Source organism: Levilactobacillus sp. LN180102, assembly GCF_050106635.1.
GTDB classification, from domain to species: Bacteria; Bacillota; Bacilli; order Lactobacillales; family Lactobacillaceae; genus Levilactobacillus; species Levilactobacillus brevis.
This window is the reverse complement of record NZ_JBNIIX010000005.1, coordinates 1-57,671: the sequence shown is the minus strand read 5'-3', so window position 1 is coordinate 57,671 and position 57,671 is coordinate 1. Positions and strand designations below refer to the sequence as shown.

Genomic DNA, 57,671 nt, shown 5'->3' with positions numbered 1-57,671 from the left:
ATTTCCAGTTGTCCCAGCGCAATCGTATCACTACTATTCAGATGACCAGTCCGTTTTAACAGAGCCTTCATTCGCGCTAATAATTCTTCTCGGTGAAAGGGCTTAGTCACATAGTCATCCGCACCGTCATTAAAGCCGCGTAACTTATCAGCAATGGTATCTTTAGCGGTTAGAATCAACACCGGTGTCTTGACCCCCTGGTTGCGGATGTGGAGCAAGAGATCCAACCCACTTTCACCTGGTAACATCAGGTCCAAAATAATAGCGTCAAAGACGCCCTGACTTGCCAAAAATTCTCCTTGCTCACCATCGAAAGCTGTTGTTGTTTCACAAATCGGTTCGATTAACTCAACAATGTCTGCGGATAATGCCTTCTCATCCTCCACGACTAATACCTTGGCGGTCGTACGCAACGGGCATGCCTCCCTTTCTTTTTCACCAACTATCACGTTTTCCAGTACCAGTGACGTCGGACTCTCATTATAAAAGTATAGTCTACCTGATTAACGATAACGCAACCTTAAGTTAATTTCCTTACGAAAGGCTAAGTTTTTGCGAAGTTTAACGAGTTATTCACGGAACTATCAGGATAAAGGGGTAAACTTTGAACAAAGTCGTCCATATGATATCCTAATAGGGTTAGACATCATGTGGGTTTTACAACGGAGGGATTTTTCATGAAACAGCAACAATCCACCCAACAACTGGCCGCATTGCGCGTTAGTCGCTGGGTGTATGGGGGCGCATTTTTAATACCGCTTATCATTATGTGTCTGGCTTTTTGGCATCTCAGGATCACGCCTTTTGGCAACCGGAACTTACTTTTAAGTGACATGGGGACACAATATATCCCTATCTTAGAAAATCTACGGGCAACCATATTACATGGTCAGTTCCATCTTTTTTCTTTTTCGTTAGGTTCAGGGAGCGCCGTCGTGCCTCTTCTGACCTACTATGCGATTAGTCCATTTAATCTGCTGATTTTTGCCTTCTCGGCGGCCAATTTGCCCATTGCGGTAAGTTGGATCATCATGTTAAAGATCAGCGCGATGGGCCTCACAATGGCCATCTTCTTGCGGCATGCTTTTCTTAAGAGTGGGTGGTCTATGCTCCTATTCACCACCGCCTACAGTCTATGTGGGTTTGTCGCCATGTACTTTTATGACATGATGTGGCTGGATGCGTTAATTTGGTTACCATTGGTGGCCTTGGGCCTACATCGATTGGTCAGTCAGCATCATTATGGTTTGTATACCATTAGTTTAACCATTACGATTTTTTGCAATTATTATTTAGGCTATATGACCTGCCTGTTTTCGGTCTTGTACTTTATCTACTTAATCATCGAACATCAACCCACGCCAACACCATTCAAAGATGTCTGGCGGATGCACCGCGCGGCCATTCGGCAATTTATCATCGGTTCTTTACTGGCTGGTGGGATGTCAATGGTGGTGCTCATCCCAACGGCATTGGGCATGTTACTAACGGGTAAGAGTAATGTCTTTGTGAACAACTACCTACCAACCGGACAATTTGGAACAGAAGTATTGGCCCAATTTGCCCCAGGCACCAGCACCTACGTTTCTCACCTTTATCATGCCCCTTCACTCTTCATGGGTACCTTGATGTTTTTGCTACTCATCGTCTACTTTGTTTCGCCACAGATTCATGCGGTCGAAAAGCGCCGCACCATGTGGTTATTAATTGCCATGGGCTTGAGTCTGTTTGTGACTGTCCTCAATACCATTTGGCACATGTTCCAGCAACCGGCCGGATTTCCGTTCCGTAACGTCTACTTCTTCACCTTTTTGGCGTTAGTGACGGCCTACCGGGCTTGGCAAACGCATCCGGCTCAAACAATGAATGATCCACAAAAGGTCTTGGCCTTGGTTTGGGGAATTGGCTTTTTAGTCGTTGGGTTCATCTCAGCACAAGCCATTCCTAAGCTCTTCTTGCACTTACGCCCCAGCTTTAATCATGAGCTGTATGCAGCCAGCCAGCCGTCCTTTCACTTACTTTGGTTAGCGCTCGGACTCCTATTGCTCAACACCATGCTTCTGTTCATCAGTGAATGGCGACCCGTCCGAATTAGTCTACTGGCCCTCATTCTTTTCGGTGAACTGGGCGGGAACTTTGTGGTTGCCACTCAGGGCATGGAATTTGGTAATCAGGCTAAATTTGCCAAATATTACCGGCAAGATGCTGCCCTACTGGATCAAGTAACAGCGACGAAGACCAAAACTAATCTACATCGGGTTGAATTTCTACATGCTAACATCGCCAAAGCCTACGATGGCGCTTATAACCATTACAACGATCCCGTTATGTTCAACTACGCGGGCATTAGTTCCTACAGCTCAACGCTCATAGAACAATCGCGGGTCTTCCAACACGATCTCGGCTACTTTAGCCCCAATGTCCGCCGGATTAGTGCCCAAGGATATACACACCTGACAGATACGCTAATGGGCGTCAAGTATCGGCTAAATATCAACAAGGAGCCCGCGGTTACCCGTCTCGATTCATACGCTGGGATTGGCTTTGCAGTTCCTAATCAATTAGCCCAGCTTCAACTTAAGGATCAGGCGGCTTTGACGAACCAACAACAAATCCTAACCGCCTTAGGGGCTAAACCAGACACATTGGCACCCGTTTCTGTACTTAAAGTCAACACGCGGGCGGCTAAAGCCCATGATCTCGCGACAATTCCCACCAAGACTCGCCACCAAATGCGGGGTGACCATACGTCAGTCCAAACCTTCACGGTTCGCGTTAACGCGACAGGCCTGTTGCATGGCTACTCACCATCCAATTCTATTATCTATTCCAGCCTACGCCTTAATGGCCGGTCGGTAAAACCCTTGATTAATGCGGACGGCTTCCGCTATGTCATCAATTTAGGGCAGCACCAAAAAGGTCAAATTCTCAAGATTAGTTATGTCACCCAAACACCAACGACGGGGTATGATAATCATTTTGTCTCGTTGAACCAGAAACGCTACGTAGCCTTGGTTAATCGCTTGAAACAACAGCGATTCAAACTTAATGCTAACAGCGGTGTCACGTGGCTATCTGGTAACGTGACTGGGACCCGTCAACGGTCATTGTTATATCTGGCCATCCCTGATGTTCCTGGCTGGACGGCCACAGTTAATGGTCGATCTGTTAAAATCAAGTCACTTATGCGAGCCCAATCACTTATTCCCGTTAAGCAAACTTATAATGGGGTGATTGGCGTGCCACTTCAAGCCGGCCAGAACCATGTCATTTTGTCCTATCAGACTCCCGGCTTAAAGCTAGGCGCACTGATCAGTCTCGCTTGTCTGGCATTGTTCATCTTACTTTGGTTTACGGTTGAATGGCAACGACCACTAACCAAGAAACACCGTCACTAAATCATAAAAAGCGTGACCGAGATTATTTTCGGCCACGCTTTTCCTTTACTCTTGATTACGTAAAAGCCCTGTAACGACTAATACCACACCGATGACTAATACACCAAGCATCCCCCACCACATTACCTTCGTTTCTTGAACGGGCCAGCCCAGCCAAACATTTAGGCCAATGAATCCCCATCCTAGCCAAAAGGCAATACTCCGATAAAAATGTCGATTGAAGATCATGTGTGCCACCTCCCATTTACTTTTAGTATAGGAGGCCCACCCATCGTCAGTTACAAATTCACTTCAATCACGACCACTTCGTTAAGCGACTAACTATTCCGCGGTTTTTCGGACACGATCCATCGTCCAGCGCAACAGGAATGGGGCTAGCAATGTCGCTAAGATGATTGCCGCCACGATCGCTGAATACCGCGAGGCTGACATCAACTTCGCCTGATAGCCGATTTGGGCAATGATTAACGCCATCTCTCCTCGCGAAACCATCCCAGCCCCAACGGCTAAGGAACTGGCGCCAGTAAACCCGGCTAGTTTAGCCCCAGCACCGGCACCCAGTTGTTTACTCAGCACCGCGACGACCGTCAAGACAGCGATAAATCCCAGTTGCTTACCCAGTCCGGTAAAGCTCATATTCAGCCCAATACTGACAAAAAAGACGGGAATAAACAAGGCATAGCCTACTGGTTCGATATGGTGATCCACCGTTTCCTTGGCACTCGTTTGTGAAATGGCAATCCCGGCAAAGAACGCACCGACCACATCACTCAAACCTACAAGTTCGGCGACATAAGCCATTCCAAAACATAAAATAATCGCCATCAATGTTGAGCCCATTGGAATCATCAGCCGCTGACCAATCTGGACCATGTAAGGTGCTAGCCAACGAACCACAAAATAAATGGCAGCAAAGTAGACTAATTGTTCCAAGGTCGTCAACAATAGATTAGAAGACGCTGCGGTCGTACCAACGGCGGTTCCAGTCGTGCTAATCAACACGCTCAAAATAATCACCGCCAACACATCATCAACGACCGCCGCCCCCAGAATTGTCGTCCCTTCACGGCTATTCAGTGCATTCATTTCCTTCAACACTTCCACCGAAATCGACACCGACGTCGCGGCAAAGATAACACTGATGAACAGACTTTCAACTGTATTTAACTGATAGACCATCCCCACTAGATAGACCCCGGCAACCGGGATCAAGACACCGAGTAAGGCCACCAACACGCTAGGTTTCAAGTAGCGTTTCAATAACTGTAAGTCACTCTCTAATCCAGCAATAAACATTAAAATAATGACACCAATCTCGGCAAAACTTTCCAGCGAATGGGTTAACGACAGCCAACCAAGCATCGCCGGCCCCACAATCACGCCGACTAGTAACTGACCAATCACGGCGGGAATCCCAATTCGTGTGCAGTAATGTCCAACCACCGTTGTCGCCAATAAAATCAAGGTTAAATCTCGTAATAACTCCACAAGTAGCCTCCTTAAATTAAAAAAAGCGCCCACTTCAAAATAGTCCACCCAACCCAAGGCGGAACTTATTCTTGAAAGCAGTCGCTTCAACCAGTTCGTATTCGTATGGTCATTATTATACCTGATACCCACAGTCACCGCAACAGTCACGCCCCATTTCAGATATTTAGATCACTAACAAACTTAACTCCCCATTTGTCCGCAATCGTGGTAAACTAATAACGATTGTGAGGTGACACGTGTGAAGTGGCTTGAATCTAATTTAGTCGTGATCTTTTGGTCCGTCATCTTTGGTGAAGTTGTCGGTTACATTGGTGGGACGCTGGAACAAATGACTTGGAAGCCCCTACAATTGGGCATCTTAATGGCAGTTGTTGCGGTGGTCGCGGTCAATGGGATCGCGCTACTTAGCCGTGACGACCAAGCTTCGAGTGAAAAATAATTTCACATTAAGCATGATCGATAAACCGGAGCCTTGGCGTATGCTAAGGCTTTTTTTGTGCGTTCAATCACCGTCTCAAGACATGGAATCAGATTCCTCTGAACGAATCTGATTCTTAATGTCATTCATATCTTGGTCTAGTTGATGGACCAGTTGGGCTTTCTCGACAAGTTCTTGCCGCAATTCGGCTTGGTGTTGAACATTTTTCTTATAGCTCAATTCATGCTCAAGTGACGCCCAGAAGTTCATGGCAATCGTCCGGATCTGCATCTCAACTGTCACAGCCTTGACCCCAGCAGCCAAGTACACCGGCACTGCCAAGATCAGATGCAAACTGCGGTAACCATTTGACTTAGGACGCGTCACATAATCCTTACGTTGAAGAACCTTAATATCAGGTTGCTTTTCCAATCGTCGCTCCATCGCCACAATGTCATCTTCGAAACGAACGATGATCCGAATCCCCGCAATGTCATGCATCTGTTGCGGTAACGTCTCAAAATTAAAATCCAAGTGCTTACGTTGTACTTTTTCTAAGATGCTTTCCGGTGACTTAATGCGTGACTGTCAACTATCGACTAACGTATGCCCGTTTTGAATTTGATATTCTTGGTCTAAGTAATGAATCTTGGTTCGCACCACTTGAACAGCGCTACGATAGTTTAACATCAGCGAACGAAACCGATCGATGGCCTCAAGTGATGTGGGATCATTGGGAAATTGTGCTGGTAAATTATCAGTGGTCATTTAGACGCCTCCTTGGATGCGGGTCCCCGCCATTGGCGAATCTCTGGTACCAACCACCATAATAGAAGGAAGTTCAACAAGAGACTGAATGCCGTAAAGATAAAGACACCATTGTAGTTAAACCAGTTGGCTACAAAGCCTCCCAACATCGAGCCTAACATGCTTCCTAAGGCCTGAAATGACTGGTTCCAACTAAAGACCGTTCCCGTTAATGTGTGTGGCACATTTTTCGTTAGCATCGTCTGCACCGCTGGAAACAGTGCCCCATCAGAGATCCCAATCATGAAGCGAAACAGGCCTAGTAGCCAAACGCTAGTTACGAATCCCTGGGGAAAGTACATCAAAACGGCAAACGCGTAGCCAAAAATCAAGACGCGTTGGGTTCCCTTGCGATCCCCATACTCACCTAATTTGGGCGCTGCCATTAACGTCGAAATACCGGGTAACGCCGCAACAATTCCGGCCACTAACGTGATGGGGCCTTGGTTGCCCATCAGCTGACGTACATAGAGACTGATAATCGGCGTGATCGAATTATTTCCCATCTGAATAAACATGGTTGAGACCAATAAGACGATAATCAACGTCGGATTCTTCACTTGCCCCAACCAGAAACCAGCCTGGGCTTGCTTTTCTTTACTGATTGGCGTGAAATGCTCATGCACCAATGTCGCACTTAGAATGAAAACAATGACGAGAAAAATGCCTGTCAAAATGAACGTCCAGCGAATTGAGAAGACTTGTGCTAAAATACCACCCAACACCGGGCCAATCAAATTACCACTAACGTAGCCCGTCGTTAAGATCCCCAGTGCGTTGCCACTCTTCGCTTGGGGCGTTTCTGCCGCAATCAGTGCACTGGCATTAGGAATATATCCCGCGAAAAAACCTTGTAAGAAACGTAGGCCAATTAATTGCCAAACATTGGTAACAAAACCCATTAAGCCAATAACGACGGCCATTCCCAACGATGACCGTAACAGCATTAACTTGCGGCCTTTCCGATCAGCTAACTTGCCCCATAAAGGCGATACCAGTGCGATCACCAGAAACGTTACCGCATAGGTCAGCCCACTGTAAATGGTTAACTGTCCCTTGGTAAAGTGGCCCAAGTCGTCAACATATAACGAAATAAACGGCATGACTTCACTAAAGCCCATGCCAGCAATGAATGTTCCTAACCATAAAACCGCCAGATTACGGCGCCATTGTTCTGGTTGACGTGTCCCCACGGTGATTCGCCTCACTTATCATCTTCTTCGATAAGTGTAGCATATTCCACCCCATTGGTCGCTACCCTGACAAACGTGAAAATAATTTACAAAAAACTTGGCAAAGCGAAAAAAAAGGTGCATAATAGCAGCATCGTATGTGATTATTTTCACTAAATAAATGGAGGTCGTTCAAATGTCAAACCGGTTAGATGGAAAAGTAGCAATCGTTACAGGTGGTACGTTGGGTATCGGTTTAGCTATCGCCACGAAGTTCGTTGAAGAAGGGGCTAAGGTCATGATTACCGGCCGGCACAGCGATGTTGGTGAAAAAGCAGCTAAGAGTGTCGGCACTCCTGATCAGATTCAATTTTTCCAACATGATTCTTCCGATGAAGACGGCTGGACGAAATTATTCGATGCAACGGAAAAAGCCTTTGGCCCAGTTTCTACATTAGTTAATAACGCTGGGATCGCGGTTAACAAGAGTGTCGAAGAAACCACGACTGCTGAATGGCGTAAACTATTAGCCGTCAACCTTGATGGTGTCTTCTTCGGTACCCGATTAGGGATTCAACGGATGAAGAACAAAGGCTTAGGGGCTTCCATCATCAACATGTCTTCGATCGAAGGCTTTGTGGGTGATCCTAGCTTAGGGGCTTACAACGCATCTAAAGGGGCCGTACGGATTATGTCCAAGTCAGCTGCCTTAGATTGTGCCCTAAAGGACTACGATGTTCGGGTAAACACTGTTCACCCTGGCTACATCAAGACACCATTGGTTGATGACCTACCAGGGGCCGAAGAAGCGATGTCACAACGGACCAAGACGCCAATGGGCCATATCGGTGAACCTAACGATATTGCCTACATCTGTGTTTACTTGGCTTCTAACGAATCTAAATTTGCAACGGGTTCTGAATTTGTAGTTGATGGTGGTTATACCGCTCAATAACTTATATACAAAAAGGAACGAGAGCTGATCTCGTTCCTTTTTTTAGGTGCTTTTATCCTGTAACCCCAATGGCTAAGGCGACTAATAAGATTGCTAAGACTAGTGTCGTTATTGCCACGTATAAACGATCATGTTCCTTATAAAAAGCGTAGATTGAAACGACGACTCGCAATACTGGCGTTAAAATCAGACAATAAACGCCCAGCATCATGATGGCATACGGCTTTAACTGCCAAGTTCCTTGGAGAATTAAGCCCATTCGTCGCGGCACATATGACCCACTATAGCCCGACTGGCCACTCACCAAAAATAACACCAGGCCAATTAACATCACAATTGCGGAAAAAATGACCCCCACTTGGAGAATACGACCAATGATCGTTTGCACTTGCGCCATTTCTTTGGCGGTGGTTGGTTCTTTTGCAGCCATTAGAAATGAACCCCCAATCCTTTAAATAACATTTCCAATCCAATGTAGAGAATGATCGGAATAAAGACGATGCGAATCCAGCGCGCCGGTAGGACCTGCATGATACGCGAACCGATCACGGCACCCCCTAAAATCCCCAGCGCCATCGGTACCGCAATGCTCGGTAAAATCGCCCCATTGAAGAAATAAACGGTGGCACTAGCGGCAGCCGTCACGCCCATCATCAGATTAGATGTTGAACTAGAAGGTTTAAGGGGCATCTTCATGAACGTATCCATCGCCATAACCTTGAACGCACCAGACCCAATTCCCAGTAGACCACTGGCAACTCCGGCACCAAACATCACAGAAAAACCAGCGGGCACATGTTCCACTTGGTAATCAACGTTTTTCATCTCAGCCTTGTCGAAGTATGAGCCATTCAGCTTCAACTTCGCGGCAATCTTGTCCGGCTCAACCCGTTGCAAAACCTCTTGTCCGCGCCGTAACTTGCGGTACATGTTCCACCCTGAAAAGACGAGTAAGCACCCAAAGAGTAAATATAGGTACTTGGGGTCTAATACACCCGTCAGCAATGCGCCAACAATGGCGCCGGTTGTCGTCGCAATTTCCAAGAACATGGCGACCCGTAAGTTTAGTACGTTATCCCTAAGATAAGCGATCGTAGACCCTGAACTGGTCGCAATCACGGCAATAATACTGGCACCGATCGCATATTTTATATTTAATCCCATCCCTAAAGTTAAAATTGGGGTGATAATCATCCCCCCACCAATGCCGAGAATAGCCCCGGCAATGCCTGCAAAAATACCTACAGCAAGCATCAGTATCGCTGTTTGAATCATCGCAATTATTCCTCCAATCAATTGAACTTACGCTATCAATTATCAACCTTTCCTCCGTGAGCGGCAAGCCAGTCACACTGCGTCGTCCATACCGATTGAATTTTCATTCACAATAAAAATAAGCTTTAAGTCAGCATACTCGTAGATTAATTTCACTATTTTGATCAATGATTTTCAAATATAACCTACTGCCCCTTACTCTTAATCCCCCGCAACCATGTAGGCAGCATTGGCGCTAGAGTCACCACTTAATCGCTTACAAAAATAGGCCAACTCGCCATATAAAAATAATATGGTAAGCTGGTCTATTTTGTATTTAGCATATATCTAGTAACTGTCAATGAAGCGCTGCACCAACGGGCTCGGCGTAATATCTGCCGGCCACACAATCTTTAGTGTGGTCCGCCACGGCTGATAACGAATTGGCCGCACATGAATCGTCACTCCTGTTGCTTGCTCGGCAACGGAACGGGGGACGATTGCCACTCCCATTCGCGCCTCCGCCCACTGCACAGCTGTCCGGGCATCATCACACGTACACGCAATAAATGGCGAAATTTGCTTTTCCGTAAAGGTCGTTTGAAACAAATGCTCAAATCGTCGATAAACAATCAGTGGCACCGTAGCCAAATCCTCAACCTTAAGTGTCGCCGCTTGAAAATGATCGTATTTTTGCGGGACAACGGCCACCATTGATTCTGTCTGTAACGTTTTGCTGGCTAGTCCTGGCGCCGTGAAAGGCGTGCGAACAATCGCCACATCAATGAGATGCTTAGCCAGCCGGTCAATCAAGCCATACGTATTATCCTCGAATAGTCGAATTTGAACCTTGGGATAATGTCGCGTCAGAGTCCGTAATTTTGCATTGGGCGTGGCACCCATCGAAGATGAAATCACCCCAACTGATAAAACACCGGCTAAGCCTTGACCCAGCGATCGTACTTGACCATCAGCACGGTCCCGTAAATCCACCAGTTGTTGAGCATAGTCTCGCAATAACTGTCCTGCTGGTGTCAGGGTTATTCCCGTTGTCGCCCGATTTAACAAGGTGACACCTAGCTCGGCCTCCAATTGCTTAATCTGATAACTTAATGGCGGCTGGGCCATATGCAGTTGTTGGGCTGCCGCTGTGATTTGACCGGCATTGGCTACTGCTAGGAAATATTCTAACTGTCGAAAATTCACGTTGCCACCTCACTTCATCTAACGTTAAGGAAGACCCGCCTCACCCGTAATTGAACGACGAACAATACCAGAGCGATTATTGGCCCGTTCCTTAGCAGGCAACTCTTCTTGGAGCAGATATTGCCGAATCAATAGAACAATTTGTTTATTTTGTGGTAAATCCGAATGCGTTGTATTATCACCGGTCACCGTAATTTGGGTGTAATGGGCCACCTGATTTTGAAAGACGTATTTTCCTTGATTCACACTGTTGGCAGGAACGGTCCCGTCACTAGAATAGTTTTCCGTCCCCGCAACCGAATAAACCGTCAGCTTCTTTGGTAGCTGTTCACGTCCCGCAATCAATTCTTTCAGGATAGCCGTGCGTGTGGTCGTACTATCAGATTCCATATTATACGGCGTCGCAATCGTCATTAGGCGATCAATGTTGACGTGCTTCGTTTCACTAAAATACTTTTCTAAAAATAAACTTAGAATTAAGCCACCATTGGAATGACCCAAAGCCGAGAAATGGTTAAAATGATACGTTTTGACGAGATCCTTAAATGCGATATTTAGCCACTGGGCCTGTTTGTTAATATTCGTATAGCCATCTTGATTATTTTCAAAAGCAATCACGATAAACGGTTGGTTGTCTCCGCGCCGAATTGACCCCGTATAAGACACTTGACCATTCGTAGCGACCTTGACCTTTAGAACACTATGTCCCACTTTAGTTTCTTTACGCAACTCCGAAATTAACGCATCAAACCGGTTTTGACTGGCACTCGACCCCGGCACCATAATCGTGGGATTCAGCGGTGTTTTATAGTTCGATTTATAATGCGTCACGCGATGCTGCATCCACGCTAGACTGGGAATAAAGACCACTAAAATCAGCCCAATTCCTAGTAGCCAGCGCCACCAATTATGCCGCATGGTCAGACCCCCCTTCCTGATTTAACACCTGAATAAATGGCAAGTAAATCAAGACGGACACTACCAGACACACCAGGCTCAAGATGAAGGCCCGCCAGTCACCACCAGTCCCTAAAAAGGCCATTAATGGTCCTGGCGTCGTCCGAGGAACCGGATAAACGATTGGTGGCACCAACTTCCACGTAATCGCGCACCAAGCTAAAACAATATTAACAGCAGGTGCCACAATAAATGGAATCAATAAAATGGGATTAAACAAGACGGGTAACCCCAATAAAATGGGCTCATTTAAATTCACCAAATTCGGTAAAAAGGTTTGGTTGGCTATCCGACGATAGCTAACTTGCTTGGACCCTATCCAAATCGCAATCACTAACGCTAGTGTCATCCCCGCACCACCAAAGTTTGCATAGGCATCGCCTAACGTATGTAGCGTAATCGGATTAGGAGCGCCCCAACCAGAACCATGCTGCACGGCGTACGCTAAATTCTGTAGCGACGTCACGGCACTATTACCAGCTAAAGACACTGGACCAATCAGCCCTAACCACCAGAAAAGATTATTCAACGCTGTCACTGCCAAGATGACAAGTCCACGATGCCCCGGATTGGTTACTAGGTTGCTGAGACCCTGATAGACGAGGCCATTTAGCCCGCCATGGTTTAACCAACTTAATCCTAGACCAATCGCGCCGTTCATAATTAAAACACTCATCAGTGGAATCGCAATCCGTCCGGTCCATCCGAGCTGCCCCAGTCGTGGATGGCGTAAATACCAAGTGGCCACCCCCCGCATCAGATGGCTAGCCAGCCAACCCACGGTCAGCCCAATCACAATTGCCAGAAAAATTCCTTGCGGCCCCAGATTGGTCGTCACAAATGGTGGGACACCACTCACTCCCGCATGAGCCGCACCTAGCGCCCCATAGTTTAAGTTCAACGTTAAAAAGGCTAATGCGCTCATAATGCCGACCGTTAACGCGTCCCCGTGATAACTCCGCGCCAAATAGTAACCCGTCGCAAACGCAATCATCACGGCTACAACTCCATTAATCACCAGTCCCAACGCCGTAAACCCTTGCTGCCAAATGGTAATACCGGGTAACCAGTGTCCAATGTGGTAAATCTGATAAAAGAAACCGGTCTTCATTAAAAAACCTTGACCAATCACGTCAATGAAGGTCATAACCAGTACAAACGGATAAACCAACCGCAACGCAGCTGTAATAGCTTGCATCATTCGCCATTGACTTAGTCGCTGATTCAACTGCCATAATCCGCGCAACAAATGTGGTTGCTTCATTTCTACTCCCCCTTGAAACTTTCGATTATTCCTATTATACAAGTCTTCATCTGAAATAATACGACAATGTTTTATAAATTTTATTATGCTAATTTCACCAACTAGCGCCCAATAAAAAACGCTAAAACTCCGTAGAAATTTAGCATTTGCTCTTAATAACCAGTTTGATTGTTCATTTAGCTACAGCCCAACATACATTTACCAAGCCGTTCGATTACCCATCAATACTTCGGGGTTATGATTACTTAACACGATCGCACGGCCTTGCTTGGTAAAGGTTAATCCCTCAAATTCCCGTTTTGAAGCCAGCCGGGTCCAACGAACTTGCCGTGACGTCAGATGTCCCTTCCCAGCCAACTTGCTAATCGGCAAACTAGCTATAGAACCATCTGCGACCAAATACAACCGATTCGTGTGTGGGTTATACCCCATACTTTGAACGTGACTACCGGGTCCGTGTTTCAAGACCTGATGGGTTAACCGAAAGTGAACGTGGTGCCGACTAACTGATCCTTGATAGATGTAAACTGTCTGGGATGTTGGTCGACTCCAAAAGTACGCCCGTCCTCGCCGATCAAAGGCTAACACATGCCCACCAGGTACGGCAAAATGCCACGTCTTTAATCGAAATCGAATCTGGTAGCGCGTTTTTAACGTTTTCGGATTAATTTGGTTAATATAACCATATTGATTAATCGGCGTTGCTGCCTTCTTTTCCCGATCGCACCACAGATATAATTGATGATTGTGCCCATTATAGGCCAAAGATTGGCCGTGTCCTGTCACAAACGCCGGACCGACTTTGACAGCGGCCTGCGCAGCCAATTTAGCTCCCACATGGGCCAAGTAAATGGTCTGCAGTTGCGTCGCCGATAAGCCGGTTTGCTTGAGCTTTTGCAAATCATACCGCACAATCCGACCGCGATTATGCCATGCCGTCGGACAATACAAGACGTATAGGTAACGCCCTGAAGTTGTGACACTTTGCGGATTTCCCCATGCCTGACCGTGATACCCTGGTAATGGCAGTTGGTACCACGTCTTGAATGTCACCGCCGCACCCCGGGATGATTTCATGATATTTCGTCCGTGTGGATGCGCCGCATGGGCATATTTTTTAGGTGCCGTCACATAATGCACCTGTCGATCATTGAGTGTCCGCTTGCGGCCAACACTGAGGGCCGACGACTTCTGATGATAAGTTTTAGCGGTCGCCACACTCAATGGACTGACGGTTAAGCACACCGTAGCTAACACAATCAACCACCGCTGTAACCTGAACATAACAGTCCCCTTCTTATCCTAACCTAGTTATCTTTAGTGTAACGCAAAATAAAAGCCACGCACCAAATAATCCGGTACGTGGCTCATCATTAATTCACTTAAATAACTTCTCGGGTAAATGGGTCCTTGGAAATACCTTCATCCAAAATCGCTTTACACCATTCCTTAGCGGAGAATAAGCTGTGGTCGCGGTAATTACCACAACTGTACTTATCTGTGCCTTGAACGTCCTTCCATTCCGTATCGTAAGCAATCCGATGCAAGGAAGCCTTCAATGCTTTAGCCACTTCTTCTGTCGATTGTTCACCCCAAGTAATCAAATGGAAGCCCGTCCGACACCCAAACGGTGAACAGTCAATGACACCGCTCATTTCATCACGGAGATATCCCGCTAATAAATGCTCGATGGTATGTAATCCGGCCGTCGGAATCGCGTTTTCATTTGGTTGGACGAGTCGTAAATCAAAATTCGAGATCACGTCACCCTTCGTCCCAGTTTCTCGCGTAATTAACCGAACATATGGTGCTTTAACGGCGGTGTGGTCTAACGTAAAACTTTCAACTTTTGCCATTATTGCCAACTCCTTTGTTATGATAGATGCTCATGGACCGCTAAGTTAGCGATTACATCTTTACTTTACACCTAAACGCCCCATCACGGCTACTATTCCCTCAGATAGCCAACTGGCGCCGTAGAAAATCAACAATCAACGTCACAATCTCTGGCTGCATAAATTGTTCATCCATGTGTTGTGCATGCTCAAGTTCAATTAAATCGGCCGTTACCTCTTTTGCCGTTAAGCACTGGTAAAATTGGCGGCTATCTTCAATAGGGACCACTTCATCATCCGTACCATGTAACAGTAAAAAGGGCACCGTCGTCGCCGTTACAAAGTGTTGGGGATCAGCCTGAGCCACCAAGTCGGCATGTGTCTCTGGATCGGCGCCTAAAATATTTCGATAAACGAAATCAAAATCGTTCGTGCGACTCCCCTGTTTAGCCGATAATAAATTGACGACCCCATACCACGGTACTGCCGCTTGAACCTCACTGGTATAATCCAGATACTGGCCTTCGTCAAACTGAGACAGGCCATTCGTCACAGCAACCATACTAGCTAAATGGCCCCCAGCGGATTCGCCCATGACCACTATCCGATTCGGATCAATCTGATACGTGGCGGCATGCGCCTTCATATACCGAATGGCACTCTTCGCATCCACTAACGGTGCTGGCCAAATCGCCTGGTTACTATTGCGGTAGGCTACACTGACCACCACAAAACCCGCTCGCACAAAATCAACTAGGTTCGGCAAATGGACGTTGTGGTCAACTGCCATCCAGCCACCACCACCAAACCAAAAGATCACGGGTAACGCCTGATTAGCGTGTTCAAACGGCCGCATGACGGTTAACTTGAGATCTAACGTGGCGTGTCCTAGCCATCCCGGAACCTGAGCATAGGTCACATCGGTATCCTGCCAGAGGCCACTACGCGTCGGTGTAACTTGAATCGTCTTTTTCAACTGAAACATCCTCCCCAAAAACAACTTATTCGACCGATAAAGAAACCGGTTACGAAATTAATCTCAGTGTACCATGCCGCCAAAGTGGCACCAAGCACTTGGCCTAAAAAAGCACTGATGACCGCGTCATCAGTGCTCGTCAGTTGCCTTTTGGGCAAGTGTTTGCCGTAGTTGCCAAATGTGCCAACCGATAATTAAGATACTAACATCACCCAAAATCGTCCCAACCCCAATTAATAAATTGCCGGTAGTCGTGACCATCAAGCCAGCGGTCCCAGTGAATCGCGCCAGTAATGCCAATAACGTAGTAATCCACAAGCTCCCCAATACCGCCGGGAACCAGGACGTGACATGCCGTCGGTGATGCCACCACGTGAAACCCGTCACCACTAAGGCAAACCCCACTAATACTAGACTGCCACCGCCACGCGGAAAGTACACGAGTCCACGCGCTGGGACGGTCTTAGCAGCAATGCCCATCGCAACCAGTAGCACAACCACAATGGCAAGCCAGCTTAAGACCCGCCGTCTCAGCGTTGCCTGCCGGGTAACGCCCAGACCAACCACCATAGCAATGACAAACAGACCAAATTGCACGGCCACCAACAACCCTTGTAATGGTATTGCCGGTAAGATAATGGCTGGCAGAATGCCGCTAGAAATGAAAATCAACACGGGCACCAGTAAATCCCAAGTCAACCATTGCGGCTTGGTTCGCGCCGGTTGTCCCATCTTGGCAGCCACTGTCTCCGGATCACCGCCATAAAATTGGGCCGCAGTCTGTTGGGCCGATTGCGCCACGATTAGACTTGGCAATAATTCCCGTAAGTGTTGTTGTAGCGTCGCCTCATCTTTAAATTTAGGTTGTTGTCGTAGCGCCACCACTAACGCATCCCAGTAGGCTTGGTTTTGTGGTGATAATTGTTGCCGTAAAGCAGCATTTTGCGCCGTCACGGTCAGATGTTCTGTCACACTCATCGCGCCTTTCTCTTTCCTTGTTAACTTCATCATAGAAAATTGCTGACTAAAACGCCACTAATTTCTCTAATCAATCATCGAATGACCATACCCAGACTAAAACCGCCAAAGGCCAATAAGAGACCACCAATAACGCTAGCACTCAGGTAGCCCAGCATCGCTAGATATCGCCGTTGGTCAGCTAACATCACTAATTCATGGCTAAAGGTCGAATACGTGGTAAACCCACCCAAGACGCCAGTACCAACTAATACCATCGTTGTTTGATCCCAATGCCATCCCGTAATTAATCCCAGAATCAAACAGCCCAACCAATTAATCAAGAGCGTTGCTAATGGCCACTGATTGCCATACAGTGACTGAACTAAGCGCGTCAGTCCATAACGGCCTAATGCCCCCACAGCCGCGCCTAATCCAGCCACCACAACCATCACTCTTCCTCCACGCGGAAGGTCCACCACCGCCGCGCTGTCCAGACACCTAACCAACTGCACAATAAGCCTCCTAGTAAAGTGGCTGACAGGTAGGCAGCAGCTATCCCCCAATGCTGCCCATTAAGTAAGCGAACTGTCTCGACGCTAAAGGTTGAGAAGGTCGTAAACGCACCAACGCCACCAACCCCTAGACCAATCGTTACTGCTTCTGGCCAGTGTGCCGTGAGGCGCTTGGCATGGGATAGCCACGCTAACACGCCACAACCCACTAAATTAATCAGTAAGGTTGCCCACGGAAACCCAGTGGTTGCCGGCATGGCCTGCCCCACTAAATAACGACTACTGCCGCCAATAAATGCAAAAATCATAATCGAAAATCCCTTTGCCACAGTGTACGCTCCTCTCAAAAATGCCTATTTATTATACCAAAAAAGCCGCCATCTCGGCGACTTTTCACAATAATCAGTGGGTTTTAACAACTAAGTCTAAAGCTGATTGCAGCCGGGCTTGCTGTTCAGCAGTCAACGACTCATCGACCACACACTGCTTGACGTTTTCGGCCACAACCACACCCATCATCCGCTCAACGCCTGATCGGACGGCGGCCAATTGCGTTAGGATTTCTTGACAATCGCGGCCTTCATCAACCATTTTTAGAATTCCTTGCAGTTGACCATCGGCCCGACGCAAGCGATTCTTTAATTGATTCGCCGTGGTTTGAACCATTACGCCGTTACCTCGGTAAGCTTTTCATCCAGATACTTCTTCAGTGCAGCCTTGGGGTGAAAACCAACGACCTTCTCCGTTGGCATCCCGTTTTTAAAAATCACTAACGATGGAATGCTCATAATTCCCAGTGATTGTGCCAGTTCTTGATTCTGGTCAACATCAAGTGAAGCAAACTTAACTTGATCACCATACGCCTGATCTAGATCCTCTAAGACCGGGGTCTGCATCTTACATGGCCCACACCAATCGGCCCAAAAGTCGACAACCGTAACGGCTGTATCGTCACCAATATGTTCAAATTCCTTGCTTGTAATTGCTTGCATTTGGCTAAATCCCCCTAAAAAGATATTCAATACCCGCAGTATACCCCAAGGGGTATTTTCTGTCACTCTTTTTAAACTAAAAAAAGGCCGGCATTCACACGCCAGCCGACTTTATTCATTTTAATCCGTTTCCGTTGCTTCTGAATCTGGATCAATCCCAGCCGTTAAGCGTGGGTGGTTATTCCCTCGCTTAACTTCCTTTTCAACTGCCTGTTGTGCAACTAAATTCAAGTAGTTAAATGGATCATCAAAGTTTGGGTTGAATAGCATATCAACGAATGCTAAATCATCAATCGTATTGCGATTTTGAATTGCAATCGAAATCGCATTAGCCGATTGCGCCACTTCATGCTCACTGAAGAGTTGAGCGCCTAGAATCCGACGATTTTGCCGGTTATAAACCAAATTAATCGTCAAGTCATCTGTCGTTGGCATATAAGTTGGCCGCCAAGTTCCTTCAAACGTGACTTGGTCGGCATCCATTCCGGCTTCTTTGGCATGATCAATCGTGAGTCCCGTTGAGGCCAACGTGTGACCGAAGATGTTCATCGCTGAAGTCGCTTGGGTCCCCATATACCGTTGAATGTTGCCAAAAACATTGATCCCGGCTAACATCCCTTGCCGAACCGCATTGGTTGCCAATGGTGTGTAAGCTGGCTTGCCAGTTGGGTTAAAGTTAACAACACTCGCATCCCCACAAGCAAAAATATCTGGATTAGACGTTTGGACATAATCGTTAATAATGATGGCCCCGTGACGGTCCATTTCAACTTGTCCTCGCAGTAATTCCGTGTTAGGAACAAAACCCGTGCAGACAACTGCTAAATCAGCTACGTAGTCGCCGTCATTCGTTTCAATCACCAATTCGCCATTATCATTACCCGTAAATGAAGTGACTCGGTGATTCAACGACACCTGAACGCCCTGTTTTTTAAGCATATCTACAATCCGATCAGATAAGCTCTTATCAACATAATGGTTCAAGATAATATCGCGGGATTGAAATAATTGGACGTCGTGACCCGTCCGAGCATAGCTTTCTGCCAATTCCGTTCCAATATACCCTGCACCAATAATGGCAATTCGTTTGTTCCCTTTAGCCGCTTCATTAATCGCTACTGCTTGTTCATAGTTCTTGCATAGCATGACCTTATCTTCATCAATACCGAAGATTGGGGGAACTGTCACCGTTGACCCCGTTGCCATAATCAGTTTGTCGTAAGTGTCCGTTGAAACGTCACCGTTTTCCATATTTACGACATCAACCGTCTTCTCTGCCGAATCGATCTTGATGACATTGCGCCGGGTTAATACCTTCGCACCGGCCGCTTCCAACTGCTCAGGTGAAGAATAGAACATGTCCTCGAGATGCTTAACCTGACCATCCAAGAATAGAGAAATCCCACAAGACAAGAACGACACGTTATCATGTCGCTCATAAATAGTCACGTCGGTTTCCGGATGATCGCGTAAAATTTGTAACGCTGCATTAGTACCAGCGTGTGTACTACCAACAATGATGACTTTCATGTTTACCCTCCTGTATGAAAAACAATTCTATGGTTAGTCTACTTGAAAGTTAGTGAAAGATAAATGACTTTGTCTTAAAAAATAGCGCAGCACAGCCGTTTTACTCACACTTTTATTAAAATGGCTATAATTCGTGCAATTGGCACTAATGTTTTTGTGTATATTTGATCATGTTAATCGTCAGCCCAATTGTGACAGATTGCATCAGTCTAGCGAATTGGGCCCTGCCACTTGAATGGTTTAATTCCGTTAGTGCACAACTGTCTAAGCCTATAACTTATATGAGTTATGTTTTTTCTCATGATCTTAGCTTAATTATCTGCAAGTGACTTCCCTTGGTAAATCCCAATTTAGCCCCATTTTCGTGTATTTGACCTTAGGTTCATTGGTAGCCGAACTCGTCAGCTAATTCCTCTAGCCATTTTTAGTAAAGAGTTACAATTTGCTTGTGCATTAGAAGGGAAGCGACTATGATACCGGTAGTTAGTTCGTGATACGTTCTGACCTTAAGCACTGTGATAGATGATAGGAATCACTGTCTATAGATGCACTCCCCCCAAAACAAGTGATTTATTAACAGATTCCTAATAAGGCCCTGAGTAATCCGCATGTTACTCAGGGCCCTTTCTATGTCAAAAAACGCATGACTGATCTCAAGAAAGCTAGCTGTCATGCGTTTTATACTGATTACTCATTGTCCGTCAATCAGTTGTTTGTGTCGCCAGTTGCTTAACTTTTATGCAACCATCTGCTGAGTCCTAACTTGCAGACGATCCCGGTAACTGGCTAGGTAGCAGGCCCGGTTCTGTAGCTATCTTCGCGTTTACTAATGCCCCATGCTTAGTTGCTTTAATGGTCAGATAATCACACGATTGCGGGCCATGTTTATTATCATTAAATTTATAAAACCAATCAATTGCACCTAATTCAGTTAGGAGGTACACTACAAGCAAGTTAGTGGTAACCAACGCTTGCCATTAGCGATGTTGACTCAATTCATAATACACTTATTTGCGAGCAGTCTAATGCACTCCCCCAAAGTACTTGATTCCTGCTCGTAACCCCCTCAAGCCACGACCTTATCGTGGCTTTTTTATTAGTCCAGTATCTGAATACCAACGCCAATCAACCCAGGACCGGTGTGCACCCCTAGGGCCGGAGAAACATCACCTGCGTACCACTTTAAGACATTGGGGTGGGCCGCTTGGAGTTTTTCCAGAACCGCCTGGCGTAACTCAGGGTCCGCACCGTCACAGACAGCCACATTCACCCGCTTAGCTGTTCCAATTGTTGTTGCCACTAAATCTAGTAATTTAGTAATGGTTCGCTTTTCTCCCCGAACCTTCGCAATCGGGTAATAAACGCCTTCAGGATCGCAAGAAATGATGGGCTTAACATTCAACAATGTCCCAGCCATACCAGCTACACGTCCAATTCGACCACCAGCTTGCAGATACTTCAGGCTAGGGACATAGAAGAACACTTTCGTTTGCGCTGTCACCCGCTCAACCTCCGCTACAATCTGTTCAAAGGTTTTCCCCTGTTCGCGCAATTCAGCCGCGTAAATAGCCGCAAATCCACTGCCGATCCCGACACTACGCGTATTCACCACGTGCACAGTAAGTGGTGAATCCTCAGCTAAGAGTTGCGTCTCCTGATACGTTCCCGACAATGCAGCCGAGATACAGACCGCAATCACATGTGTATACCCCGACGCCTGAATCCGTTCTAGGGCATCTAAAATCCGTTTGCCAGTGGGACTCGCCGTTGTGGCCTTCTCTGTAGCCTGTCGCCGGTAAAATTCGGTTGGGGTAATCGTAACCCGGTCTTCATATACGCGATCACGAAAGACTACATTCATGGGCATCAGAGCCATGTCGGCTGCCTCAAGAACCTCAGCGGGAACGTCTGAACACGAATCCACTAGGATAGCGATTTTTTCTGTTTTCATAGTAGTTACCTCATTTCTCCTAGTAACGGTTTTTGATGTTGAGGATATTATAACGCAATCATCTGGTTTTGAAAACTAGATGATCTATTGTTCATACTAGAAAATAATTCTTTGATTAGCGTCTAAGCCATGAGCGACCGCCCCCTAGCGATCCCTAATCATCTGAAAATTTTTATTATCCCCATTTTAGCGAAATCGAATTGAATCATAACGTTAAAACAATGAATTTGTTTAGTAACTATCTTTAAGGCGTAGCTGGGTTCCAAATACTAAAGTTGATCTACCAAACATGGAAACGGCACCACACTTTTCTCAAGTACTAGCCTAAACTTCACTAGCCAATCTAAGAGATCATCTTTTCATATAAAAATATTTTTGGTAAGCCAAAAATTATTACCAGTGTGGTTGACTTTACGGCAAAATAGCCTATACTTACGGGTGGAATTAAAACGCGCACTGAGCGTTGGTCACGGTTTTTTTGCCATTATTCGCACTAACAATGCCAACGTTGACTCGCGTTTACCCGGAAAGGCAGATGTCACTCGACAACCTGAATTTCTAAGCCAATAGAAAAGAGGGATTTTATGAAAAATCATGAAACCGATACGAAAACCAAGCACCATATGATCGAATCAACCGGTAGCGGTCAAAAGAGTTTAGATGAAGTCAATGGGACTGTAGAGGTCCCCCAAAACGCCGGATTTTGGCGCACACTGATGGCCTACACTGGACCCGGTGCTTTAATTGCCGTGGGTTATATGGACCCTGGTAACTGGATTACGTCAATTGCCGGTGGGGCTCAGTATAAGTACACTTTGCTGACCGTGGTCCTGCTCTCTAGTTTAGTTGCCATGCTACTACAAGCCATGTCTGCCCGACTGGGGATTGTCACTGGTAAGGATTTGGCGCAACTCACCCGGGAACATACGGGTAAGCGCACCGGCTTTGCATTATGGATTATTACTGAGCTGGCAATTATGGCCACCGATATTGCTGAAATTATTGGGTCGGCCATCGCGTTAAAGCTCCTGTTCGGGTTCCCGTTAATTGTCGGGATTATCATTACCGCGATGGATGTCTTAGTCCTATTGGTCTTAATGAAACTCGGTTTCCGCAAAATTGAAGCCATTGTGGCAACATTAGTCGCCGTGATTCTCTTTGTCTTCTTATATGAAGTCATTCTGGCTCAGCCACACATGGGTGAAGTGCTTAAGGGCTACTTGCCATCCAGCACGGTAGTTACCAACCACGGTATGCTCTACCTGTCACTCGGGATTGTTGGGGCGACCGTCATGCCGCATGACTTGTACTTGGGGTCTTCAATTTCGCAAACGCGAAGCTTCGACCGCAAGAATCGCAAGAGTGTGGCCCAAGCAATTAAATTCACGACGATTGATTCAAACATTCAACTAACACTAGCTTTCGTCGTTAATAGCTTGCTATTAATCTTAGGGGCAGCCCTATTCTTCGGTACCAACAGTGACTTAGGTCGATTCGTCGACTTGTTCAACGCCTTAAGCGACAGTCAAATTGTCGGTGCCATTGCCAGTCCCATGCTGAGTATGCTGTTCGCGTTAGCCTTGCTATCGTCTGGACAAAGCTCGACCATCACGGGAACCCTGGCTGGTCAAATCATCATGGAAGGGTTCATTAACCTGAAGATGCCACTATGGGCTCAACGGTTAATCACCCGGCTACTCTCCGTAACCCCCGTGATTATCTTTGCCATTATTTACCACGGTAATGAAGCCAAGATTGAAGACCTACTGACCTTCTCTCAAGTGTTCTTGAGTATTGCGTTACCATTTGCGATGATTCCACTCGTTATCTTTACCAGCAGTAAGAAGCTGATGGGTGAGTTTGCAAACCGAACTTGGAGTAAGATCCTCGGTTGGATTATTGCGGTCATCTTAATTATTCTAAATATTTATCTGATTTTAAATACCTTACACATCGTTCAATAGCTTATGAGTCCAGCCATTCTGGTTGGACTTTTTTTATACCATCCAGGGTATGACAAATGGGATGATCTAGTCGACTATCGACTAAATCATCCCATTTTTTAGATATTTAATTAAGCGCGTTGACCACCGTCAACCGTAAATTCGGCACCGTTGGCAAATCGTGATTCATCGCTACCAAGGTAAACACAAACTTCACCGATATCTTGTGGTTGCCCCATGTGACCAACTGGAATCGTCGCAATAATCTGTTGACGAGCGGCTTCCGGTACAATCGAAGTATCAATCCACCCGGGATGAACCGAGTTAACCCGAATGTCAATGCCCCGTTGCGCCAGGTTCAGGGCCGTCGCGTGAGTTAACAAGCGACTCCCCCCTTTACTAGCAGAGTACGCTGGGGCCATCGGCAAACCAACTAAGCCCGCGACAGAAGACACATTGATGATGGAACCTTTGGCATCTGCCGTCTGCTTCATTGCCTTAATGGCGGCCTTTTCGCCCAAGAAGTTAGCCGTCAAGTTGACGTCAATGACCTTCTGCCAATCAGCTAAGTCCAAGTCCTCAATAGCCGTATTAACGCCACCAATTCCGGCATTGTTCACGAGAATATCCACCCGGCCAAATTTGGCAATGGTGGCATCAATCACCTTTTGCCAGTCAGCTTCTTTGGACACATCCTGTTGAACAAACAGACTGACATCGTCACCAAACTTGGCAACGGCCGCATGCCCGCCATCCACATTATGGTTAGCGGTTACCACAACTTTAGCGCCTTCACGCACATAACATTCAGCGATGCCTAACCCAATACCAGCAACGCCGCCGGTAATAATTGCCACTTTATCTTTCAAACGATCTGTCATCATCTATCACCCTTTCAATTCATTCTTGTTCAGGGTATCACATTGCGGTGAGAAAATGAAAGAATTTGCCTTGATTGTCGAATATAGCAGGTTTCACTCCAATAGGATTGAACAGCCCGTTCGCTAACCGTCCCTTGCTAAGCAATTGCAGTCAACTAAGCGTTGTCTACCTATCCCACCGTAAAATGATATTATTGATAAAAACACTATTAACCAGCTATTAAGGGAGGCCACCCTCATGGACATAGAGGAGATATATACACCATTAAACCGAACACTTCTAATCTCATTACACCCAGAGTACGTCAGCGCTATTATGAATCAGACCAAAATAATCGAGTACCGAAAGCGTTTTTTCAAAGACGCATTCCAGGCATTCGTCTGCACAACAGGCCCCAACGGCGGCATCGAACTTTTCATTGACTGTGACGCCCCAATTATTTCAAATGCTAGCAATTTAGCAACTATTGGTAGCTTGCTTCAAAATGATGACTATACCGAAATACACGATTACTTTAGCGACAATAATTCTGGCTTTATTATTCCAATAAAGTCTGCCGTATCTTTCCCAAAGATACCACGTAAGCACTTACTGAATGAATTTTCAAATTTCGTTGTCCCACAATCCTATCTCTTCTTAGACGATCCTAAAAAAGCCGATCTGCTCAAATTTCTCCTATCTATTTCATACAAAGATCATTGGACTTTGAACTGGGAAGACAAGTACAACAGTATCTCCCAGATCATTCAGTAGTGCTTCAATCGGTAATCATAGAAAAAAGCACACGATTGCCCGTGTGCTTCTTACCTAGACCAGCTGTACCGATTTAATTCGGTTGTACTCATCCATATATTCTTTGGCATTTCTGGTGACACCCGCAAAGTCATCATCGGCCGCTGGGGCAGTGAGGCCCCCGCCAGCACCAACCACTGCGGCCCCCGCAGCAAACCAATCTTCCATATTTTGGACATTGACGCCACCCGATGGCATCACATTCAAGTATGGGAATGGCCCGTGGTACTCTTTAATCGCCATCGTGCCAGCCATGGCGCCTGGGAATAATTTCACCACTTCAGACCCAAACTTCAAAGCCGTTTGAGCTTCCGTAATCGTATACGTTCCGGGAACATACGGCACTTGGTAAAGGTTGCACATCAGAGCCACATCTTTATCAAACGTGGGACTGACAATGAATTGCGCACCAGCAATAATCGCTAACCGGGCGGAGGTGGCATCTAACACCGTCCCGGCACCAACAACGACTGCGCTTCCAGCATACTTGTCGACCAACTCACCAATAACGGTATCAGCATGGGGCACACTATACGTTAACTCCAATCCCGTAACGCCACCGGCAATGACCGCATCCGCCACTTTCACGGCCTTAGTGGGGGTCTCTGCACGAATAACCGCAATCACACCGGTATCAATCATTTTATTTAATAATTCCGCTCGTTTCATTAGATAATCTCCTTCTGCTAACTTAATGCCGCCTGGGCTGCATAAAATTGGGCCAATTCACGCGGCGTTGGATACCCATCGTTATCTCCTGGTGACGTAACCGCCAAGGCGCCAATGGCACAACCACGTTTCACGGACTCGGACAGTGTGTGACCCTCAATCAAACTAGAAATTAGCCCCACGGCAAAGCCATCCCCGGCCCCAACCGTATCGACGACGGAAGCCACATGGAAGCCCGTAACCACTTCTTGGTGGCCATCACGTTGCTTAATCAACGCACCGTCAGGCCCCAGCTTCACAATCACGGCTTGAGTCACGTCACTCTGTTGCAGATAAAAGTCCGCAATTTCATTAGGATCACGCGACCCCATCAAGATTTCACCTTCACCAATTCCCGGCATAACGATATTCGCTTGTCGGGCCAACTCATTGGTTGTATCAATCATTTGTTGGCGACTGGCCCATAATGCCGGTCGTAAATTGGGATCAAACGTGACCAAGATCTGTCGTGCCAGCAATCGTTGCGTTAAGTCCTTCAAAACGGTCAAGTCATTGGCTGATAGTGCCGCAAAGATGCCCGATAGATGAGCCACCTTGACGCCGGTAAAATCAATGCGATCCAAGTTCTTCTGATCAAAGTTAGCTGCGGCCGAATTTTTACGAAAATAATATGTTGCTGGGTCGCCTTGACTGACCCGTTGTTTCAAGTAAAATCCCGTCCAAAAATGGTTACTCTGGCTGAGATACCGCGTGTTGATACCTGCTTTGGCAATCGCCTTCGTAATATATTGGCCAAATGGATCAGCCCCCACCGCGGAAATGTAATCGACGGAATGGCCTAACCGGGAAACGCCAATGGCCACGTTCAACTCAGCACCCGCTAAGAACTTATGAAAGCACTGGGCGTCAACTAGGTTAGCATCTAGGTCCTCAGCCGCGAAGACGGCCATTGGTTCACCAATCGTTAAAAATTCAGCCATAATTCATCACTTTCCTTACCTCAAATTTACTATTTAGCTGGGGTTGGGGTCTGCGCCGCTGCTGAGTGCGCCACGGTAACCTTGCCCTTTTTGACTAATCGACGGTAATACCACATGGTCACAATTGGTGTCAGAATAGCTGAAACTAACACGCTGGTCGCAACAATAGCCGTTGCGGAACCCGCCGTTGATTTAAACGCCGGATTCATCTGGGCAATCACGATAGGAACCGACACAGCGGCGCCAGCAGTCGATGAGGCGGCCCAGCCAGCCAAACCATCTGATCGAACGACGTAACGATCGAGTAAGTATAAAACGTATCCGGAAACAAAGACGACCAAGACCCCTACAAGAATGCCCACTAAACCTGATTGTAAAATCATGTCTAGGTTCAAACTATACCCAATGGTGAAGGCAAAGAATGGAACCAGTCCGCCTTGGAGGGGACTAAACAGGTCGCGCATGTCGTGATCTAACCCACCAACAATCATGCCTAACACAAATGGGACTAACGTTGAGACCAATGCCGGCCAGGGAAATGCGCCAATACCAGCTAGCCCCAAAGTAATCATCGTAAAGAAGGGCCCCGATTGAATGCTGAAGAAGGGATAAGCCGCGACATCAACATCTCGATTAGGAATTGTCGTCATTAAAGCGACATACAGCCCACCATTAGAAGCGTTGAAAGCGGCCAAGACGGCCAGCACTGACAATCCGGTAAAGACCCCGGTAGTCACCCCTTCCTTAGGCAAAATCATATTTAATCCCACCGCAATTAAAGCGGCTAGAATGACTTTACCAAGAAGAAGCGTGACCCCTTTGGCCGCAATTTTCCCAGAAGATTTCAAGTTAATATTTGTGCCAACTGCAAAGAAGAAAATAAAGAGAATGACCGACGTGCCAACCATATACGATCCGGTCACCCCAGTTAGGGCAACATCTGCTTTTGGCCAGATAGTGTGAATAATTGCGCCAATGACCAGCGGAACAACCATCATGCCACCAGGTATTTTTTCAATATTCTTTTTGATTTTCATCATATCTACCTGCACATTTCATTTTTTGAAAGATTTTTCACAAATTTGGCAAAAATAAATACAGAGTCAATGCTCTGCATCCATTTTTTAGTTGTTAACGAACTAAGTAGCCCCCATCAACCGGGATAATGGCACCATTGATATAGTTAGCCGCGTTGCTTGCCAGATAAACTGAAATACCCATTAGTTCGTAAGGTTCACCCCAGTGACCGGCAGCAATCCGACCCAAAATTTCATCATTACGGGCCTTGTCTGCACGAATTGGTGCCGTATTTGCGGTTTTAATATAACCGGGGGCAATCGCATTAACCTGAACGTTATAGGCTGCCATTTCGCTCGCAAACGCCTTAGTCAGACCAGCAACACCATGCTTAGCCGCTGTATAAGATGGAATGAATTTCCCACCTTGGAACGATAACATGGACCCAATATTGATAATCTTGCCGGATTTTTGCTTCGCGAACTCTTTAGAAGCCGCCAATGACATATGATAAACTGCCGACAGGTTAATCGCGATTACCTGATCCCAATCCTTATCCTTGGATTCTAGGATTGGGTTACGCTTAATCATCCCAGCGTTGTTAACCAAAATATCAATATGACCGAAGACGTCCATCGCCTTGGCGACAACCTTTTCAGCAATGCCATCTTCCGTCAAATCTGCTTGCATGAATTCAACCTTACGCCCACGCTTCTCAATTAATGCCCGCGTATCATCCCAACCTTCTTTACCAAAAGTCGGGATAAATATGTCAGCCCCAGCTTCAGCCATCGCAACCGCATAACCTTGGCCCAGACCAGTGTTCCCACCGGAAATAATCGCCACTTTACCAACCAAGCTAAACCAATCCATTTTGAACTGATTCAATGATTCTTGATTATGTTCAATCTCTTCACGGGACTGTGCCATAACGACATTCCTCCTTTAGTTAACGTAACTGATGCATATCAACCGCATCCATATCATCGTAAGTCTGGTTTTCACCACACATTGCCCAAATGAAGGCATAGTTCGTTGTCCCAACCCCACAGTGAATCGAGTAACTTGGGTTAACAACGGCTTGCTCTGGTTCCAACCAAATGTGCTTGGTATTTTCTGGCGTTCCCATGAAGTGGGCAACTCGAGTATCGTCAGCGCCAAATTCAATGTAGAGGTACGTTTCCATTCGCCGAGCATGGGTGTGCGCTGGCATCGTATTCCAAGAGTTCCCTGGTTCCAATACGGTGTATCCCATTTGTAACTGGCAGGTATCCATAATGGAGGCGTCGATATACTTATGAATGGTCCGCTTGTTCATATGCTCTTGATCACCCATTGGCATCGCAATCGAGTCTTTATACGCCAATTTCTTCGTGGGATAAGCACGGTGGGCTGGTGTCGATACGACATAAAACTTGGCTGGATTCTCAGCATCCACGGACTCAAACTTAATTTCTTTAGTTCCCATGCTAATGTAATAGCCATCATGGGGGGCGATTGTATCTTCATGACCGTCAATCGTGACTTTACCATCACCACCGATATTGATGAAGCCCAGTTCACGACGTTCTAAGAAGTACTTAACCCCTAGCTCTTTATCTAATTTGATTTCAAGTGGTTGATCGGTTGGCGTCACACCACCAAAGATCATCCGGTCGTTATAAGTATAGGTCAGTAAGATATCACCCGGATTAAAAATCTTTTCCATTAAGAACTGATCACGTAATTCATCCGTATTGTAATGATCAATATCCTTAGGACTATGTGCATATTTCGTTACCATATTAAATGCCATGTGTGTTCCCTCCGGTTTTCTTATTTAGAAATCATATTTCCTTTTTGACAATTTCAATATATGCCCCTTCAGCAAAAAAATCAAGGGCCAACTAGCATGTTTTTAGAAAACGTTTTCAAGAATCCCGTTGTAGCAGGGTTTAGTCCATACTTTATTTTTTCTTTATTGGACATATCATTTCCTATCGCTCAACACATTACAAATTAATTTTTTTGAGTCACTCCGAACAATTGAAAGCCGCCAAGCACGGCATTAATAATGCGATGGCATTTTGTGCACCATCTGGCAATATTGACCTAGCCGATAATTGCTGTAATACTTACAGAGCTAAGACGTTAGGAGATAATACGATGAATTCAAAAAAGATTCACATTGACCCGCAGGAATTTGCCTATCACTTTGTTGACTCAATCAGTAAAGGTGACGTATCCAAGGCAAATATGCAGACTAAGGCAAAAGAACAGCTATTCGCATACTTAACTGCCTATGTTTTAATTGAACAATTCAATACATCTGAAGCTAGCGAATTCCTCGATGATGCCAGTAAGAAAGTCGAAGACCTGTCGATGAAAGAATTTCTACGGTTGGTTTCACAACGCTCGGACTTTAGTCCCTTAAAAAAATAATTTTTCCGACACAAAAACACTGATCTCATCAATGATTGGCTTCACAATTGATGGTTAATCAGTGCTTTTTTAATTTGACAGATTGAATTGTAAGCGATTACGATAAGCGTGCTTTTAAAAAAGTGGAGGTGTTTTTCATGAATAAACAACAGATTGTTCTCAATACACTCGTTTTTAACCAACAGCACCTGGCTGGCGAATCACAACTTAACATGCTACAACGGATCGTTCATTTGGGAATTGCCCAAGCAGAGGTTCGCCGCGAATTTTTCTCTGATCCACTCAAAGAGGCGCCTGCAATTAAGGACTTTGTCCGCGAAAACCACTTAACGTTATTTTATAGTGTTCCGGAAAAAATCTTTGATTCCGCTGGGACACTTAACCCCAATCTCCCTACATATTTTGCTGAGGCCCAAGCCATGGGGGTTCACGCCCTCAAAATGAATATTGGTCATTTTGCAGCATTTACTGGTGATCTAACAACGGCTTTATCCCCCTATGCTAACTCAGAAGTTGAATTTAACGTTGAAAATGACCAGACAATTGCTAACGGAAGTTCTCAAAATATTCTCACTTTCCTAACTGCCGCCAACGCCGCTGGTGTTAATATTCAATTTGTTTTTGACTTAGGTAACTGGCGATTCGTTAATGAAGACGAGTTGGTCGTGGCCGATAAGCTCAGCGAATTTACCCGCTATATCCACGTTAAAAATGTTCAACTTAAATCATCGGGTGCAGCCACGGTGGTTGCCTTAGACCGTGGTATTATCGACTGGCAGCAGGCACTTCAAAAGCTACCAAATGATGTTCCCGTCGCCTTAGAGTATCCGGCTACAACTACTGAAATCCAACATGGTATTGCGCTTCTGAGCGATTATCACTAGCGCTCGGCTCACCAATTTTGGCACTTCTAGCGTCTTCATAACGCTTCCATTTACTTTTAATCGCAAAATGCGTAATATTAGGTCATAAGCATTTCTTATTCGGAAATTATGGAGTGAACCAGTATGCCAGAAACCAAATTATATGGTACGGTCCTTGTACGGGCAAAAGAAATCATGGACTTTATTGCACAATCAGAAACTAATCCCACTTTGAAAGAAATCAGTCAGGGGATCGATATGACCAGCTCGACGGTGTTAAAGATTTTAACGACCCTGGATGTTCTCGGGTTCGTTACCCGAACTGGCGATGGTAAAAACTATCAGTTAGGCATGGAACTTTTTCGCTATGGTCAACGGGTTGCCGAAGATTTCGATATTCGTGATATGGCTCGTGGTCCCCTTTCAAAATTACGCGATCAGACTTCAGAAACCATTAACTTGGGGGTCATTGCCCATCATCAAGTAACGCTAGTGGAAAAGTACGAAAGCCCCCAAAGTGTCAATCTCAAATCACATATCGGCGGTAGTATGAACCTTTATTCTTCTTCCATGGGTAAAGCGATGCTTGCAACTCTGGATGACAGTGCGCTCGCGGATTATTTAGATCAGGTACGACCACTACAACAGATTGGTCCCAATACGATTACGTCAGAGACTGCTTTGAAACAAGATCTCACGCGTATTCGTCAACGCGGTTACTCGATTGATAATGAGGAAAACGAACCCGACGTGTATTGTATTGGATTTGCCTTAGTCAAGGCTAATCACCTATATGGCGCCTTTTCAATCACCACACCGAAATATCGCATGTCGCCAGAGCGGCAAGCCACTTTTATTGACCTTGCTAAAATCGCGCAGGCCAGTATTGTGCAATCCCTATAACGTCAAAAAAAGCCGCCAGCACTTTTATGCTAGCGGCTTTTTTACTCGCTAAAACTTATGTGGCAGAACTAATCCGCCGGCTTCATTATCATTAGGATGCTCACGTTTAACCACTAACTCTTGGTTAACAAAGCTGGAGATCCCCGTCTGACCCAATTCGCGGCCAAAACCAGATCTCTTCACACCGCCAAATTCTAGTTCTGGTAAGGAACTGAAGAACGTATTGACAAAGACCATGCCTGTTTCAATTCGTGAAGCCAATTCAGCACCAGCTTCTGCACTACCCGCAAAGACAATGCCACCTAAGCCGTAGTCCGCATCATTTGCCAAAGCCACTGCTTCGTCATCATCAGCGACCTTGTAGACCTGGGCGACCGGTCCAAACATTTCTTTACCATAGGCGGGGTTATCTTTGGTGATGTCCGTCAAAATCGTTGGCATAAAGAATTGCCCGTCACTGTCAATCGGTTCATGAACGTAATAGGCGGTTGCACCGTTCGTCAATGCCTCATCAACTTGCTTCTGTAACTTTTCTTTTGCCTTACGTGAATTCATCGGCGCCAAGGTTGTTTTGGGATCCATCGGGTCACCCATCTTAACGGAAGCAAAGGCTGCCTTTAAGGATTCTAGGAATTCATCATAGTGGTTAGCGGTAACGATAAAGCGCTTAGATGACGTGCAGACTTGCCCAGCATTATATAACCGTGCCCGAGGCGCAATTGCCTTAACATCGTCCATATTGGCATCGTGAGCGACGATGAACGCATCTACCCCACCAAGCTCCATTGTTGTCTTTTTCAAATGCTTACCAGCCTCTTCGGCTACGGCAACACCACCACGTTCTGAACCGGTTAAAGCGACACCTTGAACCCGTTTATCAGCCACCACCGTTGATACTTGATCATAGGATAAGAACAAGTTCTTTAGCGCACCGGCCGGCGCACCAGCGCGCTTGACTGCGTCTTCAAACGCCAAAGCCGCAGCTGGCGTGATTGCCGCATGCTTATACACAATCGGATCGCCAACCGCAAAGTTAGGCGCGAAGATCCGCATCATTTGGTAGTATGGGAAATTCCATGGCTCGATGGCCATCAATACACCCAACGGATGATTCTCAAGCTGTGCGTCACCGGAAATTGACTCAATTTTCCGTGGTTTTAATAAATCTTCAGCGTGCTCTGCGTAGTAGTCCGCAATCATCGCACATAATTGGACTTCACCCTGCGCTTCAACGAATAGTTTGCCCATCTCTGTGGTCAACACTTTCGCCAGATCGTCCGTTTCATCGCGGAAAATTTGTGCTAATTTCCGCAACACGGGAATCCGACTGCTAACTGGGTCATTACGCCATTGTTTATAAAGTTTTTGTGCTTGTGCCAGACTCGCTTCAATCTCGTCAGCGGTCGCATTTTCATAGGTCTTTACCACTTCATTCGTATAAGGATTGGTCGTTTGATATGCCATCGTTTATTTCCTCCTTAATGGGGCCCGCCAGTTTCACAAGATGCCCCTTACAGACATGACTATACTAGTCAAATCGCCCAAATACCACCGTTTTGTTTGTGATAATTAGTTCAAATAATTAGTGAAACTAGCTTATTTAACCGTTTTCAACCGGTTGCATTTTGGCAAAAATAAACCACAAAAAAAGTTGTCAGTTTCCTGACAACTCGTTTTGACTAACTTAACTTCCAACGGTCCAAAATACCATTGAATAATCGATTAGCGGTGGTAATTTGGTCCAAGACCGTCCGCGGACTCGCCGTGAAGTTATCATTGGCCCATTTATTAATGATGCCTAACGCCCCAGCAGCAATAAACTCTGCCGACGTTTCAATCACATCTTCTTTTAAATAACGATACTCTGGCATTGCGTGAAGCAAAATGGATAATCGTGCTGCCACAAATTCATTCGTTGATTGCCGCCAAACCCCATCATCATAAGGGTAAGCATTTAAGAAAATCTTTGAATTATCAGCGATCCGTTCCAGTAATTGAATTACTGCTGGACGCCAATTCTCTAAGGTCAAGGCAACTGGTTGTTCGCGTCGAGGTGACTCCACTATGAAGTGCTCGTATACAAATGCCAGTAGTTCATACTTATCGGCGAAATAGTAATAAAACGTCTTTCGATGAACTTCAGCCTCGTCCGCAATTTCACGAACCGTGATCTTATCAAACGTATTGTGGTTCAGCAACGAAGCCAAGGCCTCCGCAATCCGCTCCTTAGTTTCTGATGCAGCCATCGTGATACCTCCAATCATTCATACACCATCGTATATTTAGCGTTAAAAACCACTAGTTTCCCCCCAGAAGCTAGTAATCTTAACTAACGTCCTAAGCTGACTAAAATTATACGCGTTTCAGCGAGAGAAGAAACCCCTTTTGTGAAAAAACTCGTTTAATCATTGACCGATTATGCATGTTGATAATCGTCTTTATCGGCCCTTGAACAGCCTTGATTATAGCACAATTAGCCCCAAAATTGTGCCATAGTTTTGCACACAATTAATTATTATTTCCCAAACTTAATATTTTTCCTTAAGCCAGCGGAACTTGCTCATAACCAGCCGCTAAGCTGCCTTCTAATTGCAACAGCGCTCGCTTACGGTCCAAGCCGCCGGCATACCCCGTTAATGCCCCATCGCTCGCCACTACCCGATGACAGGGAATCACTAGACTAATCGGATTATGTCCAACTGCCCCGCCAATAGCTTGGCCCCCGACAAAGTGGCCTAACTGCTCGCTAAGTTGGGTCGCTAACTGACCATAAGTCAGCACCGTACCATAAGGAATTTCCCGTAATTGCTGCCAGACCGCTTGGCGAAACGGCGTTCCCTGTGGACGGACTGGAAAATCAATGGCTGGCTGATCACCCGCAAAATAGGCATCCAGCCACGTTTGCACCCGGGTAAAAATCGGTCGGTCACTAATAACCGTTAGTTTAGGCAAGGTGCTACCATAATACTTTTGATCGGTAAACCACAGGCCCATCAAGGATAGCCCATCTGACATCGCGGTAACTGGCCCTAGTGGCGTCGTTAATTGCTTTTGTAGCATCCCGCTCCCCCCCCTTTTTCTCTGTATTTTACCATTAAACCGCCACTGGAACAAAATCAAACCGTAAGCGTAAATTAATCTCAACTACGCGTAATAAGCCTGTTTGCCGACCGTGTACAGATTATAAACTGCCCGACCATCATTAATTATTGAGTTCAGTATCCCCCTCTATCGGTGCTAAAGACCATCACAAATCTCCTCCTAATTAAACACCAAAAAGCCCCTCGAAAATCTGTTTGATTTCGAGGGGCTGATCTTTACAATTAATCGTATCGATATTGCTTCTATTCTGTTAGTTTTTTTAGTGATACAGATCGAAACGGCCTTTAGCTAACGTCGTGCTCAAGTGCGCACTTTCCATCAGTGAACGGTCGGTAATGACCTTCTTCAAGGCTGAGGCTAGGTAACCGTGCACCTTTTTATTGCTACTGAAGATTTCACCAATCCCGTCACGATCGCTCAAGGAAGCAACCGTACCGCTGGATTTGTAAACAAATGGACGGGTCTCATGACCACGTAACATCAGGCCAATGTTCTTGGCCGCATGCGCCCCACAAGCCAGTGCAATCTGGGCAGTCGTTGGATATGGTCGATTACTTTGCGGGTCCATCACTGCGGCAACGTCACCAATCACGTAAACTTCTGGATGGCCTTCTAGACTCAAATCGTCCTTGACCACTACCCGGTTTCGTCGTTGTTCAAAACCAGAATCAGCCATCACGTGTGAGCCACTGACCCCCACCGTCCAGACAATGGTATTAGCAGCAACTTCATGCTCCTGTTCATCATCCGTGTTCTTGTCCTTGTAGACCACTGCCCCCGGTTTGATTTCCGTAATGGCTGCGCCTAACTTCATTTCGATATTGTGCTTTGCCATAAATTTCATGGCGTAATCTGCCAAGGATTTATCAAACATTGGCAAAATGGTCTTACCCATTTCTAAGCAGATAACTTTAAATGCCGGCGTATTGTACCGCGTTTGGAGCTTTGGTAACGATTGGCTTAATTCACCCAACAGTTCAATTCCCGTAAAGCCGGCCCCACACACTGCGATCGTTAAGTCATTCGGATCTTGACTTTCAGCATAACCCTTAGCCTTGGCTTCAATATGTTGATAAACCGTCTCTGACGTCTGCAAGTCATCCATTGGCAAGGCATTTTCAACCGCACCCTTTAAGCCAAAGGTTTCGGATTGAAAGCCTAACGCCAGGATTAGATAATCATACGTGATTGGATCATGATCGACCAGTGTAACCTGCTTGCTGTCCACGTCCACATTAGTCACTTCATCTTGAATAAATGTGACCCGCTTGCCAATAACATCATTAATTTCATAAGTGATCCGATCAGGTGCAATTGTTCCTGCGGCCACCTCGTGTAAATTGGTTTTTTCCGTGTGCGTGCTCGTCTTGTCGACCAGAATAATCTGATCGTCACTTGGAACCTCCCGCTGTAAGAACTTGATGGCCCGCATGCCTGCATAACCGCCACCGAGAACTAAAATCGTTGCCATAATAAACGACCCCTTTTCTAATAAAGTTCTTCTCACGTTCAATTAGTTCGCAACCGTTTAACCAGTTAACCGGTTACAATTTCGGCTAAGCACCACCACTCCCCCCATCGGAACTAGTGGGTGAACTAATTGCTAGAGATGATTTACTTCTATTATACGGCTTATCGGGTGAAAAACCAGTCTGAAAGCATCGTAATCTTTTTCACAAGACAACTGCACACAATTTAATTGCCGATTTAACAACGTCTCAGGCTGATTAAGTCACAATAGCTGACTTTATTTTTAAAAACCGTTATCGTATGGGTTAGTAAAGTTATTTTTGTATAGGAGGCTTTTTGGATGACAACATTAATTATTGGCGCCCATGGTCAAGTTGGCCAACACATCGTTAAGCAACTCGCAGCAACTGGGGAAACCGTCTATGGCGGTATTCGCAACGCTGAACAAGCCGATACGATCACGCAACTTGGTGGTCAACCACGGACCATTGATCTGTTAGGGACCGCTGAAGATATGGTGCCCGCTATGGCCGGTGTTGATACGGTCGTTTTTGCTGCTGGCTCTGGTGGCAGTACCGGTGATGACATGACGCTCAATATTGATTTGGATGGCGCTGTCAAGGCTATGCACGCCACTGAATTGGCTGATATCAAACGCTTCATTCTCATTAGCGCGCTCGGAACGGACGATCGCGCTTTCTGGAATCAATCCGGTATTCGACCATATTACGTTGCCAAATACTATGCCGACCAGTGGTTACGCCACCGAACAGACTTAGATTACACTATTTTGCGTCCAGGCGCTTTAACCAACGATGCCCCAACCGGTCAGATCTCATTAGATCCCGCCACCAGTGACACGAAAAAGATCACCCGTCGTGATGTCGCCGCTGCCGTGGTTGCCGTGGTCAAGCATCCCCAACCTAAACAAATTATTGAACTAGTCAATGGTAACACGCCTGTTGCCGAGGCCTTACGTTAGTCGCTTATTCGCATATAAACGTGTATGACTGACAGGAAAAATGGTACCCTCAGATAGTTAATTTCTGAGGGTACCATTTTTAATAGTCCGTTAACAGCACTACCATTATGCTAAAATAAATCTAACTAAAAAATCAGTAGCGGTCTCGCCACTACTGGTCAATTAGCTTCTATTCTGTTTGGTTGCCGTTAAGCTTGATTCGGTATGCTTACTTTAGTTGCCGATCGCGATGCTGTTGATCCAAATTCAACGCACTTGCGTCTACGGCCGTTTGTACTTGATTAGAAATGGCTTTGGTAGTTACCCGCTTCAAATGAATCTTAGTCGGTTGAATCTCGGTATTAGCGTGTGTGTCCAGCTTAACCGTCGTTGCTACCGCCATTTCTGGTGCCGTCACATTAGACGTCACTGTTGCGGCAGAAGCCCCTGCGGAGGTTGCCATCAACGTTGCTACCGTCATCGCGCCTAACATCATTTTGGTCACCATTGCTTTCACTTTAGTCATTTTAACCACTCCTCAAATTTTGGATTAGCTGTTGTCATTCGATAATCTAGTTATACCATCACAACGCCAAACAATCTTGAAATGACGTTAAGCTTTATCTATGAATTTCTTATTTTTCACTTGCCAAATTATGGTATTATGCCAACAAATCACGTCACACTAAGGAGCAACCTACATGAAGAACACCATTCTATTAGTTGAAGACGAAGAGGGTCTCGCTAGTTATGTAGCCAAAGAATTAACGTTTGAAGACTTTGACGTTCTAACAGCCACTGACGGTGCTGCCGCCTGGGAAATCTATCAGCAGAAAAAAGATCGCCTATTATTGGTTTTACTCGACTGGATGCTGCCTAAAATGGATGGGATGGAAGTCTTACGCCGGATTCGCAAACACGATGAGTTACCTGTCATTATGATGACTGCTCGAGATTACCTGGGCGATAAGGTGACCGGTCTCGACAATGGTGCCGATGACTACATTACTAAGCCCTTTGAAATCGAAGAACTACTAGCCCGTATTCGCGTGATTCAACGACGAACGGCCCACCAAAGTGGCCTCGATCAAACCTATCATTTGGGTGATTTAACCTTAGTGACCAAGACGCGCCAAGTCGATCGTGCCGGGGACACCATTCAACTCACTCAGCGTGAATACGATCTATTGTTATTTCTCATGCAGCATCCCGGTCAGGTCTTCACCCGTGACGAGTTGCTCGATAACGTCTGGGGCGTCGACTTTCTCGGCCAACAAAATGTTGTTGACGTTTATATTGGTTATTTAAGAAATAAAATTGACGTAGCTGCCGCCCCACATTTATTTCACACCGTTCGCGGTGTTGGCTACAGCCTGAAAGAAGATGAGGCCCATGAGCACTAAAACCCCACCGCGAACTTATGCCGACATTATCCGTCATTCTATCACTAGTCTGTTACTAACGATTGGGGTCATCATCGTCATCACCGTCAGTATCACCTTAACTATCGACCAGCTTGTGCGGGCACAGGACCAGGCGGCCAAGCTTAGTGCTAGTCTTCAGACGACCCAAGTGAGCAACTTTAAAGATTGGCTAACCATTAACCGGAGCAGTGGCCTAAATTCCCATAATACGTTTGTGTTGATTAAGAACGCCAACGGCACCACGACTTCATTACTCCCCCATGCGCAACAACTAGCCAAAGCCAACACGTGGTCCGTTCCCTTTACCCATTTAGTCTATATTAAAGGCTGGGGCCTGTTCTTCTCGGAAACTTTAAGAACTGGTAGCCGGACTTACGCCTTGTTTATCGGCATGCACGTTTTAATCGGCAACCTTCACGTCTTAATTTCTGTCTTGATTATCGCGATCGGACTCAGTTTGCTGATCGGCCTACTCTACGTTCGCCGACTGGCCAAGCGCTTGAGTGCCCCGACACTCACACTAGCCCAGGTAGCCAAACAAGCCGCGGCTAATTCCGAAGCTACCCAGCCAGAACTGCCACAGCCAAGTGAACCCGTGGAGATTGGTCAACTGGCTAGCGACTTCAATCAACTCCTCGCCGCACAAAATGGCCGGCTACAACGTGAACGTCAATTCATTTCAGACGCTTCCCATGAACTCCGGACCCCCATCGCCACGATTCGGGGTAACCTTAAATTAATTGAACGCCGCGGAAAACAACATCCCGAAATTATTCCCGAATCGCTGGGATTTATCGATCAGGAGTCATTACGCATGCAACACTTGATCGAAAACCTCCTACACTTGTCACGGGCAGACCGAGCGGAGATCAGCCTGCATCCCGTCGATATTGATCCCCTGGTCCAATCCGTTATCGCCCATTATCAGCCGTTGATTGACCAGCCCATCACCTATGATGGACCCGCAACCCCGACAATGGTCTTAGCCGATACTGACATACTCCATCAAGTACTGACAGCCCTGCTCGACAGTGCCCACAAGTATGGTGCTCCCGACCAATCCATTGACGTCACGGTTGCAAAACAAGCCCAGCACGTCACACTCAGTGTTGCTGACCACGGCCCAGGAATCTCAACTGCCGATCGCCCCCATATCTTTGAACGCTTTTATCGCGTCGATGAATCCCGTTCCAATAAGATCGAAGGCAGTGGCTTAGGCTTAGCCATCGTTGCACAGCTCGTTCGGCTTAGTAAGGGGACAATTACCATCACGGATAATCCGCCACATGGTGCTTGTTTTATCATTAGTTTACCCAGCGCTAACGAAAACTAAGAATTTCTCAGTTAATCCTTAACTAAAACCACTGGTTGTCTGAGCATTTCGCCGGTATACTGAATTCATCAAGTGAAAGGAAGCGTTCAATATGCTGATTGATGACAACCCGCAAATTCATACCATTACTCCCGCCCGGATTACGAAGGTATTTTATCCCTACGTTATCGCAAAAACGGAAGCTGGGAAGTACGTCAACATTAACTTAAGTGACCAAGAACGGCATGACCCCTTGTTTTGGGAATCGATTACTAATATTGCCAAGGCCAAGCTCTGGGTCCCAATCGGTGAACGATTCCACCAACTTCTCTCATACGATTGGACTTATGCCGCCGAATAACCGTATAAAAATTAATAAACCACGAGTTATAGCGACTGCTATGACTCGTTTCTTGTTTGCTAATACACAAAAAGAGTCCGAGACGTTTGTCCCAGACTCCCCACAATTTCACCTAATGTGTGGAATTTCGCAAAATTTCAGCCTTCTTGCGTAAGTCACTGCGGGTTTGGTGAACCAAGACTTTAGTGGGTCGTGCCAAGTAGCCATCCAGCGTCCCACCAATACTAGCCAGCCAAAAACTCATAAACCCCCAAACACTCGCAGACCACGCCGTTTTGAGAGCTAACGTAAAGGCCGCAATCACCACAAACAAACCTAAGTTAATCAACGCGGTCACCCCTTGACGGTCTAACCGATTGAAGTACGGATACTGCCACGTCCACAAACTATCTACAATCAGGAACCCCAGAATTACACCTAGCGCAATTCGCACGCCATGAACTTGATCAACAGCCGTTGTCAAACTCAACAACACCATGAGTACCATCAAAAACCAAAAAGAATGAAACGCATATCGCCAGTCAAATTTCATGTGAGTCGCCTCGTTTCTTTGCTTAAGTGACCTTGCTTGGTCATGAAGTTTAGCACGAGTCGATTTAAAATAAAATAACGCTGCTCCCTAAGGTTAGGATAGTAGCGCTACCAACGCGGTCAACCAGCGACCGTTAATTTTTGATTAAACGTGACAGGCAAAAGCAAGGAGGCATTCTCAAAATCCGAGAGTGCCTCCTTACTTTTAGCTAAGTGCTGTTTAGACTCTTTAAAATTTATAACGCCTGTTTCATCTTTAACGTTTAAAGCGTGTCGCCTTGTGCCCGGAGAAGCTCTCCCAATGCTGGTTGCTGCTGCCGATCAATATGATTTTCCTTAGCATAGGCAGCGACCGTCTCTTCACCATAGAGTTGTGGATCGAGTGGCATAAAGGCCGTTCCAATAGGGTCATCATTTTTAATAACCGCGTTGACCACAATTGGCTTGCGGTTTCCTTGGGCTTGCAACGCCTTAATCTGGTCAAAGACTTGGGCCACTTCTTGGTTGTTCGTAACGGTGAAGCCAATACCACCCAAGCCTTCAGCAACCTTAGCCCAATCAGCATCTGTTAGATCGACCCCATACAGGTGTTGTTTCGTATCCACTTGTTCACGGTAGATAAAGCCAAACCGCTGGTTACTGAAGACCACGTTGATAACTGGCAAGCCATAACGGGCTTCGGTAATAATATCCGGTGCCACCATTGCAAAGCCCCCATCACCAGATAGTGACCAAGCTTGGGCATCCGGAACGCTTAACGCGCCAGCCATCCCAGCTGGTAAGCCATAACCCATTGTGGCAAAGAGTCCCGAAATGGCAAAACGCTGGTCTTGATCCATCGGTAGTCCCCGGACCGCCCATTCAGAGACGTTCCCGGTATCAACACCATAGGTATCCTTAGGACCTGCTAGTTCAGCAATCTTCTTTGTGACGGCTTCTGGTGCCAATCCCTGACTATCATCAGCAGCCAATTGAGCCAACCACGCCTGCCAGTTTTGCTTATTTTGCCGGTTAGCGGTTAACCAAGTGGTTTCGGGTAACGTTTCACCAGTCGCAATCATGGCTTGCAAGTAACTCTTCGCATCGCTAATGACTGCATAATCAATCGGTACCACTTTGCCAATATCAAAGGCACTGTTATTAACTTGAATAATTTTAATATCTTTTGGCCAGAACTGGGCGAAAGGAAATTCGGACCCGAGGAATAAGATTAAATCCGTGTGCTGTAGGGCCTCAAAGCCTGACTTGGAGCCCAAGCGGCCAAACGTTCCCAACGCATTCGGATGATTGGTTGGAATCACACCAGTTGCAGGAACCGTATTAATGACGGGAATATTAAATTGTTCACTGAACTTAACCAGTTCAGCCCGGGCACCTAATAACCCTCGACCAGCATAGATTAACGGATGTTTAGCCGCTTTTAGTAACTCCAGCGTTGCCTTAACCGCTTGCGGATCAACAACTTGAGTAAAAGTATTCGCCACTACATTAGGCGTCTTAACGGGTTCATAATCAATCTCTGTGGCCGATAAGTCTTCCGGAATAATGACAACGGCTGGTCCCTTTTGCCGGTAGGCTTCCCGAATCGCTTGATTAATGACATATGGCAACTGTTCTGCTGTTGTTGCCGTTCGGTTGTAAACCGCTACATCACTAAACATTGGCGTTTCATCCATTTCCTGGAAATAGTTCGTGTTCATGGTTGATTGGGGAACTTGGCCTACAATGGCCAACATTGGCACATGATCCATCTTAGCATCGTATAAGCCGTTAAATAGATGGGTCGCACCAGGCCCAGCTGAACCGAAAGCCACACCGATCTTTCCCGTAAACTTGGCATCAGCCGCGGCTGCCAGTGCGCCAACTTCTTCATGACGGACCTGAATATAGTTGATGTGCTCTTTTTCCAAATAAAGTCCTTCCACGGTGTGATTAATCGATCCACCCGGAATTCCATAAATGTGGTCAATATCCCACGCTTCCAGTACTTTAACTAAGGCTTGTCCAGCAATCATCTTTGTCATGTCAATCGCGCTCCTTTAAGTTCATATGGCGGGTCACATACGACTACTATTGCGCCCCGTAATGATTGATTGTCGTTATCATAGCTCCTTTTAAATCAGAATGCCAGTGTTTTTACTTACTTTTTGTTAGTGAATTTGTTCACGCTTTCAATATCTCATCAAAAAAGACGACTGCAGCACCCCAAAAGGCGACCGCAACCGTCTGACTTTTACCAAAAATGGCGATGGCGTAACATTATTGCCACGATCCCCATTAATCCAAGCATGAGCAATACCGTAAAAATCCACGAAATGGCATCACTAGCAAAGGGCAAGCGCACGTTCATGCCATAGAATCCCGTAATGATCGTTGGAATCGTGAGCACCAACGACCAGATTGTGAGAAATTTCATAGTATCGTTCAAGTTATTATTTAGAACATTATTAAATGTGTTGGAAATACGATCGACCACGTCAGCTTCAATCGATGTCATTTCGGAAGTCTGGCGCGCTTCAATGACAGCATCCGCCAAATGTTCCGCATTCTTATCTGACAATTGTTTGCCGAACGGCGTACTGCTGAGGTTAACCACCATCATCGCATTGTTCCGCGTGGCGCTGACGAAATAAGCCAGACTCTGCTGTAGATTGGACAATGCAATCAGATCTTTATTATCTGATGCTTGATTTAGTTGCTTATCCAACCGATTCTGTTCCGCATTAATTTTCCGAATTGGCGGAATAAATTGGTCAAATAAAATAAATAGGCCAATCAACATGAATTCGTTGGTGTCTGAAATCTGCGTTAATTTCATCCGCTCGCTCAACGTCTGATTCACCCACTGGGTCCGCTTCGTCGTAATTGAAAATACACGGTTCCCCTTCAACAAGAAAGCCACCGGCCGTGTAATATAACGTTGTGCGACCTGATCAACAACGACCGGTACGTGCAGAATAAACAATTGCGTATTTAAATACTCATCCCGATCATAGTGTGATCGCTCGTTTTCATCGGTTACATAGGTCAAAATCTCATCAGTCAGTCCGTACTTAACCTGCAAGTCTTCCCGGTCTGAGTCTTCTTCAATCATCGCCATGACCCAGATGAGGTCTTGATCCCCGGCCCCAATCTTATGTTCAACAATCATGGACGTTCCTCTTCTCTTCATTAGTAGATTAAGTGTACCACGTCTACGAATGAAATTCGCCCGATAATGTTGAAAATATTTGGCCTAGTGCACGTGAGCAACCTCAGTCGCATAGATCGCTTCTTGCTTAATCAATCGCTGCCGTTCTTTGGCATTGTACCAAGGCGAAATGGTGAAAGCCAGCACATCATTCATCAAATATATCGAGCTATTAATGAACATAGCTAGCGTCGCGGAGCCTTGGCGGAACGAAATAAACCATAAAACCATTTGCGCTAAACCAGAAGCAATCCACCACACATATTGATTGTTAAACCGTAAGAAACAAATAACCCCTGCGGTTAAACTAATGGCAAAACTGATCGCGTCAACCCATGGCCGTGGATCATCTGTAAACGTGCCAATGGCCCAGCCGGATACCAGATAAATTATCAAAGTCGCCGATACCGCTATAACCCAACTCCGACCAGTGAATCGACGAATCTTAGCAGCCATATTTACATTCCAGCTCGCACTAAGTAATACTGGAATATCCAAGGTGATCACATAGGCAATTTGTTCGAAAATACTCAAATAATTTTTAGCAGCCAAGCCGGTCACCACAAAACAAATTGCAGATATGACGCCAAGCCAGCCATTGACTGACTTGGCAGCATTAATGGCTAACACGCACAAAACACCTAAAGTCGTGCCCACAAACGTTAAACATGTCAACCATGTGATGGGAGCATTAACTAATGTCATCACCTGACAACCCAGACTGAAGAAAAAAAGATAATAGTTTTGCTGCGGCCACCCTTTAAGTTGGTGGGACAAAAATTGTAGATAATGGGTCATTGCGATAAACTCCCTTAATTTTATTTTTCTATATTTAGTACGAGCTTATCGATAAGCGAGTCTATAACACAATATATTGTGGTGTCCTTTTTGGACAACGGAAATGATTATAGCATGATTTTTACTGACATTGCCGCCATTGTAGAATATTGTTTCACACCGAAAAATTGCACATAAAGCGCTTTCAATTCAATTAAGCCAGTCGTGAAACAACGTGTTGCTGGCGCATATATCCGCACACTTTATTTATTTTGGCGGCAAAGCAAAAAGAGGTGTACCCGCGGGCACACCTCTTTTCTGTCTAATCTCAATTGTTAATCGACCTCAGTATCATCTTTGGTGGTCAACGCGGCTAACATTTGCGTCAATTCACCTACTGTGATGGTCTCATGATCAGTAGCTAATTGTGCTGTACTCATTACTCGTGCGGCTTTTTCTAACGCCTCATGACAATCAATTTCCAGTTGTTTGCCACTTGTCGTCAACGATAACGGCCGAACCCGTCGATCAGTACTCTTATAACTCTGTTCCACGTATCCGCGCCGAATCAGTTGGGAAATTCCCCGCGACACCGCCGCTCGAGAAATCCCACGACTATCTGCAACTGTTGCGGACGTTAACTTACCGGGATTTTCTAAGATGTTGTGGAGAATGGCATATTGATCCACTGAAATTCCCATTGTTCGCTGAAACCGAGTTGCTGCCTTTTCTAATTCACGCTTAAGTTCCATAAAGGACTCAAAAAAACTCTCCGCATGTACGTCCCTACTCTTCATTCTCATCATATCCTTATCATTTACTAACCGGCAAGATAATTAACACATTTAGCAATATGCAAAATCGTTGACCCCGTAGAAATATCTATACATTTAATAATAATGAAGAACCGTATAAAATGCAAGCCAAAACGTTTATTTAAGAAAAGTTTACGGTATAAAAATGGGGAGAGAAAATTTCTCACCCCGTAGACATTTCAGGCCACCGATGAATAGCCCCGATTTCAGCCTATTCTAATCGCCGCCAATGATATAATCGGGCCTCCCAAGGCTGGATCTGCCTATCATCAGAAGCCGCATCAACTGGTAGGTTGGTTAAAATCAACTCGCTAGTTGTTAAGTCAAAATTTTGAGTAGTTGCTGGCTGATCACTCATATTGACCACGACCAACCAGTTATCCCCATTCAGGGTACGACGATAGACGTACAGCTGATTATCTCCTGTATCTATCAGTTCATATCGTCCTGATCGCAGTGCTGGTACTGATTTTTTTATCCGAATGAGCTGCTGATAGAATGGAAGTACCGCATGTGGATCGTGACTTTCACGCTCAACATTAATTTGCGCTACACCAGGGGCCATCTGGAGCCAGGGCTCATGATCGGAAAAGCCGCCATACTGCTGATGTGTCCACGGCATTGGCGTCCGCGCGTTATCCCGGCTCCGCAATGCCAATTGTGAAAGAATCTGTGGCTCAGCCACACCGGCAGCACGTTGTCGCTGATAATAACGCCGGCTATCTAAATCACGATAATCCGCAATTTTGGTAAAGCCAGCATTAGGTAAGCCTAATTCCTGACCTTGGTAAATGAACGGTGTCCCTTTCATCAATAGGTACAACATTCCCAACGCTTTAGCCGATCGGCGTCGATACTCACCTTGATCGTTACCATAATAAGAAACGGCCCGCGGGAGATCATGATTTTCAATAAACAGTGTATTCCACCCGGTTCCTTCAAGACTTTGCTGCCACCTAGATAAAGTCGCCCGTAGCGCCGCAACTGGGAGCTTAGGCGTGGCCTGTTCCCAGAAATGAACATGGTCAAATTCTAACAGCAAGTCAAAAAAACCGGTTGCCGGATCTAGCCAGCGTTGTGCGGTACTGGGGTCAATTCCCCCGGCCTCACCGATGGCCAATAAGTGATTTTTCACCAATACGGGTTTTAAATCCGCTAGTAACGTGACCGTATCCGCCACATCTTCGTAATACGCGGTAGCTGGCGTCACATCAGCAAAATCCGTGCGCTTCTTAAGATGTGTAACACCAGCGAAACGAAACCCATCAACACCACGATCAGCCCACCACTGTATAATCTGTACCATTTCATGACGAACGGCTGGGTTTCTCCAATTTAAGTCAGGCTGTTCAGCCGCAAAGGTGTGGAGATAAGCGGCCTGTTGATCAGCCACATAAGTCCACGCCGAATCGCCAAAAACAGATTGCCAATTGTTTGGCTGGACGGTTGCGGTTGCCGGTTGCCATAGATAGTAATCACGATAAGGACCCTGCGGATCGGCTAAAGCCGCTTGGAACCACGGATGTTGATCTGAGGTATGATTCAACGCCAGATCAATGACCACCTTAATCCCCGCCTCGTGAAAGGCTGTCACTAACCGATCAAAGTCCGCTAGTGTTCCATATTGGGATGCCACATCGCGATAATTCGTAACGTCATATCCACTATCCACATTTCCAGAGGGGTAAAACGCTGACAGCCAGACGAAATCAATTCCGAGTGACTGTAAATAATCAATTTTAGTTAAAATCCCTGGCAGATCGCCCACACCGTCGTGGTTACTGTCAAAAAAGCTCCGTGGATAAATTTGGTATCCAACTGCGTGTTGCCACCACTGTGTGTCCGCCATGATTGTCGTCCTTTCGTCTCAAATCGCAACCGGTTGTCCTAGCGGTTTTACGCGATTGTATTCGCATACAATTGTAACAAGTTTTTAAGCGTTTGTCGGCTGATTTCCCAAAAAATCTAGTTTCCACCTGAAAAAGCGCCGCAAAGTCCTAATAGGAGACAAAACCATAAGCGACTCGCAGCCCGACATCACAAAAGGGTTAGTCCCCTCAGAGCTGAAGGAGACTAACCCTTTTTATCGATAGACTAAGCCAATTGCGTAAACTGCTTATTTTCCAAACGGAATTGGTGATCACATTGATCGGCCACATCTGGTTCGTGGGTCACAATAATCACACACTTTTGCTGTTCATGGGCAATCTTTTGAAATTGGGCAATCACGTCTCTGGTATTGTCTTCGTCTAGGTTTCCAGTTGGCTCGTCAGCAACCACCAACTGGGCGTCACATGCCATGGTGCGAGCAATTGCGACCCGTTGCTGTTGCCCACCGGAAAGGTGTTGCACGTTACGCAAGGCTAATTCTTCACTAATACCGAAGTCATTTAAAATTTGCTTTGCGTAAACCTTGTCACCGGCATGTTTAGCGCCTGTAATCGCCATCGCCGTCATTAAATTATTTAACGGTGACATGTAGGTAAAGAGGTTATAGGCTTGAAAGACAATCGAAACATCTTTCCGCCGATAGTTAGTCAGGCCAATCTTTTTTAAAGACCGATCTCCTAACAAGATGTCCCCTTCCTTGGGTTTATCCAGTCCGGCAATCAACGACAGAAACGTTGTTTTCCCGGTTCCGGAATGACCAAGAATGGCGTAGGACTGCCCGATATAAAACTCTAAGTTAATGTCTTGAAATAACGGTTGGTCTTTATCCTGATACCAATAGCCTAGACCTTCAGTTTTTAACATGTGCGTGCCTCCTTAAGAAATAAGTACCTTCTTTGGTTCTAGCCGTAAAATACCACCCGAAGCGATCATAATTGACAGGAATGTAATGGCTAAGCCAAAGCCACCCAGTTCGGCCAAATCAACCGCACTGACACTGATATTGAGATCTGCATCGGCCTGCTTCGTGGCGCTGCTAGATTGTCCCACGTTACCTGGGCCACCGTTGCCACCCTTCATGCCACTGCCGCTTCCGCCAGGTTGACCGCCACCGCCGGGTTGTCCCGTTGAACTGCTGGTTGACGTCTGCGTCGTCGTGGTACTTTGCGAAACCAGTTGCGACCCTAATTGATCACCGACAAATTTCCCACCGGCGCCCGCAATCGCGACGGCAATCACAATCACCATCAGCATTTCCGTAAAGAATTGGGCGATAATCTTCCAGCGCGCTTCTCCAAGAGACAGCAACACCCCGATTTCAAATCGGCGTTCTCGGATCATCAAAATGACAATCAAGGCCAAGATAATCGTTCCAGCAATCGCGACTAACCAAACAATCTTATTGGCAAAGCTTTCCACGTTATCCATTGAGGCCTTGACTGTTTGATAGCTAGAGTCATCCGTACTTAGGGCATACTTACTGGTATTAATTAGCTTTTTGCCAGCTGTTTTCACACTGCTGACTTTCGCTGGATTCTTCACGTTAAAGGTCACAGAATCCGCCGTCCCAGCGTACTTATTACCTTTGAAAGTATTGGCCAACGTGTAAGAGGTGTACATTGTATTTGACGTATCCGTACTCATCGGACTGCTACTCGAACTAGTAGCGCTTGCTTTATAAATCCCGACAATTTTCAGTTTCACTTTAGACTTGCTACCCGTAGTTTTCTTAACGGTTATCGTATCACCAACGGATAAGTCATTTTGACTCGCTAATTCCTTTTCAACCACTACATGATTCGTGTTCTTATCGGCGGTGGTAATCCCACGACCCTTGGTAATCTTACTTTGGCTATCACTAAAGACGCTAGTTAGGCTCGTTGCCGTGACCCCATCGATCTGGGTGTCACCTGAACTGGTCGAGGATTTCATGCCACCACCAGGACCGCCACTGCTACTGTTGCCACCCATCCCACTACTGGTCGACACCGTATCATAGGATGAGGCATTAACTGAGGTACTACTCGTAACGTTGTAACTACTGATATTGCTGAGCTTAGCAATCTTCGTCGCATCGCTCAACTTCACTGGCGTCAACGTTAGCTTTGGCCGACTAGACTTGCTACTCGAACTACTGCTTTGCATCTTCTTAAATGCCGCCTGTCGATTGGCTGACAGCGTCACAGTTGCCCCAACCTCTTCCTTGGCTTGATTGGTAGCCTTAACCGCTGCACTGCGAATCAGTAGACCGGTCAAGACAAACATTAGGATGGCCGATGAGACCAAAATCAACAGAATTGATCGGCCTTTCTTCGCCCATACATTTAACCAGGCCCGTTTGAAAAAATTCATTAGGGTCGCCTCCATTTCATAACATGTAAACGATTATGCCAAACCCGGCTTGTCGTAAACTTAAAGTTCATCATTTCAGACCACTCGTCTTTTTCTCCATCCACGTAAAAAATGGCGCCGCCCAAAGGGTAGCGCCATTTTAAATTTTTGAACTCGCTTAATAAACCGTTAAGGCTGAGACAACTTATCCGGCGGTAAAACATCCGGATACAGTGCCGAATATTCCTGGTACCACTGAAAAGCGGTTGTTGCTAAGACCTTAAGAACAGCAAAGCCGGGTACACCGAAAATAACCCCGACTAACCCGAACATCTTGCCCCCAGCCAGCAGGACAAAAACAATGGTAATCGGGTGCATCGCCAGACTATTTCCCATAATCAGCGGTGACAAGACTTGTGTTTCTAAGACCCATTCAATCAGATAAACAATCACAACGCCCAACAACATCGATGGACTGGTCACAACCCCCATGATTAATGCTGGGACTAAGGCGATCGCCGAACCAAAGTACGGAATCAAATTCAATGGTCCCGCTAGCAAACCAATTAACAGCGCATACCGTAGGCCAATAATTGAGTAACCAGTTGTGAAGATAATCAACACACATAGGGCAACCGTTAATTGACCACGCACATAGGAACTCACCTTCACATTCATCTGGTCTAACATGACCACGAATCGACTGCGATAGGCGGTTGGTACGACTTGACTGATGTAATGTGGAAACCGCGTTCCATCCTTTAACATGAAGAACAAGACTAGCGGGGCCGTGATAATCGTAATAATCCAGTCACTAACTGTGGTGACCACATTACCCAGTGAACTCAACGTTCCCGTTAGCAAGTTTAACCCCCGTTTAGAGAAATACGTTGACACACGCTCATTAATATCCGCCAAATTCTTGTTCGATAGCCAGTGATGCTGCTGATTCAAGTGATTCAAGTTATGCAGCATATCATTGGCAAACTGCGGTAACGCTGAAATGATCCCAGTCGTCTGCTTGGTTAGAAAGGGAATCAGATTGAGAAAAATAATGACAATAATTGCCGCGGTTGCGATCATTGCGATCGCAATGGCGAGGCCCTGTCGTAAATGTAACCGCCGTTCCATCAAGTGTACCAAAGGATCCAATACATAGAAGAGAATACCGGCCACCACGACAGCCGGCATGGCGATCCCAATAAATTGCCAGACCGGGGCTAAAAGCCACGCATTTTGCATTAGTTCGTTTAACACTAACAATAACAGAAAAATATTTAATAGCAGAATCGTAATGTGGTTATTCAAAAACCGTTGATAGAACCAGGAAAAGCCTGATTCTGGTTGACGCAAGTTCTTCACAGCGACGCCTCCCAATTGATCACTTTCTCCTCTTGATAAGTATCGGTTTTCCAACACGACTCAAGAATTAGTCACTAAGTCTTAGTTTACGGCTCCCAACTGTTTCTGACTAGGGGAGATTACAAAAAAGAGTGGGACAACTGACGACTAGCTGGTACCCGTTTCGACGTCAGCTAGTCAGAAACGCACAAAGAGCCTGAGACTTTTGTCCCAGACTCAGCCTTGCCGCCAAAAAGTGACCAGCAAACAATCACGAACACCTATTTCAGTTAAGTCGCCTAGCCTAACTGCATTCTCTCAACTAGTTATCCGCATTCTGTGCAACCTTAACGGTGGCCGCAGCCGTCGTACCACTGACCTGATAGACCTGTTTGCCCTGTTGCCACGTCACTGAGTTCGTCTGATCGTCGTCATCTTGACTGTAAACCGTAATCGCGCCAGTTTTAGCCTGACTCGGTAAGCTCGCACGCGTCAATTGACGATTGACTTGCTTGGCAAATTGCGCCGGGGTGCCAGTCGTATCCGCGTTATTCGTAACTGCCGTGACTGACCAATCACCCTTGTTCCAGTGCACGTAGGTGTGGCCCATGGTACCCTGAACAACTGCGGTGGTCGCACTATTCAATTTAACCGTAGCACCATTTGTGTGACCAACGTTGGCCACCTGACTAGCGGCGGTACTAGTTGACCCATACGTTTTCTTTTGAAACGTTGCTGATTGATCACGGGTTCCTGTATAGGCCACGCGATAATTCTGCTGATTACCGCTGGCACGTGTCGCCGTCAATTTAGTGCCAGCGGCCGTCGCGGTGGTCGGTGCAGCCGTCTGCCCAACTGAGCTGACATCGTTAGCCGCATGAATCTGTAAGATTGTCCCCGATCCCAATGTTAACATCGCTAGAGCGGCAGTCACTGCCGTCACGATTTTTGTTTTTCGTTGCATGGTTTAACCTCCCTATTCGGTAACATAGCTTTGCAAAGCCGTAACATATTTGCCATTACTCAAGACAAAGTAGCGAGACCCTGTCGACCGTTTCTTAACGGCCGTAACCGTCAATTTGGTTCCCTTAGTCACCGCCGAGGCCCGATTAGCTTGCTTGAATATTGATTTGCTATATTCATACACCTTTTTCTTGGTTGTAATGGTCTTCGCCGAGCCTAGAGATTCATAGTAAGCATGATTCGAGTACTGCGTATTAGCAGAAATATACCCCTTACTGGTCTTGATACGATAAGACTTACCGCTTGGCGCCTTAACGACCGTTCCTGCCACAGTAGTGCCTGAAGCATAGCTACTTCCTGTTTTCTTCGTCAATGCTGCGTTCGAGTAAATATTTAATTTTTGACGTAGCGTATATGAGCCGTGCTGACCAACCCAAAAGCCGGTCGCATCCTGTGACAAAACCCATTTGCCCAGTGAACTGATATACAATGCCTGCTTTGATTTAGATTGGGTCAAACTCTTCACTTTGGAAATGGCATAAAATTTCTGCCGATCCGCAGTCGAGATTGCTGTACCATCCACATATTTAGTTGCCCCTTTATGTAGGTAGATATGTTGTCCAGCCTTATAACTACTGTATGCGTAAGTGACGTGTGATAATGCCGTTGTCACACTGTCCATCCACCAAGAAATAGGATGAACTGACGTCACTGCTTGACTATTATCCGTATACTCACCTAATGCTGATAGATAGTTATTATCTGTATATTGCCAAAGCGCATAGGAAATGGTGGGCGTCGTAGAATAGTTCGCAATCCACTGCGCATCAAAGTTCTGGCGCGCCGTATTGGCATAACTTGTCGCAAATGATTGGTAGGAATAGAAGATTAACTTCTTACTCGTTAAAGCACTCATTTCCTCATACCACGCCTTAACAGCGGCGTTAGTGGTCCCTGAAGTGACGTCATTTTCTTCAAAATCCAGAACGTAGAATTGCGCATTTTTATTAGACCGATTGTAAAAGTCTTTGGCCTCCGCCTTAGCGCTGGCGGCACTCGTGAAGCGTGCATAGTCATATTCACCAAACGGAATCCCATATTTCACGTAAAGCGCCGTATTATTAGTCGCATATAAATCTTGGTACGACGATCCGTACTGCCGCCGGTTAATCACAAAAGAAACTTGACTCTTCAAGTTGGCTACCTGACTTGACGTTAACTTACCTTGCCATTCAGAAATATCTGGAATGGCAAGGGTGCTTGCATGGACCACTGACTGGCTACCCCACGCAAGACCGATAAGCGCACTTGCGGCAACCACTGCTTGGGTTAATCGTTTGGCCCACTGTTGTTGATGCAACATCTGATTGGCACTTCCTCTTCGTAAATTGATGATCCCCTACTCACTTGCGATGCCCTGATTAGCCCCCAGCACCGGTCTCATCCTCCGGTTTGATTCACCTCGCTTCATAAACCTTCCTTACCATAGCCCTTTTAAGTGTGCATTCAGTAACAAGGCGATTGCAGTTCAGTTACCGGATTTTACAGTTATATTTATAATGGAATGCCTGTTAAATCAACAATAACTAACATCTTACGGCAGTCTAAAAGTTCATCAGCTAGTCCCTTTGGCCTTGTGATACAGGTGACCCATTTCATTGATGAGAATTGCTCAAACCGACTAATAACTGGATCTTAATGACATAAAAAGAGCCGTTAGATCAAGCAAAGTTAATCTCCCGAAAGAATCCCTTAAGTTTGATACATGATTTATGCACATCTGTTAGATCGGCCTATGATAATAGTTAGGGGAATTTCAGGATGCTCTACTTATGGGGAGGTCGTTATCATGAAAAACAATCAACTACCACGGCTCACAATCGTTGTGCCGTGCTACAACGAAGAACCGGTGTTGCCTAATAGCGCGCCTATCTTGCAAACATTACTTCAACACCTAATCGACAATCAGCAAATCACCACTGACAGTAAACTTCTATTTGTGGACGATGGTAGTCAAGACCAGACCTGGGCACTCATCACCCAGCTCCACCACCAAGATCCACTCTTCACCGGATTACAGTTCAGTCGCAATTATGGTCAGGAGGCAGCGCTGATGGCCGGCATGCAAGTCGCCAATCAGTATTCAGATCTCATTATCACTATTGATGCCGATCTTCAAGATGACCCAACCATTATTCCAGCCATGATTGCCCAAGCGCAAGACGGTTATGACATCGTCTACGGCGTCCGCAACGACCGCTCCACGGATACTTGGTTCAAACGAACCACTGCCCAAAGCTTCTACTGGTTAATGGGAAAACTAGGGGTGAACTTGATTCCCAACCATTCTGACTTTCGGTTGTTGACTCATCGCGTCGTCACCGAGCTCATGCGTTGCCAAGAAAGTCGCCCCTTTATTCGGGGGCTCATCCCGCAATTAGGCTTTCCTGCCACGAAGTTATTTTACAAACGCCAACCTCGTCAAGCTGGTGTCTCTAAATATCCCTTGCGTAAGATGCTTCGTTTTGCGTTAGATGGCATTCTTTCATTTTCAATTGCGCCCATTCGCGCGGTACTATACGTTGGTTTGACCATTTGTGGCGGATCACTGTTCGTGTTACTCTGGATCTTGATCAGTCACCTTTATGGGACGGTTGTAACCGGGTGGTCATCCATTATGGCCTCACTCTGGCTTCTGGGAGGGTTCCAGCTGGTTGCGATCAGCATGTGAATATATTGGTCGCACGTTTACGGAAGTTAAACACCGACCGCGGTTCATCATCCAGACGGATACCTACTCACCGGCATTTACCTCATCGCATTCAGATAAGATAAGTCCAAGTGAAGACCACCACATTTATTAAGGAGTCTATTCATGAAAATTCGACACACATTAACGGTTGGCTTAGGGGGGCTGATTAGCCTTGGGTTACTGCTAACTTGGTTACTAGCCTTATTTCCAGTCACCATTCGCGTAGATCATGATTGGTTGAAACCGCTCGCATTAATCATCGCCAGTGGCCTGTATTTAGGGGGCATCGGACTGTTATTTCGCTACCTCCATCGCTTACCAAAACGGTTTGACTGGTGGGTAACCGGCGGGCTGTGGGTGCTATTGTTGCTCATTCAACTCTGGGTGGCCACCGCATGGGTGGCCGCTCCCCGAGCTGATCTGTACTTTGTTCACCAACAGGCCTTGGATTTGCTACAGGGTAGCCATCACTGGGCAGCCTACTTCTATACGTACCCCAACAATGTCACCTTTACGCTCCTATTAAGTACCCTCATGCATCTCGGAACTGGCGTAACCCTTAATCTGATTCAGTTTATCTGGTTGGACTGTGGTCTAGTCGCTGTGTGGCACGTCTTGCGCCAACATAATCCTGCCCGTGCCAATCTCTTCTTAAGTCTCGTCATCACGGCCGTTCCACTCTATGCGTATGCGCTCAATACCTACACTGATGTCTACGTCTTGCCTTTAATCATGCTCGCCGTCGTGACATTTTATCGGCTTCAGCAAGCTGAAACCTGGCAACAAATCGTGGGCCGTAGTCTGTTACTCAGTCTCTTTTTAGTCGCCGCCTACTTGTTAAAAGCTAATCTGGTCGTCCTATTGATTGCCACCTTGCTTACTCTGTGGCTCCGACCAAATCAGGCGCCTCATCAAAGTGTCACCCGGTGCCTATTCACCCTCATCTTGCTAGCAACCTTAATTGCTGGCACCGGACTAACTCACAATTGGCAGCGGGCCAACGGTTATCGCCTTAACCCCGACCAGGCCTTACCGGCACTTAGCTGGGTCGCCATGAGCTGGAATCCCGACTATTCGGGGCAATACAATCGGCCAGATGTCACGCACATTCGCCAACAGCCAACACAATCTGCTAAACAAGCGTGGGCTAAAACCACTCTAACGCACCGGCTGGACACGTTAGGACCAGCTGGCATTAGCGAGCACCTCTATCAAAAGGCCCGACTCTTTTTAGCCAATGGGACCTTTGATAGTTTTCAAGTTAATCCCGCCTTTGACCGGGCGCCTAACTGGTATCGCCAGCACCGAGCCACCAGTGATTGGTTTCTTGCCAGCTGGTGTCAAATCACCTATCTAACCCTCCTCTTGGTCAACCTAGGCTGGGGAATTCAGCAGCTTCGACGATGTCATTTAACCGCTACCTATCTATTGGGGGGCTTGGCTTTCATTGGCTTAGCCTGCTTTCACATTATCTTCTGGGAGGCTGAAGAACGCTATGCACTCCCACTACTCCCCTTGCTACTCGCTGGTACGGCCGCCGGTTATCGTCAACCGGTAAATGTCTTGCGTTATTCATTACGATCACGCTGGTTACCCCTAGGTGTTGGTGCTGCCTTCACGGTGCTCTTAGGCATTGCGGCGTGGCAAAACGCCGGTTTGATGGTGCATTCTAACAGCGAACCGGTCAGTGTCGTTAGTCAAAATGAGGGACGGTATTACCAAAATCACCGATTGACGGTTGCCCCCCATCACACACTGACACAACCCTTTACTGCCAGTCTTCCTTTCGATCAAATCATCATTAATCAGGGGCAGCGACGACTGACGGGCCGGTTAATCTTACGTGATGCTCACGGTAAAGTGGTCTGGCAATCGCGGGGACAACGACCACGTTTAACTTGGAACTTCCCACCCCAAATGGCAGGGCATTACACGTTAAGTGTGACCAATCGTAGCACCCAACCACTACAGCTCGTCACCGCGCCAGCGACCTATCGTTTATTACCCCAAGCAATCATCGGCCACGCCAATCAGTATCTTCAGTTCCGTGTTCAACAACAAAGTGTGGCCCCCGTCTTATCAAATGGTAAATTCTGGTTGTTATTCGGTGGTATGTGGCTCAGTGGCCTGCTGATTGTCGATCGTTTCTACTGGTATCGACGTCAAATTTAAAATTTTTAACTAGGGACTGTCTGAAAACTAAAAATTCAGGTATAATCTGAGGAAAAACGAATCGAGGCATTCCGATGACAACACCTAAACGATACGAACTGGAAGATGCTCAGTGGGACCGAATCAAAGGA

The 57,671-nt window shown here is 46.3% G+C and carries 56 protein-coding genes and 1 pseudogene (1 of these 57 running past the window's edge); 14 read left to right on the top strand and 43 right to left on the bottom strand.

Translation table 11 applies throughout. The annotated features are described in order from the left end of the window. A protein-coding gene (locus ACP4IT_RS04710; RefSeq protein WP_011667147.1) for a response regulator transcription factor crosses the window boundary here: on the bottom strand, positions 1-413 show its 5' portion. It extends 280 nt beyond the left edge of the window; only the first 413 of its 693 coding nucleotides appear in the window; it begins with the start codon at positions 411-413; the stop codon falls past the left edge of the window. A 264-nt stretch (positions 414-677) separates the two neighbouring features. Here ACP4IT_RS04710 and ACP4IT_RS04705 point away from each other — a divergent pair, with 264 nt between their 5' ends. Next, positions 678-3,398: a YfhO family protein gene (locus ACP4IT_RS04705; RefSeq protein WP_226769643.1), complete on the top strand. Its 2,721-nt coding sequence runs from the start codon at positions 678-680 to the stop codon at positions 3,396-3,398. 45 nt (positions 3,399-3,443) lie between these two features. Here ACP4IT_RS04705 and ACP4IT_RS04700 read toward each other — a convergent pair whose 3' ends face one another. Then, a complete protein-coding gene (locus tag ACP4IT_RS04700; protein ID WP_011667145.1) occupies positions 3,444-3,626 on the bottom strand; it encodes a hypothetical protein in 183 nt (60 codons plus the stop codon). 93 nt (positions 3,627-3,719) lie between these two features. Further along, entirely contained in the window at positions 3,720-4,886 is a 1,167-nt protein-coding gene (locus ACP4IT_RS04695) for a cation:proton antiporter (protein ID WP_011667144.1), read from the bottom strand. A gap of 241 nt (positions 4,887-5,127) precedes the next feature. Here ACP4IT_RS04695 and ACP4IT_RS04690 point away from each other — a divergent pair, with 241 nt between their 5' ends. Then, a complete protein-coding gene (locus ACP4IT_RS04690) occupies positions 5,128-5,328 on the top strand; it encodes a YjzD family protein (RefSeq protein WP_011667143.1) in 201 nt (66 codons plus the stop codon). A gap of 75 nt (positions 5,329-5,403) precedes the next feature. Here the strand turns inward: ACP4IT_RS04690 and ACP4IT_RS04685 are convergent, their stop codons facing one another. From ACP4IT_RS04685 to ACP4IT_RS04675, 3 genes are read right to left on the bottom strand one after another with little or no spacing between them, the layout of a single operon-like run. Beyond that, positions 5,404-5,886 carry a GTP pyrophosphokinase gene (locus ACP4IT_RS04685; protein ID WP_225350017.1) on the bottom strand — a complete coding sequence of 161 codons (483 nt, stop codon included), beginning with the start codon at positions 5,884-5,886 and terminating at the stop codon, positions 5,404-5,406. Positions 5,887-5,895: 9 nt separating this feature from the next. After that, entirely contained in the window at positions 5,896-6,075 is a 180-nt protein-coding gene (locus tag ACP4IT_RS04680) for a hypothetical protein (protein ID WP_015473228.1), read from the bottom strand. Beyond that, positions 6,072-7,307, bottom strand: a complete 1,236-nt coding sequence (locus tag ACP4IT_RS04675; protein ID WP_011667142.1) for a multidrug efflux MFS transporter — start codon at positions 7,305-7,307, stop codon at positions 6,072-6,074. The genes ACP4IT_RS04680 and ACP4IT_RS04675 overlap by 4 nt, the downstream gene beginning before the upstream one ends. A 175-nt stretch (positions 7,308-7,482) precedes the next feature. Between ACP4IT_RS04675 and ACP4IT_RS04670 the strand changes: the two genes are divergently transcribed. Further along, positions 7,483-8,241: an SDR family oxidoreductase gene (locus ACP4IT_RS04670; RefSeq protein ID WP_011667141.1), complete on the top strand. Its 759-nt coding sequence runs from the start codon at positions 7,483-7,485 to the stop codon at positions 8,239-8,241. A 52-nt stretch (positions 8,242-8,293) separates the two neighbouring features. Here the strand turns inward: ACP4IT_RS04670 and ACP4IT_RS04665 are convergent, their stop codons facing one another. The 15 genes from ACP4IT_RS04665 to ACP4IT_RS04595 form a co-directional block, all read right to left on the bottom strand. Then, positions 8,294-8,671: a DUF1634 domain-containing protein gene (locus ACP4IT_RS04665; protein ID WP_011667140.1), complete on the bottom strand. Its 378-nt coding sequence runs from the start codon at positions 8,669-8,671 to the stop codon at positions 8,294-8,296. After that, positions 8,671-9,516 carry a sulfite exporter TauE/SafE family protein gene (locus ACP4IT_RS04660; RefSeq protein ID WP_011667139.1) on the bottom strand — a complete coding sequence of 282 codons (846 nt, stop codon included), beginning with the start codon at positions 9,514-9,516 and terminating at the stop codon, positions 8,671-8,673. Before ACP4IT_RS04660 ends, ACP4IT_RS04665 begins: the two co-directional genes overlap by 1 nt. Before the next feature lie 327 nt (positions 9,517-9,843). Then, entirely contained in the window at positions 9,844-10,701 is an 858-nt protein-coding gene (locus tag ACP4IT_RS04655; RefSeq protein WP_011667138.1) for a LysR family transcriptional regulator, read from the bottom strand. Positions 10,702-10,725: 24 nt separating this feature from the next. Next, positions 10,726-11,619 carry an alpha/beta hydrolase gene (locus ACP4IT_RS04650; RefSeq protein ID WP_011667137.1) on the bottom strand — a complete coding sequence of 298 codons (894 nt, stop codon included), beginning with the start codon at positions 11,617-11,619 and terminating at the stop codon, positions 10,726-10,728. After that, positions 11,609-12,922 carry a PTS transporter subunit EIIC gene (locus ACP4IT_RS04645; RefSeq protein ID WP_011667136.1) on the bottom strand — a complete coding sequence of 438 codons (1,314 nt, stop codon included), beginning with the start codon at positions 12,920-12,922 and terminating at the stop codon, positions 11,609-11,611. Before ACP4IT_RS04645 ends, ACP4IT_RS04650 begins: the two co-directional genes overlap by 11 nt. 198 nt (positions 12,923-13,120) lie before the next feature. Further along, the gene (locus ACP4IT_RS04640; protein WP_015473223.1) at positions 13,121-14,206 is read right to left on the bottom strand and encodes a hypothetical protein; all 1,086 of its coding nucleotides are present in this window, start codon (positions 14,204-14,206) and stop codon (positions 13,121-13,123) included. A gap of 98 nt (positions 14,207-14,304) precedes the next feature. Then, a complete protein-coding gene (locus ACP4IT_RS04635; RefSeq protein WP_021742453.1) occupies positions 14,305-14,778 on the bottom strand; it encodes an S-ribosylhomocysteine lyase in 474 nt (157 codons plus the stop codon). Between the two features lie 100 nt (positions 14,779-14,878). Then, entirely contained in the window at positions 14,879-15,733 is an 855-nt protein-coding gene (locus tag ACP4IT_RS04630) for an alpha/beta hydrolase (protein WP_082265133.1), read from the bottom strand. Between the two features lie 129 nt (positions 15,734-15,862). Next, positions 15,863-16,711 (bottom strand): hypothetical protein, encoded by an 849-nt coding sequence (locus ACP4IT_RS04625; RefSeq protein WP_011667132.1) that lies wholly within the window; start codon positions 16,709-16,711, stop codon positions 15,863-15,865. Positions 16,712-16,785: 74 nt separating this feature from the next. Next, positions 16,786-17,142 (bottom strand): fluoride efflux transporter FluC, encoded by a 357-nt coding sequence (locus ACP4IT_RS04620; RefSeq protein WP_011667131.1) that lies wholly within the window; start codon positions 17,140-17,142, stop codon positions 16,786-16,788. After that, positions 17,142-17,534, bottom strand: a complete 393-nt coding sequence (locus ACP4IT_RS04615) for a fluoride efflux transporter FluC (RefSeq protein WP_011667130.1) — start codon at positions 17,532-17,534, stop codon at positions 17,142-17,144. Before ACP4IT_RS04615 ends, ACP4IT_RS04620 begins: the two co-directional genes overlap by 1 nt. A gap of 73 nt (positions 17,535-17,607) precedes the next feature. Beyond that, positions 17,608-17,871 (bottom strand): metal-sensitive transcriptional regulator, encoded by a 264-nt coding sequence (locus tag ACP4IT_RS04610; protein ID WP_011667129.1) that lies wholly within the window; start codon positions 17,869-17,871, stop codon positions 17,608-17,610. Continuing rightward, positions 17,871-18,197, bottom strand: a complete 327-nt coding sequence (gene trxA, locus ACP4IT_RS04605; protein WP_011667128.1) for a thioredoxin — start codon at positions 18,195-18,197, stop codon at positions 17,871-17,873. Before trxA ends, ACP4IT_RS04610 begins: the two co-directional genes overlap by 1 nt. Before the next feature lie 120 nt (positions 18,198-18,317). Further along, the gene (locus tag ACP4IT_RS04600) at positions 18,318-19,727 is read right to left on the bottom strand and encodes an FAD-dependent oxidoreductase (protein WP_011667127.1); all 1,410 of its coding nucleotides are present in this window, start codon (positions 19,725-19,727) and stop codon (positions 18,318-18,320) included. A 1,096-nt stretch (positions 19,728-20,823) separates the two neighbouring features. Then, positions 20,824-21,678, bottom strand: a complete 855-nt coding sequence (locus ACP4IT_RS04595; RefSeq protein ID WP_047021320.1) for a DegV family protein — start codon at positions 21,676-21,678, stop codon at positions 20,824-20,826. A 584-nt stretch (positions 21,679-22,262) separates the two neighbouring features. Between ACP4IT_RS04595 and ACP4IT_RS04590 the strand changes: the two genes are divergently transcribed. Continuing rightward, the gene (locus ACP4IT_RS04590) at positions 22,263-23,642 is read left to right on the top strand and encodes an Nramp family divalent metal transporter (protein WP_011667125.1); all 1,380 of its coding nucleotides are present in this window, start codon (positions 22,263-22,265) and stop codon (positions 23,640-23,642) included. 110 nt (positions 23,643-23,752) lie between these two features. Here the strand turns inward: ACP4IT_RS04590 and ACP4IT_RS04585 are convergent, their stop codons facing one another. Beyond that, a complete protein-coding gene (locus ACP4IT_RS04585) occupies positions 23,753-24,502 on the bottom strand; it encodes a glucose 1-dehydrogenase (RefSeq protein WP_024525804.1) in 750 nt (249 codons plus the stop codon). 238 nt (positions 24,503-24,740) lie between these two features. Between ACP4IT_RS04585 and ACP4IT_RS04580 the strand changes: the two genes are divergently transcribed. After that, complete coding sequence (locus ACP4IT_RS04580) at positions 24,741-25,256, top strand: hypothetical protein (protein WP_021742461.1); 516 nt, start codon at positions 24,741-24,743, stop codon at positions 25,254-25,256. Between the two features lie 54 nt (positions 25,257-25,310). Here ACP4IT_RS04580 and ACP4IT_RS04575 read toward each other — a convergent pair whose 3' ends face one another. The 5 genes from ACP4IT_RS04575 to kduI all read right to left on the bottom strand — a co-directional run bounded on the left by ACP4IT_RS04575 (position 25,311) and on the right by kduI (position 29,756). Beyond that, a complete protein-coding gene (locus tag ACP4IT_RS04575; protein ID WP_015473211.1) occupies positions 25,311-25,964 on the bottom strand; it encodes a bifunctional 2-keto-4-hydroxyglutarate aldolase/2-keto-3-deoxy-6-phosphogluconate aldolase in 654 nt (217 codons plus the stop codon). A gap of 17 nt (positions 25,965-25,981) precedes the next feature. Further along, positions 25,982-26,944, bottom strand: coding sequence for a sugar kinase (locus ACP4IT_RS04570; protein WP_082265132.1), 963 nt, complete (start codon positions 26,942-26,944; stop codon positions 25,982-25,984). A 29-nt stretch (positions 26,945-26,973) separates the two neighbouring features. After that, the gene (locus tag ACP4IT_RS04565) at positions 26,974-27,981 is read right to left on the bottom strand and encodes a 2-keto-3-deoxygluconate permease (protein ID WP_024525807.1); all 1,008 of its coding nucleotides are present in this window, start codon (positions 27,979-27,981) and stop codon (positions 26,974-26,976) included. Positions 27,982-28,075: 94 nt separating this feature from the next. Continuing rightward, a complete protein-coding gene (kduD, locus tag ACP4IT_RS04560) occupies positions 28,076-28,891 on the bottom strand; it encodes a 2-dehydro-3-deoxy-D-gluconate 5-dehydrogenase KduD (RefSeq protein ID WP_015473208.1) in 816 nt (271 codons plus the stop codon). A gap of 19 nt (positions 28,892-28,910) precedes the next feature. Continuing rightward, positions 28,911-29,756 carry a 5-dehydro-4-deoxy-D-glucuronate isomerase gene (gene kduI / locus ACP4IT_RS04555; protein ID WP_043023314.1) on the bottom strand — a complete coding sequence of 282 codons (846 nt, stop codon included), beginning with the start codon at positions 29,754-29,756 and terminating at the stop codon, positions 28,911-28,913. Positions 29,757-30,106: 350 nt separating this feature from the next. Here kduI and ACP4IT_RS04550 point away from each other — a divergent pair, with 350 nt between their 5' ends. From ACP4IT_RS04550 to ACP4IT_RS04540, 3 genes are all read left to right on the top strand, one after another. After that, positions 30,107-30,382, top strand: a complete 276-nt coding sequence (locus ACP4IT_RS04550; RefSeq protein ID WP_024525809.1) for a hypothetical protein — start codon at positions 30,107-30,109, stop codon at positions 30,380-30,382. 137 nt (positions 30,383-30,519) lie between these two features. Continuing rightward, positions 30,520-31,266, top strand: coding sequence for a sugar phosphate isomerase (locus tag ACP4IT_RS04545; protein WP_156646504.1), 747 nt, complete (start codon positions 30,520-30,522; stop codon positions 31,264-31,266). A gap of 123 nt (positions 31,267-31,389) precedes the next feature. Continuing rightward, positions 31,390-32,148: an IclR family transcriptional regulator gene (locus tag ACP4IT_RS04540; protein WP_015473204.1), complete on the top strand. Its 759-nt coding sequence runs from the start codon at positions 31,390-31,392 to the stop codon at positions 32,146-32,148. A 48-nt stretch (positions 32,149-32,196) separates the two neighbouring features. Here ACP4IT_RS04540 and ACP4IT_RS04535 read toward each other — a convergent pair whose 3' ends face one another. From ACP4IT_RS04535 to ACP4IT_RS04520, 4 genes are all read right to left on the bottom strand, one after another. After that, a complete protein-coding gene (locus ACP4IT_RS04535; RefSeq protein WP_426855194.1) occupies positions 32,197-33,612 on the bottom strand; it encodes an NAD-dependent succinate-semialdehyde dehydrogenase in 1,416 nt (471 codons plus the stop codon). Positions 33,613-33,827: 215 nt separating this feature from the next. Beyond that, positions 33,828-34,394 (bottom strand): TetR/AcrR family transcriptional regulator, encoded by a 567-nt coding sequence (locus tag ACP4IT_RS04530; RefSeq protein WP_041815112.1) that lies wholly within the window; start codon positions 34,392-34,394, stop codon positions 33,828-33,830. A gap of 295 nt (positions 34,395-34,689) precedes the next feature. Then, positions 34,690-35,208 carry a methylated-DNA--[protein]-cysteine S-methyltransferase gene (locus ACP4IT_RS04525; protein WP_041815111.1) on the bottom strand — a complete coding sequence of 173 codons (519 nt, stop codon included), beginning with the start codon at positions 35,206-35,208 and terminating at the stop codon, positions 34,690-34,692. 301 nt (positions 35,209-35,509) lie between these two features. Continuing rightward, complete coding sequence (locus tag ACP4IT_RS04520) at positions 35,510-36,721, bottom strand: NAD(P)/FAD-dependent oxidoreductase (RefSeq protein WP_156646506.1); 1,212 nt, start codon at positions 36,719-36,721, stop codon at positions 35,510-35,512. A gap of 339 nt (positions 36,722-37,060) precedes the next feature. On the opposite strand from ACP4IT_RS04520, the gene ACP4IT_RS04515 reads away from it, so the two are divergent. Next, entirely contained in the window at positions 37,061-37,702 is a 642-nt protein-coding gene (locus tag ACP4IT_RS04515) for an SDR family oxidoreductase (protein WP_011667113.1), read from the top strand. A gap of 208 nt (positions 37,703-37,910) precedes the next feature. Here the strand turns inward: ACP4IT_RS04515 and ACP4IT_RS04510 are convergent, their stop codons facing one another. After that, the gene (locus ACP4IT_RS04510; RefSeq protein WP_021742473.1) at positions 37,911-38,207 is read right to left on the bottom strand and encodes a hypothetical protein; all 297 of its coding nucleotides are present in this window, start codon (positions 38,205-38,207) and stop codon (positions 37,911-37,913) included. 175 nt (positions 38,208-38,382) lie between these two features. Here ACP4IT_RS04510 and ACP4IT_RS04505 point away from each other — a divergent pair, with 175 nt between their 5' ends. From ACP4IT_RS04505 to ACP4IT_RS04495, 3 genes are all read left to right on the top strand, one after another. Then, positions 38,383-39,084 (top strand): response regulator transcription factor, encoded by a 702-nt coding sequence (locus ACP4IT_RS04505; protein ID WP_011667111.1) that lies wholly within the window; start codon positions 38,383-38,385, stop codon positions 39,082-39,084. Next, positions 39,074-40,438: a sensor histidine kinase gene (locus ACP4IT_RS04500; protein WP_426855189.1), complete on the top strand. Its 1,365-nt coding sequence runs from the start codon at positions 39,074-39,076 to the stop codon at positions 40,436-40,438. The genes ACP4IT_RS04505 and ACP4IT_RS04500 overlap by 11 nt, the downstream gene beginning before the upstream one ends. Before the next feature lie 91 nt (positions 40,439-40,529). Further along, positions 40,530-40,778: a hypothetical protein gene (locus ACP4IT_RS04495; protein WP_011667109.1), complete on the top strand. Its 249-nt coding sequence runs from the start codon at positions 40,530-40,532 to the stop codon at positions 40,776-40,778. Between the two features lie 112 nt (positions 40,779-40,890). On the opposite strand, the gene ACP4IT_RS04490 is transcribed toward ACP4IT_RS04495, so the two are convergent. From ACP4IT_RS04490 to ACP4IT_RS04440, 11 genes are all read right to left on the bottom strand, one after another. After that, entirely contained in the window at positions 40,891-41,310 is a 420-nt protein-coding gene (locus ACP4IT_RS04490; protein WP_426855187.1) for a hypothetical protein, read from the bottom strand. Positions 41,311-41,572: 262 nt separating this feature from the next. Beyond that, positions 41,573-43,333, bottom strand: coding sequence for a pyruvate oxidase (gene spxB, locus ACP4IT_RS04485; protein ID WP_011667107.1), 1,761 nt, complete (start codon positions 43,331-43,333; stop codon positions 41,573-41,575). A 209-nt stretch (positions 43,334-43,542) separates the two neighbouring features. Further along, positions 43,543-44,460 carry a magnesium transporter CorA family protein gene (locus ACP4IT_RS04480; RefSeq protein ID WP_011667106.1) on the bottom strand — a complete coding sequence of 306 codons (918 nt, stop codon included), beginning with the start codon at positions 44,458-44,460 and terminating at the stop codon, positions 43,543-43,545. Positions 44,461-44,544: 84 nt separating this feature from the next. After that, entirely contained in the window at positions 44,545-45,297 is a 753-nt protein-coding gene (pnuC, locus tag ACP4IT_RS04475; RefSeq protein ID WP_011667105.1) for a nicotinamide riboside transporter PnuC, read from the bottom strand. A gap of 314 nt (positions 45,298-45,611) precedes the next feature. Beyond that, a complete protein-coding gene (locus ACP4IT_RS04470; protein WP_042254107.1) occupies positions 45,612-46,028 on the bottom strand; it encodes a MarR family winged helix-turn-helix transcriptional regulator in 417 nt (138 codons plus the stop codon). Positions 46,029-46,302: 274 nt separating this feature from the next. After that, positions 46,303-47,940, bottom strand: coding sequence for an alpha-glucosidase (locus ACP4IT_RS04465; RefSeq protein WP_011667103.1), 1,638 nt, complete (start codon positions 47,938-47,940; stop codon positions 46,303-46,305). Positions 47,941-48,185: 245 nt separating this feature from the next. Continuing rightward, complete coding sequence (locus ACP4IT_RS04460) at positions 48,186-48,845, bottom strand: ABC transporter ATP-binding protein (RefSeq protein WP_011667102.1); 660 nt, start codon at positions 48,843-48,845, stop codon at positions 48,186-48,188. Between the two features lie 12 nt (positions 48,846-48,857). Next, positions 48,858-50,333 carry an ABC transporter permease gene (locus ACP4IT_RS04455; protein WP_128491717.1) on the bottom strand — a complete coding sequence of 492 codons (1,476 nt, stop codon included), beginning with the start codon at positions 50,331-50,333 and terminating at the stop codon, positions 48,858-48,860. Positions 50,334-50,501: 168 nt separating this feature from the next. After that, positions 50,502-51,674, bottom strand: coding sequence for an AI-2E family transporter (locus tag ACP4IT_RS04450; protein ID WP_011667100.1), 1,173 nt, complete (start codon positions 51,672-51,674; stop codon positions 50,502-50,504). A gap of 301 nt (positions 51,675-51,975) precedes the next feature. Further along, positions 51,976-52,617 (bottom strand): hypothetical protein, encoded by a 642-nt coding sequence (locus ACP4IT_RS04445; protein WP_087609265.1) that lies wholly within the window; start codon positions 52,615-52,617, stop codon positions 51,976-51,978. Positions 52,618-52,629: 12 nt separating this feature from the next. Continuing rightward, positions 52,630-53,979 (bottom strand): GH25 family lysozyme, encoded by a 1,350-nt coding sequence (locus ACP4IT_RS04440; RefSeq protein ID WP_087609264.1) that lies wholly within the window; start codon positions 53,977-53,979, stop codon positions 52,630-52,632. Between the two features lie 486 nt (positions 53,980-54,465). Between ACP4IT_RS04440 and ACP4IT_RS04435 the strand changes: the two are divergent. After that, a pseudogene (locus ACP4IT_RS04435) lies at positions 54,466-55,480 on the top strand (glycosyltransferase family 2 protein). Positions 55,481-55,491: 11 nt separating this feature from the next. Further along, positions 55,492-57,540, top strand: coding sequence for a hypothetical protein (locus ACP4IT_RS04430; RefSeq protein WP_128491715.1), 2,049 nt, complete (start codon positions 55,492-55,494; stop codon positions 57,538-57,540). Positions 57,541-57,671: the final 131 nt, after the last annotated feature.

What these genes read in the sequence shown, in the direction of transcription:
- ACP4IT_RS04705 (WP_226769643.1), top strand. Translation starts at nt 678, where the DNA reads ATGAAACAGCAACAATCCACCCAACAACTGGCCGCATTGCGCGTTAGT.
- ACP4IT_RS04700 (WP_011667145.1), bottom strand. Translation starts at nt 3,626, where the DNA reads ATGATCTTCAATCGACATTTTTATCGGAGTATTGCCTTTTGGCTAGGA.
- ACP4IT_RS04680 (WP_015473228.1), bottom strand. Translation starts at nt 6,075, where the DNA reads ATGACCACTGATAATTTACCAGCACAATTTCCCAATGATCCCACATCA.
- ACP4IT_RS04670 (WP_011667141.1), top strand. Translation starts at nt 7,483, where the DNA reads ATGTCAAACCGGTTAGATGGAAAAGTAGCAATCGTTACAGGTGGTACG.
- ACP4IT_RS04665 (WP_011667140.1), bottom strand. Translation starts at nt 8,671, where the DNA reads ATGGCTGCAAAAGAACCAACCACCGCCAAAGAAATGGCGCAAGTGCAA.
- ACP4IT_RS04660 (WP_011667139.1), bottom strand. Translation starts at nt 9,516, where the DNA reads ATGATTCAAACAGCGATACTGATGCTTGCTGTAGGTATTTTTGCAGGC.
- ACP4IT_RS04650 (WP_011667137.1), bottom strand. Translation starts at nt 11,619, where the DNA reads ATGCGGCATAATTGGTGGCGCTGGCTACTAGGAATTGGGCTGATTTTA.
- ACP4IT_RS04645 (WP_011667136.1), bottom strand. Translation starts at nt 12,922, where the DNA reads ATGAAGCAACCACATTTGTTGCGCGGATTATGGCAGTTGAATCAGCGA.
- ACP4IT_RS04640 (WP_015473223.1), bottom strand. Translation starts at nt 14,206, where the DNA reads ATGTTCAGGTTACAGCGGTGGTTGATTGTGTTAGCTACGGTGTGCTTA.
- ACP4IT_RS04635 (WP_021742453.1), bottom strand. Translation starts at nt 14,778, where the DNA reads ATGGCAAAAGTTGAAAGTTTTACGTTAGACCACACCGCCGTTAAAGCA.
- ACP4IT_RS04625 (WP_011667132.1), bottom strand. Translation starts at nt 16,711, where the DNA reads ATGAGTGTGACAGAACATCTGACCGTGACGGCGCAAAATGCTGCTTTA.
- ACP4IT_RS04620 (WP_011667131.1), bottom strand. Translation starts at nt 17,142, where the DNA reads ATGGTTGTGGTGGCTGGATTAGGCGCGGCTGTGGGGGCATTAGGCCGT.
- ACP4IT_RS04610 (WP_011667129.1), bottom strand. Translation starts at nt 17,871, where the DNA reads ATGGTTCAAACCACGGCGAATCAATTAAAGAATCGCTTGCGTCGGGCC.
- trxA (WP_011667128.1), bottom strand. Translation starts at nt 18,197, where the DNA reads ATGCAAGCAATTACAAGCAAGGAATTTGAACATATTGGTGACGATACA.
- ACP4IT_RS04600 (WP_011667127.1), bottom strand. Translation starts at nt 19,727, where the DNA reads ATGAAAGTCATCATTGTTGGTAGTACACACGCTGGTACTAATGCAGCG.
- ACP4IT_RS04595 (WP_047021320.1), bottom strand. Translation starts at nt 21,678, where the DNA reads ATGAAAACAGAAAAAATCGCTATCCTAGTGGATTCGTGTTCAGACGTT.
- ACP4IT_RS04590 (WP_011667125.1), top strand. Translation starts at nt 22,263, where the DNA reads ATGAAAAATCATGAAACCGATACGAAAACCAAGCACCATATGATCGAA.
- ACP4IT_RS04585 (WP_024525804.1), bottom strand. Translation starts at nt 24,502, where the DNA reads ATGACAGATCGTTTGAAAGATAAAGTGGCAATTATTACCGGCGGCGTT.
- ACP4IT_RS04580 (WP_021742461.1), top strand. Translation starts at nt 24,741, where the DNA reads ATGGACATAGAGGAGATATATACACCATTAAACCGAACACTTCTAATC.
- ACP4IT_RS04575 (WP_015473211.1), bottom strand. Translation starts at nt 25,964, where the DNA reads ATGAAACGAGCGGAATTATTAAATAAAATGATTGATACCGGTGTGATT.
- ACP4IT_RS04570 (WP_082265132.1), bottom strand. Translation starts at nt 26,944, where the DNA reads ATGGCTGAATTTTTAACGATTGGTGAACCAATGGCCGTCTTCGCGGCT.
- ACP4IT_RS04565 (WP_024525807.1), bottom strand. Translation starts at nt 27,981, where the DNA reads ATGAAAATCAAAAAGAATATTGAAAAAATACCTGGTGGCATGATGGTT.
- kduD (WP_015473208.1), bottom strand. Translation starts at nt 28,891, where the DNA reads ATGGCACAGTCCCGTGAAGAGATTGAACATAATCAAGAATCATTGAAT.
- kduI (WP_043023314.1), bottom strand. Translation starts at nt 29,756, where the DNA reads ATGGCATTTAATATGGTAACGAAATATGCACATAGTCCTAAGGATATT.
- ACP4IT_RS04550 (WP_024525809.1), top strand. Translation starts at nt 30,107, where the DNA reads ATGAATTCAAAAAAGATTCACATTGACCCGCAGGAATTTGCCTATCAC.
- ACP4IT_RS04545 (WP_156646504.1), top strand. Translation starts at nt 30,520, where the DNA reads ATGAATAAACAACAGATTGTTCTCAATACACTCGTTTTTAACCAACAG.
- ACP4IT_RS04540 (WP_015473204.1), top strand. Translation starts at nt 31,390, where the DNA reads ATGCCAGAAACCAAATTATATGGTACGGTCCTTGTACGGGCAAAAGAA.
- ACP4IT_RS04535 (WP_426855194.1), bottom strand. Translation starts at nt 33,612, where the DNA reads ATGGCATATCAAACGACCAATCCTTATACGAATGAAGTGGTAAAGACC.
- ACP4IT_RS04530 (WP_041815112.1), bottom strand. Translation starts at nt 34,394, where the DNA reads ATGGCTGCATCAGAAACTAAGGAGCGGATTGCGGAGGCCTTGGCTTCG.
- ACP4IT_RS04525 (WP_041815111.1), bottom strand. Translation starts at nt 35,208, where the DNA reads ATGCTACAAAAGCAATTAACGACGCCACTAGGGCCAGTTACCGCGATG.
- ACP4IT_RS04520 (WP_156646506.1), bottom strand. Translation starts at nt 36,721, where the DNA reads ATGGCAACGATTTTAGTTCTCGGTGGCGGTTATGCAGGCATGCGGGCC.
- ACP4IT_RS04515 (WP_011667113.1), top strand. Translation starts at nt 37,061, where the DNA reads ATGACAACATTAATTATTGGCGCCCATGGTCAAGTTGGCCAACACATC.
- ACP4IT_RS04510 (WP_021742473.1), bottom strand. Translation starts at nt 38,207, where the DNA reads ATGACTAAAGTGAAAGCAATGGTGACCAAAATGATGTTAGGCGCGATG.
- ACP4IT_RS04505 (WP_011667111.1), top strand. Translation starts at nt 38,383, where the DNA reads ATGAAGAACACCATTCTATTAGTTGAAGACGAAGAGGGTCTCGCTAGT.
- ACP4IT_RS04500 (WP_426855189.1), top strand. Translation starts at nt 39,074, where the DNA reads ATGAGCACTAAAACCCCACCGCGAACTTATGCCGACATTATCCGTCAT.
- ACP4IT_RS04495 (WP_011667109.1), top strand. Translation starts at nt 40,530, where the DNA reads ATGCTGATTGATGACAACCCGCAAATTCATACCATTACTCCCGCCCGG.
- ACP4IT_RS04490 (WP_426855187.1), bottom strand. Translation starts at nt 41,310, where the DNA reads ATGAAATTTGACTGGCGATATGCGTTTCATTCTTTTTGGTTTTTGATG.
- spxB (WP_011667107.1), bottom strand. Translation starts at nt 43,333, where the DNA reads ATGACAAAGATGATTGCTGGACAAGCCTTAGTTAAAGTACTGGAAGCG.
- ACP4IT_RS04480 (WP_011667106.1), bottom strand. Translation starts at nt 44,460, where the DNA reads ATGATTGTTGAACATAAGATTGGGGCCGGGGATCAAGACCTCATCTGG.
- pnuC (WP_011667105.1), bottom strand. Translation starts at nt 45,297, where the DNA reads ATGACCCATTATCTACAATTTTTGTCCCACCAACTTAAAGGGTGGCCG.
- ACP4IT_RS04470 (WP_042254107.1), bottom strand. Translation starts at nt 46,028, where the DNA reads ATGGAACTTAAGCGTGAATTAGAAAAGGCAGCAACTCGGTTTCAGCGA.
- ACP4IT_RS04465 (WP_011667103.1), bottom strand. Translation starts at nt 47,940, where the DNA reads ATGGCGGACACACAGTGGTGGCAACACGCAGTTGGATACCAAATTTAT.
- ACP4IT_RS04460 (WP_011667102.1), bottom strand. Translation starts at nt 48,845, where the DNA reads ATGTTAAAAACTGAAGGTCTAGGCTATTGGTATCAGGATAAAGACCAA.
- ACP4IT_RS04455 (WP_128491717.1), bottom strand. Translation starts at nt 50,333, where the DNA reads ATGAATTTTTTCAAACGGGCCTGGTTAAATGTATGGGCGAAGAAAGGC.
- ACP4IT_RS04445 (WP_087609265.1), bottom strand. Translation starts at nt 52,617, where the DNA reads ATGCAACGAAAAACAAAAATCGTGACGGCAGTGACTGCCGCTCTAGCG.
- ACP4IT_RS04440 (WP_087609264.1), bottom strand. Translation starts at nt 53,979, where the DNA reads ATGTTGCATCAACAACAGTGGGCCAAACGATTAACCCAAGCAGTGGTT.
- ACP4IT_RS04430 (WP_128491715.1), top strand. Translation starts at nt 55,492, where the DNA reads ATGAAAATTCGACACACATTAACGGTTGGCTTAGGGGGGCTGATTAGC.